General features: G+C 68.9%; 47 protein-coding genes, 2 pseudogenes and 2 CRISPR repeat arrays (1 of these 51 running past the window's edge). Of the genes and pseudogenes, 20 read left to right on the forward strand and 29 right to left on the reverse strand.

The features are described 5' to 3' along the window. Positions 1-418: 418 nt before the first annotated feature. Positions 419-817 carry a winged helix-turn-helix transcriptional regulator gene (locus ACFT41_RS17150; protein ID WP_377590493.1) on the reverse strand — a complete coding sequence of 133 codons (399 nt, stop codon included), beginning with the start codon at positions 815-817 and terminating at the stop codon, positions 419-421. 109 nt (positions 818-926) lie between these two features. Between ACFT41_RS17150 and ACFT41_RS17155 the strand changes: the two genes are divergently transcribed. The 3 genes from ACFT41_RS17155 to ACFT41_RS17165 all read left to right on the forward strand — a co-directional run bounded on the left by ACFT41_RS17155 (position 927) and on the right by ACFT41_RS17165 (position 2,909). After that, the gene (locus ACFT41_RS17155) at positions 927-1,841 is read left to right on the forward strand and encodes an NADP-dependent oxidoreductase (RefSeq protein WP_377590491.1); all 915 of its coding nucleotides are present in this window, start codon (positions 927-929) and stop codon (positions 1,839-1,841) included. Positions 1,842-1,952: 111 nt separating this feature from the next. Beyond that, on the forward strand, positions 1,953-2,330 hold the full coding sequence (locus tag ACFT41_RS17160) for a DUF4267 domain-containing protein (RefSeq protein WP_377590489.1): 378 nt from the start codon (positions 1,953-1,955) through the stop codon (positions 2,328-2,330). A gap of 111 nt (positions 2,331-2,441) precedes the next feature. Continuing rightward, positions 2,442-2,909, forward strand: coding sequence for an SAM-dependent methyltransferase (locus ACFT41_RS17165; protein WP_377613911.1), 468 nt, complete (start codon positions 2,442-2,444; stop codon positions 2,907-2,909). A gap of 194 nt (positions 2,910-3,103) precedes the next feature. On the opposite strand, the gene ACFT41_RS17170 is transcribed toward ACFT41_RS17165, so the two are convergent. From ACFT41_RS17170 to ACFT41_RS17185, 4 genes are read right to left on the reverse strand one after another with little or no spacing between them, the layout of a single operon-like run. Beyond that, complete coding sequence (locus ACFT41_RS17170) at positions 3,104-4,009, reverse strand: cytochrome c biogenesis CcdA family protein (protein ID WP_377587524.1); 906 nt, start codon at positions 4,007-4,009, stop codon at positions 3,104-3,106. Between the two features lies 1 nt (position 4,010). Continuing rightward, positions 4,011-4,544, reverse strand: coding sequence for a redoxin domain-containing protein (locus ACFT41_RS17175; RefSeq protein ID WP_377587523.1), 534 nt, complete (start codon positions 4,542-4,544; stop codon positions 4,011-4,013). 60 nt (positions 4,545-4,604) lie between these two features. Beyond that, positions 4,605-5,363: an anti-sigma factor family protein gene (locus ACFT41_RS17180; protein ID WP_377587522.1), complete on the reverse strand. Its 759-nt coding sequence runs from the start codon at positions 5,361-5,363 to the stop codon at positions 4,605-4,607. Next, the gene (locus ACFT41_RS17185; protein WP_377587521.1) at positions 5,360-5,872 is read right to left on the reverse strand and encodes an RNA polymerase sigma factor; all 513 of its coding nucleotides are present in this window, start codon (positions 5,870-5,872) and stop codon (positions 5,360-5,362) included. The genes ACFT41_RS17180 and ACFT41_RS17185 overlap by 4 nt, the downstream gene beginning before the upstream one ends. Before the next feature lie 203 nt (positions 5,873-6,075). Between ACFT41_RS17185 and ACFT41_RS17190 the strand changes: the two genes are divergently transcribed. Further along, entirely contained in the window at positions 6,076-6,540 is a 465-nt protein-coding gene (locus ACFT41_RS17190) for a hypothetical protein (RefSeq protein WP_377587520.1), read from the forward strand. Between the two features lie 200 nt (positions 6,541-6,740). On the opposite strand, the gene ACFT41_RS17195 is transcribed toward ACFT41_RS17190, so the two are convergent. Continuing rightward, the gene (locus ACFT41_RS17195; protein WP_377587519.1) at positions 6,741-7,319 is read right to left on the reverse strand and encodes a hypothetical protein; all 579 of its coding nucleotides are present in this window, start codon (positions 7,317-7,319) and stop codon (positions 6,741-6,743) included. A 124-nt stretch (positions 7,320-7,443) separates the two neighbouring features. Further along, positions 7,444-8,493 carry a sodium:calcium antiporter gene (locus ACFT41_RS17200; RefSeq protein ID WP_377587518.1) on the reverse strand — a complete coding sequence of 350 codons (1,050 nt, stop codon included), beginning with the start codon at positions 8,491-8,493 and terminating at the stop codon, positions 7,444-7,446. A 126-nt stretch (positions 8,494-8,619) separates the two neighbouring features. Between ACFT41_RS17200 and ACFT41_RS17205 the strand changes: the two genes are divergently transcribed. The 6 genes from ACFT41_RS17205 (at position 8,620) to ACFT41_RS17230 (ending at position 13,458) form a co-directional block, all read left to right on the forward strand. Continuing rightward, positions 8,620-9,957: a hemolysin family protein gene (locus tag ACFT41_RS17205; protein ID WP_377587517.1), complete on the forward strand. Its 1,338-nt coding sequence runs from the start codon at positions 8,620-8,622 to the stop codon at positions 9,955-9,957. A 234-nt stretch (positions 9,958-10,191) separates the two neighbouring features. After that, complete coding sequence (locus tag ACFT41_RS17210) at positions 10,192-11,301, forward strand: sporulation protein (RefSeq protein ID WP_377587526.1); 1,110 nt, start codon at positions 10,192-10,194, stop codon at positions 11,299-11,301. Positions 11,302-11,406: 105 nt separating this feature from the next. After that, positions 11,407-11,628: a hypothetical protein gene (locus ACFT41_RS17215; RefSeq protein WP_377587516.1), complete on the forward strand. Its 222-nt coding sequence runs from the start codon at positions 11,407-11,409 to the stop codon at positions 11,626-11,628. Between the two features lie 180 nt (positions 11,629-11,808). Further along, entirely contained in the window at positions 11,809-12,081 is a 273-nt protein-coding gene (locus ACFT41_RS17220) for a GlsB/YeaQ/YmgE family stress response membrane protein (RefSeq protein ID WP_377587515.1), read from the forward strand. 145 nt (positions 12,082-12,226) lie between these two features. Next, a complete protein-coding gene (locus tag ACFT41_RS17225; protein ID WP_377587514.1) occupies positions 12,227-13,177 on the forward strand; it encodes a cation diffusion facilitator family transporter in 951 nt (316 codons plus the stop codon). Between the two features lie 107 nt (positions 13,178-13,284). Further along, complete coding sequence (locus ACFT41_RS17230) at positions 13,285-13,458, forward strand: CsbD family protein (RefSeq protein WP_377587513.1); 174 nt, start codon at positions 13,285-13,287, stop codon at positions 13,456-13,458. A gap of 113 nt (positions 13,459-13,571) precedes the next feature. Here the strand turns inward: ACFT41_RS17230 and ACFT41_RS17235 are convergent, their stop codons facing one another. From ACFT41_RS17235 to ACFT41_RS17255, 5 genes and pseudogenes are all read right to left on the reverse strand, one after another. Beyond that, positions 13,572-14,876 (reverse strand): MFS transporter, encoded by a 1,305-nt coding sequence (locus tag ACFT41_RS17235; RefSeq protein WP_377587512.1) that lies wholly within the window; start codon positions 14,874-14,876, stop codon positions 13,572-13,574. 315 nt (positions 14,877-15,191) lie between these two features. Next, entirely contained in the window at positions 15,192-15,536 is a 345-nt protein-coding gene (locus tag ACFT41_RS17240; RefSeq protein WP_377587511.1) for a hypothetical protein, read from the reverse strand. Positions 15,537-15,626: 90 nt separating this feature from the next. After that, positions 15,627-16,208: a transposase family protein gene (locus ACFT41_RS17245; protein ID WP_377587510.1), complete on the reverse strand. Its 582-nt coding sequence runs from the start codon at positions 16,206-16,208 to the stop codon at positions 15,627-15,629. Continuing rightward, positions 16,169-17,656 (reverse strand): group II intron reverse transcriptase/maturase, encoded by a 1,488-nt coding sequence (gene ltrA / locus ACFT41_RS17250; RefSeq protein ID WP_377587509.1) that lies wholly within the window; start codon positions 17,654-17,656, stop codon positions 16,169-16,171. The genes ACFT41_RS17245 and ltrA overlap by 40 nt, the downstream gene beginning before the upstream one ends. 592 nt (positions 17,657-18,248) lie before the next feature. Next, positions 18,249-18,647, reverse strand: a pseudogene (locus tag ACFT41_RS17255) (IS5/IS1182 family transposase); the annotation flags it as partial. Between the two features lie 573 nt (positions 18,648-19,220). Here ACFT41_RS17255 and ACFT41_RS17260 point away from each other — a divergent pair. Then, the gene (locus tag ACFT41_RS17260) at positions 19,221-19,394 is read left to right on the forward strand and encodes a hypothetical protein (protein ID WP_377587508.1); all 174 of its coding nucleotides are present in this window, start codon (positions 19,221-19,223) and stop codon (positions 19,392-19,394) included. Between the two features lie 412 nt (positions 19,395-19,806). Beyond that, a complete protein-coding gene (locus tag ACFT41_RS17265; RefSeq protein WP_377587507.1) occupies positions 19,807-20,433 on the forward strand; it encodes a universal stress protein in 627 nt (208 codons plus the stop codon). A 687-nt stretch (positions 20,434-21,120) separates the two neighbouring features. On the opposite strand, the gene ACFT41_RS17270 is transcribed toward ACFT41_RS17265, so the two are convergent. The 5 genes from ACFT41_RS17270 to ACFT41_RS17290 all read right to left on the reverse strand — a co-directional run bounded on the left by ACFT41_RS17270 (position 21,121) and on the right by ACFT41_RS17290 (position 28,562). Further along, positions 21,121-21,984 carry a universal stress protein gene (locus ACFT41_RS17270; protein WP_377587506.1) on the reverse strand — a complete coding sequence of 288 codons (864 nt, stop codon included), beginning with the start codon at positions 21,982-21,984 and terminating at the stop codon, positions 21,121-21,123. Positions 21,985-21,987: 3 nt separating this feature from the next. Next, positions 21,988-22,194 carry a hypothetical protein gene (locus ACFT41_RS17275; RefSeq protein ID WP_377613912.1) on the reverse strand — a complete coding sequence of 69 codons (207 nt, stop codon included), beginning with the start codon at positions 22,192-22,194 and terminating at the stop codon, positions 21,988-21,990. Positions 22,195-22,441: 247 nt separating this feature from the next. Beyond that, the gene (locus ACFT41_RS17280; protein ID WP_377587504.1) at positions 22,442-24,838 is read right to left on the reverse strand and encodes a glycoside hydrolase family 65 protein; all 2,397 of its coding nucleotides are present in this window, start codon (positions 24,836-24,838) and stop codon (positions 22,442-22,444) included. A gap of 65 nt (positions 24,839-24,903) precedes the next feature. Then, complete coding sequence (locus tag ACFT41_RS17285; RefSeq protein ID WP_377587503.1) at positions 24,904-27,570, reverse strand: HAD-IC family P-type ATPase; 2,667 nt, start codon at positions 27,568-27,570, stop codon at positions 24,904-24,906. Between the two features lie 533 nt (positions 27,571-28,103). Then, positions 28,104-28,562, reverse strand: coding sequence for a helix-turn-helix domain-containing protein (locus ACFT41_RS17290; RefSeq protein WP_377587502.1), 459 nt, complete (start codon positions 28,560-28,562; stop codon positions 28,104-28,106). An 88-nt stretch (positions 28,563-28,650) separates the two neighbouring features. On the opposite strand from ACFT41_RS17290, the pseudogene ACFT41_RS17295 reads away from it, so the two are divergent. After that, positions 28,651-28,878, forward strand: a pseudogene (locus ACFT41_RS17295) (hypothetical protein); the annotation flags it as partial. A gap of 221 nt (positions 28,879-29,099) precedes the next feature. Here ACFT41_RS17295 and ACFT41_RS17300 read toward each other — a convergent pair. Beyond that, positions 29,100-29,609, reverse strand: coding sequence for a macro domain-containing protein (locus ACFT41_RS17300; RefSeq protein WP_377587501.1), 510 nt, complete (start codon positions 29,607-29,609; stop codon positions 29,100-29,102). A gap of 224 nt (positions 29,610-29,833) precedes the next feature. On the opposite strand from ACFT41_RS17300, the gene ACFT41_RS17305 reads away from it, so the two are divergent. Both ACFT41_RS17305 and ACFT41_RS17310 read left to right on the forward strand, forming a co-directional pair. Further along, positions 29,834-30,169 (forward strand): hypothetical protein, encoded by a 336-nt coding sequence (locus ACFT41_RS17305; RefSeq protein WP_377587500.1) that lies wholly within the window; start codon positions 29,834-29,836, stop codon positions 30,167-30,169. 62 nt (positions 30,170-30,231) lie between these two features. Beyond that, complete coding sequence (locus tag ACFT41_RS17310; RefSeq protein ID WP_377587499.1) at positions 30,232-30,408, forward strand: DUF6444 domain-containing protein; 177 nt, start codon at positions 30,232-30,234, stop codon at positions 30,406-30,408. A 12-nt stretch (positions 30,409-30,420) separates the two neighbouring features. Here ACFT41_RS17310 and ACFT41_RS17315 read toward each other — a convergent pair. Both ACFT41_RS17315 and ACFT41_RS17320 read right to left on the reverse strand, forming a co-directional pair. After that, positions 30,421-31,832, reverse strand: a protein-coding gene (locus ACFT41_RS17315; RefSeq protein WP_377587498.1) for an IS3 family transposase whose coding sequence is annotated in 2 segments (ribosomal slippage) — positions 30,421-31,499 and positions 31,499-31,832 — 1,413 coding nt in all. Because the reading frame shifts where the segments join, the coding sequence is not laid out codon by codon here. 153 nt (positions 31,833-31,985) lie between these two features. Further along, positions 31,986-32,420 carry a GNAT family N-acetyltransferase gene (locus ACFT41_RS17320; RefSeq protein WP_377587497.1) on the reverse strand — a complete coding sequence of 145 codons (435 nt, stop codon included), beginning with the start codon at positions 32,418-32,420 and terminating at the stop codon, positions 31,986-31,988. Positions 32,421-32,562: 142 nt separating this feature from the next. Between ACFT41_RS17320 and ACFT41_RS17325 the strand changes: the two genes are divergently transcribed. The 4 genes from ACFT41_RS17325 (at position 32,563) to ACFT41_RS17340 (ending at position 37,680) form a co-directional block, all read left to right on the forward strand. Beyond that, a protein-coding gene (locus ACFT41_RS17325) for an IS3 family transposase (protein ID WP_377587496.1) occupies positions 32,563-33,761 on the forward strand; the annotation gives its coding sequence in 2 pieces (ribosomal slippage) (positions 32,563-32,851 and positions 32,851-33,761; 1,200 coding nt in all). A gap of 183 nt (positions 33,762-33,944) precedes the next feature. Next, on the forward strand, positions 33,945-35,399 hold the full coding sequence (locus ACFT41_RS17330) for a tyrosine-type recombinase/integrase (protein ID WP_377587495.1): 1,455 nt from the start codon (positions 33,945-33,947) through the stop codon (positions 35,397-35,399). A 196-nt stretch (positions 35,400-35,595) separates the two neighbouring features. Further along, on the forward strand, positions 35,596-36,087 hold the full coding sequence (locus ACFT41_RS17335; protein WP_377587494.1) for a hypothetical protein: 492 nt from the start codon (positions 35,596-35,598) through the stop codon (positions 36,085-36,087). A gap of 231 nt (positions 36,088-36,318) precedes the next feature. Continuing rightward, positions 36,319-37,680, forward strand: a complete 1,362-nt coding sequence (locus ACFT41_RS17340; RefSeq protein ID WP_377587493.1) for a tyrosine-type recombinase/integrase — start codon at positions 36,319-36,321, stop codon at positions 37,678-37,680. Between the two features lie 577 nt (positions 37,681-38,257). Here ACFT41_RS17340 and ACFT41_RS17345 read toward each other — a convergent pair. Next, positions 38,258-40,219, reverse strand: a complete 1,962-nt coding sequence (locus ACFT41_RS17345) for an Hsp70 family protein (protein WP_377587492.1) — start codon at positions 40,217-40,219, stop codon at positions 38,258-38,260. Continuing rightward, complete coding sequence (locus ACFT41_RS17350; protein WP_377587491.1) at positions 40,216-41,178, reverse strand: hypothetical protein; 963 nt, start codon at positions 41,176-41,178, stop codon at positions 40,216-40,218. The genes ACFT41_RS17345 and ACFT41_RS17350 overlap by 4 nt, the downstream gene beginning before the upstream one ends. A 949-nt stretch (positions 41,179-42,127) precedes the next feature. Between ACFT41_RS17350 and ACFT41_RS17355 the strand changes: the two genes are divergently transcribed. After that, complete coding sequence (locus tag ACFT41_RS17355; protein WP_377587490.1) at positions 42,128-42,985, forward strand: hypothetical protein; 858 nt, start codon at positions 42,128-42,130, stop codon at positions 42,983-42,985. A 239-nt stretch (positions 42,986-43,224) separates the two neighbouring features. Beyond that, positions 43,225-47,567: direct repeats of the CRISPR family, unit length 36 nt; unit sequence GTTGCGATCCTCGCCCGGCGCGGTGGCCGGGCGCAG. A gap of 124 nt (positions 47,568-47,691) precedes the next feature. Here the strand turns inward: ACFT41_RS17355 and cas2 are convergent. The 7 genes from cas2 to cas3 form a co-directional block, all read right to left on the reverse strand. Beyond that, positions 47,692-47,982 carry a CRISPR-associated endonuclease Cas2 gene (gene cas2, locus ACFT41_RS17360; protein WP_377589847.1) on the reverse strand — a complete coding sequence of 97 codons (291 nt, stop codon included), beginning with the start codon at positions 47,980-47,982 and terminating at the stop codon, positions 47,692-47,694. 3 nt (positions 47,983-47,985) lie between these two features. Beyond that, positions 47,986-49,014, reverse strand: a complete 1,029-nt coding sequence (gene cas1c / locus ACFT41_RS17365) for a type I-C CRISPR-associated endonuclease Cas1c (RefSeq protein ID WP_377589848.1) — start codon at positions 49,012-49,014, stop codon at positions 47,986-47,988. After that, positions 49,007-49,657 carry a CRISPR-associated protein Cas4 gene (gene cas4, locus ACFT41_RS17370; RefSeq protein WP_377589849.1) on the reverse strand — a complete coding sequence of 217 codons (651 nt, stop codon included), beginning with the start codon at positions 49,655-49,657 and terminating at the stop codon, positions 49,007-49,009. The genes cas1c and cas4 overlap by 8 nt, the downstream gene beginning before the upstream one ends. Beyond that, positions 49,654-50,544 carry a type I-C CRISPR-associated protein Cas7/Csd2 gene (gene cas7c / locus ACFT41_RS17375; RefSeq protein WP_377589850.1) on the reverse strand — a complete coding sequence of 297 codons (891 nt, stop codon included), beginning with the start codon at positions 50,542-50,544 and terminating at the stop codon, positions 49,654-49,656. The genes cas4 and cas7c overlap by 4 nt, the downstream gene beginning before the upstream one ends. Continuing rightward, entirely contained in the window at positions 50,541-52,370 is a 1,830-nt protein-coding gene (gene cas8c / locus ACFT41_RS17380; protein WP_377589851.1) for a type I-C CRISPR-associated protein Cas8c/Csd1, read from the reverse strand. Before cas8c ends, cas7c begins: the two co-directional genes overlap by 4 nt. Further along, on the reverse strand, positions 52,370-53,059 hold the full coding sequence (gene cas5c, locus ACFT41_RS17385; RefSeq protein WP_377589853.1) for a type I-C CRISPR-associated protein Cas5c: 690 nt from the start codon (positions 53,057-53,059) through the stop codon (positions 52,370-52,372). Before cas5c ends, cas8c begins: the two co-directional genes overlap by 1 nt. A 266-nt stretch (positions 53,060-53,325) precedes the next feature. Continuing rightward, positions 53,326-55,584: a CRISPR-associated helicase Cas3' gene (gene cas3 / locus ACFT41_RS17390; protein WP_377589852.1), complete on the reverse strand. Its 2,259-nt coding sequence runs from the start codon at positions 55,582-55,584 to the stop codon at positions 53,326-53,328. A 311-nt stretch (positions 55,585-55,895) separates the two neighbouring features. Further along, a CRISPR array of direct repeats spans positions 55,896-57,671; the repeat unit is 37 nt; unit sequence GTTGCGATCCTCGCCCGGCGCGGTGGCCGGGCGCAGC; it runs 312 nt beyond the window's last position.

The following is a 57,671-nucleotide window of genomic DNA, read 5'->3' on the forward strand; positions in this document are numbered from 1 at the left end:
TCTCTTCGTACCGGACCTGATCTGGCGCGTCCAACGCCTACCCGGCATTCCGGACAGCTACTGACTGCTACCGCCCGCTTGCGCGGAATGGCTCAATGTGTACACAATTTTGCGGCACCCGATGGAACATATCGCCTGCGACGAGAGCTTGCCGATCAAGTGCGTCACCAGGCGCGACGCCAACCGCCTAGCCGAACGGACCCGTCGCGCCGCAAGAGACGAGCCATTTCGCACACAAGATCAAAGTGGACCCGACGTGGCACAACCCGAACCGCATTCACGCTGTTCAGGGGCCTACGGTTGTCGTTTCGGTGGTGCGTCGACGGGCAGTGTGATTCGGCGAAGCACGACGCAGCTCATCGAGTTCCGTCGCGCTTCTGCATCAGCTCAACCGTCCGCCGTCGTCGCCCGCTGGACTTCATGATCTCGCGTCGAACTGGGCGCGGGCCTGAAAGACGCGGTCCATGTGCGTCTCTGCCCAGGATTTGATCGCCACCATCACCGGGAACAGGTCGTGGCCGAGCGGAGTGAGCGCGTAGTCGACGCGCGCAGGCACCGACGCGGTCACCGTACGGGCGATAAGACCGTCGCGCTCCAGTGTACGCAGGGTCTGGGTGAGCATCTTCTGGCTGACGCCGGCGATGCGGCGGGCGAGCTCGCCGTGCCGCTGCGGGCCGTTGGCGAGCGCCGCGATCACCAGGGCCGCCCATTTGTCGGTGAGGGTGCTCAGAAGTTCCCGGGTCGGGCAGCCCGCCAGGAAGGCGTCATAGTCGCGTTTGGCCTGCTCTCGTCGTTGCCCGGCGGTCGTCGTCGCCATATGCCACCCCTTGCCGGTGCCCTGGGCACTTCCAGGTGCCTACTTACCAACGGTGCCCGAGCATACCTACCGTAATGGTGACCATGACATTCAACGGGAAGGTACGGCGATGCGCGCAGTCAGCTATGCCCAGTTCGGAGGGCCGGACGTCTTGCAGGTGGTGAACTTGCCGGTGCCGCAGCCGGGACCGGGGCAGGTGCGCGTACGGGTCGCCGCGTCGGTCGTGCACCCGGTTGATCTCATGGTTCGCGCCGGCCGATTCCCGGCGCCACTGCCGACCGAGCTGCCGCATGTCCCCGGTTGGGACGTCGCCGGCACGGTCGACGCCGTGGGTGCGTCCGTCGGGGATCTCGCCGTCGATGACGACGTCATCGGCTTCTCACCTTGGCTGCGCACCACGGTGGGCGCCCACGCGGAGTCTGTGGTCCTCGATGCCGCATGGCTGACCGCCGCGCCCGTCGGCATTCCCGCCGCCGAGGCCGCGACCCTGCCTACCAACGGTCTCGCCGCCTCCCAAGCCCTCGACCTGCTTGCGCTCCCGGCAGGGTCGTCCGTACTCGTCACCGGCGCGGCGGGACAGGTCGGCGGGTTCACCCTCGCGCTGGCCCGCGTCGCCGGCCTGCAGGTCACGGGGATAGCCGGGGCCGGCGACCGTGAGTTCGTCGAGTCGCAGGGCGCGGCGTTCCTGCCACGCTCGGAGGATCCGATCGCAGTAGCGGCGGTCGGCTTCGACGCGGTTGTCGACCTCGCAGCGATCGGCTCGTCACTGATGGAACTGGTCAGGGACGGCGGCGGTTACGTGGCCGCCTCACCCCCGCTACGCCCGGAGCCCACGAGAGGAATCCGGACGTTCGCACTGAACGTGCTGCCTGACCGCACCCGGCTCGGCGAACTGGTGAATTTGGTAGAAAGCGGCGACATCCCGCTGCGGGTCGCCGGTGTCTTCTCCTTCGCCAACGCCGCAGCGGCCCACAACCGTCTGGCCCAAGGCGGAGTGCGGGGAGGCGTAGTGATCGTTCCCTGATCAGCCGCGCTGGATCGCCGCCACGCCGGGCACTTTCCCGCCGCGGACAAAGCGCGGTGCCAGTAGCTGCCGGTTTCGTCGCCAGATTCGCTTGACATTAAAGGGACAACCATGCTCATCACCATCGCCAACGTTCTCGCCGGACTGATCGGCGCAGGCATCATCCTCATCGGCGCCAACGCCTTCCGGGCGCCGCAGGCCGCAGCCGGCTTCGGCATCCCCGACACGCCGACCGAGGACCCCAACTTCCGGTCTTGGTTATCCGTCAAGGCTGTACGCGACATAGCTTCGGGAGTCTTCATCTTCATCCTGCTGGTGGGCGCGACACCCCACCTACTCGGCTGGTTCATGCTGGCCGCCGCCGGCATGCCCGCCGGCGATGCACTGATCGTGCTACGCAGCAACGGGCCCAAGGCCACCGCTTACGGCGTACACGGGGCCACCGCCGTGGTGATGCTGGCGATCAGCGCGCTCTTGTTCGTCGGATAGCCCATCGCCACGCAGCAAGTCTGCCGATCCACCGGATGCGGTCTGCCCGGCCCGTCACGGCGTGGTCAAGGACGGCGCTGATGCCAGCACTCGTAAGACTTGGAAGGAATCATGCTCAGCTTCGACATCACCTCGATAGGCACCGTCCAGAACGCGAGGACGGACGTCCAGCACACAGACAACTGGGGCGCCGTCCGCAGCAAGATCACCGTTGACGAGCGCTTCGGCGATGCGTGCCTCCAGGGCCTGGAGGACTTCTCCCACGTGGAGATCCTCTTTATCTTCGACCGGTTCCCGGACCACGGCGACCACCGCGAGCCCCGCCCCAACCGCGGCCGTCCCGACCTCCCGCCCGTCGGCGTCTTCGCCGGCCGCGGCCCGCGCAGACCCAACCGCATCGGGGTGACGTGCTGTGCCATCGAATCCGTCCACGGCCGCGAACTGACGGTGGTAGGCCTCGACGCGGTCTCCGGCACCCCCGTCATCGACCTGAAGCCAGTGATGGCCGAGTTCCTACCGGACGACGTCAAGCAGCCGGAATGGGTCAGCCACCTGATGTCGGAGTACTTCCAGCCATGAGGCGAGACCTCTGCGATCGACCTGACTCTCGATCAGCGCATCGATCTCTCGTCTCCACAAGCACGCCATCAACAGCCTGAGCAGAATCGTCCAACGTCGTTCCGGCCGAACACGAAAGCGCAGCTCGCGAATGAGCTGGGCTTTCGTTAATCGGACATATCCGATTCTCGGTGCGCCCGAAGGGACTCGAACCCCTAACCTTCTGACCCGTCAGTCGGTGCCTGGCGGGTCAGGGTGGACTGTCGGGCCGATCGGGAATGGCGTCGGCTTTGGCGCCACCAGCCGAGGGCCGTGAAGGCCAGGAGAGCGGCCAGTATCACGGTGAGGGTTCCGGCGCCGGTGTGGTCGAGCAGAGTGGCCAACCGACGCTGGGCGACAGCGGCGGCGTCGATGATCGGATCGTCGGTCGTGGCGCCGCGCAGGATCCGGATCTCGTACCAGCCGTACCAGGCCACGTAGGCTCCGGCGGCCACGAGCAGCGCGCCACCGAGGCGGGACAGCAGCGGTGCTGCGCGGCGGATCCGGCGCAGCAGGCCGTCGCGGGCGAGGGCAACGGCGAGGGCGGCGACTCCGACGGTCAGGCCCATGCCGGCCGCGTACGCGCAGAACAGCCCGACCCCGGCGACGGTCGAGCCGGCGCGGAAGCTGCTCACCACGATGGCCAGGAACGGGCCGACGGTGCACGACAGCGACGCCGCCGCGTAGGCGGCGCCGAACACCACCATGGACGGCAGTGACCGGCGCACGGTCGGGGCACGCGAGACCGCCAGCCGCAGCCCGGGCAGTTGCCGGCCGGCCAACAGCCAGCCACCCACCCCGACCAGCAGCACGCCCAAGGTGACGGTGACCCAGGGCAGGTGTCTCTGCACCGTGCCCGCCACCGGGGTGAGGACCAGACCGAACAGGCCGAAGACAGCGACGAAACCGGCGGTCATCGCGGCCGTGGCGGCCAAGGCCCGAGCGACGGCGGCACCACGACCGGCCGTCGTTTCGTCGGCCACCAGGAGCGACAGGTACGCCGGCAGCAGCGCGAACCCGCACGGGTTGACCGCGGCGAGCATCCCGGCGGCCACCGCCAGACCCAACGGCGCGTCGCCCATCTCAGCCGGCCAGCAGCGGGTCGAGCACGTCGGGCAGCTTGTCGACGTCGGCGCGGCCCCGGGCCACGACCGTCCCCGCACGGTCCAGCACCACGAAGGTGCTCTGCTCGGTCATCTTGAACCGCTTCCACACCACGCCCTGCTCGTCGGCCAGCTGCGGAAAGCCGGACAGCTTGGCCATCCGCACGAAGTCGTGCATCGCCGGCACGGTGTCCAGCCCGGCCACTCCGACCACGGTGACCTTGCCCTGGTACCTGGCGGCCAGATCGGTGACCGGCCGCGCCTGTCCCAGGCAGGTGGGGCACCACGGGGCCCAGAACCACAGCAGCGCCGGCTTGCCGGCCAGGCTGCGACCGTCGAAGCTGTCGCCGTCGAGGGTGGCGGCGGTGAAGTCGTAGCTGTCGGTTCCCGCATCGGTGGCCCCACTGGTCGAGCCCTCCGGCGTGGCCACGTGATCACCGGTGTCGTTCACGCAGCCGGCCAGCGCCAGCGCGCCGACCACCATCAGGGCAAGGAATGCTTGGCGTGCCTTCATCGGTGTTCCCATTCGTCTGCTGACCGGTCGGCGTGCCGCAGCCGCCCACCGATCTACGGATCAGATCAGGTCGAGGGTGGCGGCGGCCTGCCGTACGAGGTCCTCGTCCTCGCCGAGCACGAGCGCGGTGTGCGGGCGGCGGGAGCAGAGGACGACGACGCCGTCGAGGTGCATCATCGCGGCGCCGTCGGTCCCGATCGGGTTCTCGGGCTGTGGGGCCATGGGGAACGGTTCGTCGCTGACGTAGACCAGCAGTCGCCGTCCGGTGTCGTCCCGGTAGGCGTACCCGGTGACCGGTTGCCCGGCCAGGTCGCCGGCGCTCGCGCCAGCTCCGGACAGGCGCAGCGCAGACAGGTCCGGGCCCGATCGGGTGGGGACGGTCGTGCCCGGCAGCCGGCCGTCGTGGTAGCCGGTGACGGCGACGGTGATCTGCGGTGCCGGCGCGGACCCGCCGTCCCGGCCGACGACGACCACCGCGCCGAGCACCGCGACCAGGACCAGCGCGGCAGCCAGCGTCCACGACCGGCGGGCCGTTCTGGGCCGGCGTTCCCCGAGCGAGGGCATCCACCCGTCGAACACGGCCTGGTGGTGGGGTGGGACGTGCCGCTCGGCGACGACTCCGGCCAGTCGGGCGGCCAGGTGCGCCGGTGCCGGTTCCCGGGCCAGGTGGACCAGCGCCCGGCCCCGGCGTCCGGCGTCGACCTCGGCCCAGCAGCGATCGCAGGTCAGCAGATGCTTCTCGAACGCCTCACGCGGCCCGTCGGGCAGCTCACCGATCAGATAGGCGCCGACGGTGGCGTCGTCGTGGTGGTGCCTCACTCCGCCGTCACCCCCTGTCGTTGCAACAGCTCCGCGAGTTTCTTGTGCCCGCGGTGCACCCGGGCCAGTATCGTGCCGCGCGGCGTGTCGGTCATCGCCGCGACCTCAGCGGCGGTGAACCCGCACAGACTCATCAACGCGATCGCCTCCCGTTGCGCGGCGGGCAACTGCCACAACGCGCGGTGCACCTGCTCGCGGACGAGCCCGCTCATCGCCTCGCCCGCCGTGTCGCTGCTGGCCTGAACTGTCGCCCCGGCGTCCGGGTCCAGGACCTCGACCGGACGGACGGACTCGTACCGCCACCCGGCGCGCGCGGCGTTCAGGCAGATCGTCGCCAGCCAGGCCCGCGCGTCCTCCGGTGGCCGTTGCCGCCAACCCCGCAACGCCCGCAGGTACGTCTCCTGCACCAGGTCCTCGGCCTGCGACCGCGACCGGGTAAGCCGCCGGGCCAGGTTGTAGACCAGGTCCAGATGCTCGTGCATCGCCTGAAGGAACTCGTCGTCGCTCATCCACCTACCCATCCGACCGGGTAGGACCCGCCGCAGCCACATCTGATTGCACCAGTGTTCCTCTCCTCGACAGCGGAGGCGTCGGCCGATCGGACAGGCAATCAGGTTCGGCACCCGGACGTCCTGTGACGGTGAGAGCGTCCGCCGTCGTGGACGCGAAGGTGTACCGGCGGGCACACGCCGGCACGAGGAGGAGGATCATCATGACAACCACACACACTGCCGCAGGGTCCGTCGCGCTATCGGCCCGTCTGGTCGCGGGTGTCGCCGGTGGTCTGGTCGGCGGTGTCGCCTTCGGCGTCATGATGCAGGCGTTCGGCATGCTGCCGATGGTGGCGATGCTGGTCGGCAGCGAGTCCGTGGCGGTCGGGTGGCTGGTCCACCTGGCCAACTCCGCCCTCTTCGGCGCGCTCTTCGCCGTGCTGATCGGGAGGTGGGCGGCCAACCTGCCCGCCGCACTCGGGGCCGGCCTGGCGTACGGCCTCGCGTGGTGGGTCCTCGGCGCGCTGCTGATCATGCCCGCCTGGCTGGGCATGAATGCGATGATCTTCCAGTTGGACACCGGAGCGTGGCGCAGCCTGGCCGGTCACCTCGTCTTCGGCCTGCTCCTCGGCTTGGTCTATGCCGTGACGGGTGCGCGCGCTGGGCGGGTACGGGACCGCAGTTGAATCGGCGGCCCGAGCGCGCGGGCGCACCGGCCGATGCGCCCAGATCGAGGATGAGCCGGCCGGTGACCGTCGCCGGATATCCTGCCGCGTCGGCGGCCACGGTCACGGTCACGGCGGCCAAGATCCAGCCCGCTCTCAGCGGAACTTCACGGGGAGCCGTCGGGGCCGCGAGCAGCACCGAGCTGTCCGCCGACGCGCCCTCAGCGTGCGGCGGCCTCGGGGCCCGGTCCCTGTCGCGACGGTTGCCCGGTCACCTCGTACAGGGGCAGGAGCCGGCGGAGCGTGGCGTTCTCGCCGGGGTCGAGGACGGCGTGCTGCACGCAGGCGGGGACGAGGCGGTCCTGTTCCGGGTGGGCCATGGCGTAGGAACAGGACAGGAGCCGGTCCTGGGTAGCCCGGACCTCCGGGTCGTCGCTGAAGGTGCCCTGTTCGAGCAGCGCCCAGGCGGGGCGGACCTGGTCGGCGGGAATGAAGCTGTGCATCACGAAGGTCATCGGGCGGGCCCGGCGAGTCAGCAGTCGGACGCCGCCGGCCCGGCGGGCCAGTCCGGCGGCCCAGCGCAGCCCGGTCCAGGTGGCGGTGGGATGCGTGACGAGAGCGCGCAGCAGGCGGACGGCGAGCAGCCGGAGCGGAGTCCCGCCGACGTTGACGCCGCCGAGGTGGCGAAGGAACGCGTCGCGGGCGGCGAGGTCGACCGCACGCCGGTCGTCGATCAAGGGGATCCAGCGGTCGCCGACGTAGAAGCCGAAGGCGGTGCGGTTGCAGCGATCGTCGCCCATCTGCAGGGCCCGCCGGGGAGGGGTCTGTCAAACGTTTGACAGACCCCTCCTGCGCCTGGTCCCAGGTCCACACCATCGCGGTGGGCGGTGCTGTGGTGGTGAGGTGTTGGACCGTGGGGTGGGGCTACCCGTGCGAGAGTGCGAGGACGGCGGTCATGGCGGCGTAGCTGGCCACCAGCAGTACGCCTTCGAAGCCGAGGCGGCCCCAGCCGTAAGTCTGGCGGATGAGCAGCCCGCCGAGCAGGGTGGCGGTCATGAACAGGCTGGTGGTGGTGGCGAGGAGTTCCTGGCTGCCTGCGGTGTGGTAGAGCGATCCGTGCCGGTAGGCGAGGTCTCCGGCGACGAGGGTGAGCACGTCGAGGATGTTGCCGCCGAGGACGGCGGCGACGGCGAGGGTGACCGCCCCGCGGCGGACGGCGGCGATGGCGGTCACGGTCTCCGGGAGTGCGTTGACGATGCCCATGAGTACGACGCCGACGAACCCGGCGGTGAGCCCGGTGATCTCGATGAGGCTTTCGGCGGCGAGGGCGACGAGCCAGCCTCCGGCGGCGACGAGCAGCCCGACGGCCGCGAACTGGCTCCACAGCCAGCTCAGGTGGTGGCGGTTGAGCGGGTTGTCGTGGTGGGGGACGTCGGGTCGGGTTTCGGCGGTGGCGATGGCCTGCCACATGGGTTGCGCTCCGGCACGGCGGATGAGGAACAGCCCGCCGAGGTATGCGGCGACGAGTACCGCGGACATGGGGTCGACGTCGGCGACGGTGGTCTCGGGCAGGTAGCTGGCGAGCAGCGCGAGGGCGAGCAGCGCGATCAGCAGGCAGCCGGAGAGCAGGTTCGACAGCGACGCGGCGGCGTGTTCCAGGTTGGCGCGGCGGTGGAATGCGTCGGCCACGGCCACGGCGGTGGTCTGGGCGGCGATACCGCCGACGGCGTTGCTGTAGGCAAGGTCGGGTTGGTCGCTGGCGGCGGCGACGATGGTCATGATGATGCCGGACAGTCCGGTGACGATGCCGAAGAACACCACGCCGAACAGGGCCTCGCCCCAGCCGGTGCGGTCGGCGAGGGCGTCACCGAGGCCGGCCAGGCGAATGCTGCCGACGACGGTGATCGCCCCGGCGAGGACGAACAGCCCGATACTCCACGAAAGTGGCCACGGCAGGGCGGTCAGGTCCGGCACCGGTGGCGGATTCCCCGATCGGCGGCGGAAATGCCCCGGTCCTGACCGGGCCGGCCGGGTGGCGAGCCGGGGGCGACTACGGTTGGTGCTCCCGGAGGGTCCGGTCGAGGAGGCGTCGAACAGGCCGTGGGTGGCTATGGCGTGCAGGTCACGCTGGTGTTCGTGTTGGTGTTGGTGAACGCGGTGTTCGCGGGCAGCGAGATGGCGTTGGTGTCGCTGCGGGAGAGCCAGTTGCAGCGCCTGGAGCGGACCTCCCGGGCCGGGCGGGTGCTGGCGAAGCTGGCACGGGACCCGAACCGGTTCCTGGCCACGATCCAGATCGGCATCACCCTGGCGGGGTTCCTCGCCTCGGCGGCCGCGGCGGTGTCGCTCGCGACGCCGCTGGTGGGGCCGCTGGGGTTCCTGGGGTCGGCGGCGGAACCGGTGTCGATCGTGATCGTGACGATCCTGTTGACCTTCGTCACCCTGGTGCTCGGTGAGCTGGCGCCGAAGCGGATCGCGATGCAACGGGCGGAGGGCTGGGCGTTGCTGGTCGCCCGCCCTTTGGATGCGTTGTCGGCGTTCTCCCGCCCGGCGGTGTGGCTGTTGAGCAAGGCCAGCGACGCGGTGGTGCGGTTGACCGGCGGCGACCCCCGCGCCCGGCGGGAGGAGGTCACCACCGAGGAACTGCGGGACATGGTCGCCGCGCAGCACAACCTCACCCCCGAACACCGGTTGATCATCTCGGGGGCGTTCGAGGTGGCGGAGCGGATCCTGCGGGAGATTCTTGTTCCGCGCCGAGAGGTGGTGACCTTGTCGGCGTCGTTGACCGCGCCTGAGGCGCTGCGGGAGTTGGGCAGGTCGGGGCAGACCCGCGCCCCGGTGGTGGGGCGCGGCGGGCTGGATGAGACGGTCGGCGTGGTGCACATGCGGGATCTGCTCGACCAGGCTGGCCCGGTCGGCGACCGAGCCAGCGCGCCGTTGTATCTGCCGGAGACGTTGAAGGTGACCGAGGCGATCCGGGAGATGCGGGCGCAGCGGCAGCAGTTCGCCCTCGTGGTGGACGAACGCGGCTCGATCGACGGAATCGTCACGATGGAGGACCTCGTCGAGGAGATCGTCGGCGAGATCTACGACGAGACCGACCGGGACGTGCAGGCCGTCGTGCGGGATGGGGACGGGGCGCTCTTGATGCCGGGCGGCTTCCCGCTGCACGACCTGCCGGACGTGGGCATCGACCTCGACGGGGACACCCTCGATGCCGGCGACTACGCGACGGTGGCGGGTCTGATCCTGGCGCATCTCGGTCACATTCCGAAGACGCCGGGCGAGGTGATCGAGTTGCCGGGTCTGACCGCCGAGGTGGTGGAGGTGACGGGGCGTGCGATCACCCGGGTACGCCTGCGTGCCACGCCGATGCGCGGCGACGGACCGGGGGCCGGCGAGGCCGAGAGCAGTTCGCGACGGGGCCGGGTCGACGGATGACGCGCGCGTGGTGAAGGGCTTCGGGGCACCACACCCAACCCCTACTTCTGGGTAACTATATGGACGCGCTCAGCTACTTCTCAGGTTGCGTTGGTACTTTTCCGGCGCAACGGCTTCCATGATGGATGCCGTTGATCTCGTTGCGGCGCAAGGCTTGCGTATGGAAGTTCCATCGGAATCCGGGTGTCGCCCGACTGGTGGTCGTCAAGGGAGACGCTCGGAGTGTTCAAGAAGATGCTAGGCGCGTTCGGGGTGGGTGGCCCCAGCGTCGACACGGTCCTGTCCAATCCGAACACCCGTCCAGGGTTGCTGCTCGGCGGGCAGGTGAACCTGACCGGCGGCAGCCACGACGTGGAGATCGACCACATCACCGTCGGCCTGGTGACCCGGGTGGAGATCGACGGCGCGGAGGAGGAGCACGACGCGCTGGTCGAGTTCCACCGTGTGCAGGTCGCCGGCGGCCTGCACCTGCGGGAGGGGCAGCACCTGTCCCTGCCGTTCCAGGTGGCGGTGCCGTGGGAGACCCCGGTGACCGACCTGTACGGGCAGCACCTGCACGGCATGACGATGGGCCTGCGCACCGAGGTGGCCGTTCGCGGCGCGGTCGACAAGGGCGACCTCGACCCGGTGTACGTGCACCCGCTGCCGGCGCAGGAGCGCATCCTGGAGGCGTTCGGCCGGCTCGGCTTCCAGTTCAAGGGTGCCGACCTCGAACGCGGTCACCTCTCCGGGCTGCACCAGACGCTGCCGTTCTACCAGGAGATCGAATACTTCGCGGCCCCGCAGTACGCCCACGCCGTCAACGAGGTCGAGCTGACCTTCGTGACCAACGAACACGGCGTGGACGTGGTGTTGGAGTTCGACAAGCGCGGCGGCCTGTTCACCGGTGGCCACGACTCGTACGGTCGCCACCACGTCGCCCACGGCGGCGCCGAGCACGGCGACTGGGCCGCGCAGGTCGACGGCTGGGTCCGCCAGGTCCTCGACGGCCGTCAAAGCATGCACACCGGCCACGGCTACGCGGTGCCCACCCAGGGCTACGGCCCTCCCGGATATCCGCCGCCGCCCCCGCCGCCGGGCTACGGCCAGCCCGCCTACGGCGCTCCCGGCTACGGCCAGCCCGCCTACGGCGCTCCGGGATACGGTCACGCCGGGCCTGGTCATTCCGGTGGCCACTACAAGGACGAGCACCACGAGCACCACGAGCGGCACGACGGGCCCGGCATGGGTGGAGTCGTCGCGGGCGTGGTCGGCGGTGCCGCGCTCGGCTTCGCCGGAGGGATGATCGCCGACGAGGTCTTCGGCGACGACGAGGGCGAGGACGAGGGTGGCGACGAAGACTGAGCCCCTCGCAGATCCACTGTGGATCGCCGCAGAACTTATGATCTAATTCCGTTGTTTTGTCCGCATCCGATCGGAGTGTCCGATCGGAGTTTCGAAGGAGTGTGCATGCCCGTCACCGCCGACCTCACCAAGCTGGTCGACAAGGCCTACCAGGACAAGGCCCTCACCGAGATCGTCGACGCCCCGGTGTCCGCCCTCGCCGGGGTCAGCGACGGCGACGCCAAGCTGCTCAAGCAGGCCTTCGACATCACCACCGTCGGCGACCTCGGCCGCAACCCCTACTTCCGCACCGCCAGCGCCCTGGTCGCCCTCACCGGCGCCAAGTAACGCCCCCGCGATGCCCGGTGGCCCAGGAATCCCTCTGGGCCACCGGGCATCCGCCCGCTCCACCCCCGTCCCCGTCAAGGGACGCGACGGCAGCGCGGCGGTGGTGGTGGTTTCGGCGCTTGCGGGACAGAGCAACAATCGGAGCCGACAGCAACAACCCCCTCTGGAGGGACGGCTCTCGTGGAAGTCACCGGCTTCTTCACCGCGATCATCATCGGTCTGGTCATCGGCGCGCTGGGTCGCCTGGTCGTACCGGGCAAGCAGGACATCCCGATCTGGCTGACCCTGCTCATCGGCGTGGTCGCCGCGGTCCTGGGCACCCTCGTCGCCGGCGCTCTCGGTGTCGACGACACCGCCGGCATCGACTGGATCGAGCTGGCCATCCAGGTCGTCTTCGCCGCGATCGGGGTGGCGATCGCCGCCGGCGCCTACGGCCGCCGCCGCGTCCACTGACCGCCGCGCCCCCCACACCGCCGACCCAGCCTCTCGGCGCGGGGTCGGCGGTGTGCTGTCCGCACCCGGACCCTGCGGCAGCGGACCTGCCGCGCTGCTGGCATTCTGACCCGATCGACACGTGCGACGAGGGAGACCAGGACCGATGGCGACGGAGGGCAGCACGAAGGCCGTGGTGACAGCGCTGGTCGCGAACCTGGGCATCGCGGTGAGCAAGTTCGTCGCCGCAGGCATCACCGGGTCGGCGTCGATGCTCGCCGAGGGCGTGCACTCGGTCGCGGACTCGACGAACCAGGCGCTGCTGCTCATCGGCGGCAGACGCGCCCGCCGTGCCCCGTCGGCGTTGCACCCCTTCGGGTACGCGCGGGAACGCTACGTCTACGCGTTCCTCGTGGCGATCATCCTGTTCACCCTCGGCGGCCTCTACGCCCTCTACGAGAGCTACCACAAGATCACCCACCCGCAGGAGCTGACCTCGCCCCTGGTCGCCGTGGTCGTCCTGCTCATCGCCACGGGCCTGGAGGGCTACGCGCTGCGGACCGCGGTCAAGGAAGCCAACCGCACCCGAGACGGACGCGGCTGGGTCGCCTTCGTCCGCCGGGCCCGCGCCCCGGAACTGCCGGTGATCCTGCTGGAGGACGCCGGGGCGCTGCTCGGCCTGCTCTTCGCGCTACTCGGGGTGGGCCTGAGCGTGCTCACCGGCAACGGCGTCTTCGACGGCATCGCCACCGCCTGCATCGGCGTCCTGCTGGTCAGCATCGCGATCATCCTGGCCACCGAGATCAAGAGCCTGCTCATCGGCGAGGCGGCGCTACCGGAAGAGGTCGCCGCAATCCACACCGCGCTGCTGTCCACCCCCGGCGTGGACCGGATCATCCACCTACGCACCATGCACCTCGGCCCGGAGGAACTCCTCGTCGCCGCGAAGATCGCCATCGACGCCGACGCCGACGGCGCCACCATCGCCACGACCATCGACGACGCCGAGGCCCGGCTGCGCCGGGTGCTGCCGTCCGCCCGGGTCGTCTACCTCGAACCCGACATCGACCGACAGCGCACACCCACCGGTGCCGCCGCAGCCGGCCTCGGCAGCTGACCCGCCCAAGGTTCAGATTCGGAGTCGGGGGCGACGGCCTCCGTGTAGCGCCAACCACTGCCGGGCCGCCAGGCGCAGCGCGGAGTGGAAGCAACGTAGGAGGCGCCATGGGTATCGACGACAAGATCAGCAACGCTTCCGAAGAGGCCGCCGGCAAGCTGAAGGAAGGCGCCGGCCGGGCCACCGACGACGAGCAACTCGAAGCCGAGGGCCGAGGCGACCAGGCCAGCGCGAACCTCAAGCAGGCCGGCGAGAAGATCAAGGACGCCGCCAAGAGCTGAACCGCCCCGCACAGGACGCGGCAGGGTGAGATGACCGAACGGCCACGACGGCACACCCCCGTCGTGGCCGTTCCCCGTGCCAGCCGCCCGGCGGCGGGGGCCGACGGACGGCTCTACGGGTCGACCGCCGACCTCGTCCTCGCCGGGAGGGCGATGTCGTCCCCGGCGTTACGTGCCCACCGGGCGGCGACCACCGCGTAGCCCACCGCGAGGCACCCGTAGCCAGCTGCGGCGACACCGAGCAGCACCGGTGAACGCCCGTCGTCCGGGACGAACCCGGACACGGCCACCATGCCGAGCACGTAGGCGAGGTTGAACGTCGTGTCGTTGACCGCGAACACCCGCCCACGGAAGGCATCGGCGCACTCGTGCTGCACCATCGTGTCGACCACGATCTTGGTGCCGTGCCCGGCGATGTTGACGACGAGGACGACGAGGATCAGCAGCAGCGGGTCGAACGGTAGCCCGAACACCGGCAGCGCCACCGCGACCGCCGCGAACAGCCCGGCAACCCACCGCCACCCGCCGACCCGTCGGGTCACCGGTGGGGTCAGCGCTGCGGCGACCAGCACCCCGAACGCGCCAGCGGCGAAGACCAGCCCCAACTGCGTCGGCACCCCGTCGAGATCCTCACCGGCGAACCGATTGCGGTAGAGCAGCAGCATCGCCAGGGCGAGCACCCCGAACAGCAGCCGGAATCCCGCCTGGGCCAGCATCGCGTACGCGGCGCCGCGCGCCTGCCCCAGATGGCGCACCCCGTCGGCCATGCCGCGCACCACCGCGGCCGCCTCGCCGGCGAGGCCCGGCCGGTACGGCAGCGCCTGGTCGGGGCCCAACTCGTCGCGGGCGAAGGAGAACCGGGCCAGCGCGGCGCAGGCCAGGTAGCCGACCGGCGTGAGCAAAGCGATGCCGGCGTAGCCGCTGTCGCCAGCGGGAAAGACGGTCTGCAACAGGAGCAACGCGCAGCCCAACCCGAGCGAGTACGCCACCGACCCCCCGGTCCCGCCGACCGCGTTGGCGGTCACCAGCCGCCGGTCGGGCACCACGTGCGGAGTCGCCGCCGACAACCCCGACAGCAGCAGCCGGCCCAACCCGATCACCACCAGGACCGAGACGAAGAACAGCGGCCCTTCCGACCCGAGGAAGATCATCGCGGCGATCGGCGGCACGAGTCCCGCCCGGGCCAGGTTGGTCACCACGGTCACCGTCCGGCGGCTCCACCGGTCCAGCAGCACCCCCGCGAACGGCCCCACCAACGAGTACGGCAGCACCAGCACCGCCGCGGCGAACGCGACCGCCGTCGGCGTCGCCTGCCGGTCCGGGTTGAACAACACGCTCCCGGCCAGGGCTGCCTGGAACATCCCGTCGGTGAACTGCCCACTCAGCCGGACGGCCAGCAGTCGCCGGAATCCCGGCATCGCGAGGATTGTGCGGAGATTATGAGTACGGCGATGAGCCATGGTCCGGCAAGCCTACGGTGATGAACGCCGCAGCCGCCGGATCAACCGTCGGTAACCTGGCGGACGAGGCTCCCCCGGCGTGCTGGCGCAGCCCTGGACGGGTCTACGCAAGCACCGGAGAGAGACCCGGAACTTCCCGGGTCTCACCGGCACCATGTACGCCCGGAGCGGAACGGTCTCGTGCGCGCCAGGCGTACGGGAATCCACGACCTGCGGTACGTTGCGGATCCGCTCCATCTGGCATCCGGCGCCCCTGCTGGGATGAAGCGCGGGTCAGCCCTTTTTGATCTTCGGGTAGATCTCCGAGCCGCGGACCTCGTCGTGAGAAAAGACGTGGACGCTCCCGCCGAACCGGGTGTCGGTGAAGTACTGGCCCTGCCGGTCGTTGGCCTCGAACTCGATATCGACCCGCTGGCCGGTGTCCGGGTCGACGCAGGACAGGTCGATGTCACCGTCGCCGCCTCGGACTAACTTCTCGCAGCGGTGACGCTCGATAGAGGTGTCGAAGTCCGTCGGCTCGCTGCCACAGCCAGCCAAACTGAAAGCGACGGCACCCAGAGTCAGCAGGCCGACGGAGCGACGCACGCGGCGAGACCGGCGCAGAAGGGCGATTCTCATAGAGATCTGCAACTCCTCATCCCCTGAAAGACACAACCTGCCACTGAGCCTTTCCGCGTAACGCTGTGCGGCGTTGTGTAGTGTCCGGTTTCAGGTGGTTCGCTGATCGTCGATGTGGAGGATGACCAGGGCTGCGGCGACGATGGCGCCGATCCTCCATGGGCAGAGGCTGATGTTTCGTAGCGCTTTGAACGTGGTCTTGAGCAGGCTGTTGCCGCGTTCACCGAAGGCGCGGAGCCGGTTGTGGGCTCGGTTGAACTGCTGTTGGACGCCGCCGATCTTCTCGTTTCTGGGTTTCTTGAACGCGACGACGATGGTGTCGGCTTCGCCTTCGTAGCCGAGGTCGGCCAGGGTACGCATGTCGTCGCGGATGGTGGTGAGGGTGTCGAGCAGGCCGGGGTGAGTGCGTAGGCCGGTGGTGTCGTGTTTCCGGCCGGGGCGCACCGGGGAGGTCCACAACGGCCAGCCGTCCGGGGCGCACACGACCTGGATGTTCCCGCCGTGGTTGTTGTGTGATGGGTCGGATCGGAGCGCGGTGCCGGTCTTGCGACCGGTCCGTTTCCCCGACCCGCCCGCCGAACCCGCCGTGCGAATTACTCCGCAACGGGCTCTCGACGTGTCTTGCCCGTTGATCAGCCGCTCGTTGTGGCGGCTGCCGATGTCGTGGCCCATGGGGTCGGTATGTTGCTGCCGCGGTAGCGGTAGCGGGTCACAGCGACGCTGGATGCGCCGGTGAAAACGACCCCGTTGTAGGCGAATCTCCACCCCTTGTCGCAGAAGCGGCGGCGGAGTTCCTTCATGCCGAGACGGTTCTTGCCCGCGTACTTATTGCGTATCCACCGCATCAGCCGATGCCACGCGTACTGGTCGATGCTGTGGAACACCTGTTTGGACACACCGTATCGGTGATAGTTCGCCCACCCCGCGAGCATCCGGTTGAGACTGGTGAACAGCTCATCTGGCGCCTGGTCGCGGGTTGACCTGTACGTCTTCGCCTTCACCTTGTCCTTGACCGCCTGAATGGCCTTCTTGGATGGCTTGGTGTAGACGTAGCACCTCTGCGTTCCCCTCTTCCGCTGTCGGCGGATATTCATGCCGAGGAACACGAATCCCTCATCGATGTGGACCACGCGGGTCTTCTCCTGTGCCAGCCGCAACCCCAACGGCGCGAGCACGGCTGCCACTTCCTCCCGCAACGCCTCGGCGTGGCTTCTTTCTCCGAACACCATGACGACGAAGTCGTCCGCGAAACGAATGAGTCGCCAATTTCCCAGGCCGTTCCTTACGCGTTTGGCCCGCTGGTAACTGGTGGACATCTCCTGCCGCCATTGCCGGTCGAAGTGCTCGTCCAGCGTCGACAAAGCGATGTTCGCCAATAACGGGGAAAACGATCCGCCCTGCGGGGTTCCGGTGCTGGTCTCCTTCCGATTCCCGGCGTCAGTCATGACTCCGGACTTCAGGAACGCCTTCACCAGGGCACACACACGCTTGTCCTTGATCCTACGTCGCATCCGGTCGAGTAGTGGCGTGTGCCCGATCTCGTCGAAACAGGCGGCTATATCCGCCTCCAAAACCCAATGGTAATTCCGGTTTCTGGAAGCGAGATAGTGGATCTCGGCGATGGCGTCGTGGGTACGCCGGTTCGGGCGGAACCCATACGAGCACGGCAGGAAATCCGCCTCGAAAATGGGTTCCAACACCAGTTTTAGGCTGGTCTGAACTACTCGGTCAGCGACGACAGGAATTCCGAGCTTGCGGAGCTTCCCGCTCGACTTCGGTATCAACACCTGCCGTACTTCCACCGGCTCGAACTCGCCCGACTTCAACGAGTCCCGAATGTAGCTCAGGAACTCCTCCACCCCGATCCGGGAGGCGATCCAGGCCACTGTGGCCCTATCCACTCCCGGTGTCCTTGCCCCGGCGTTCGAGGCCACACGCTGCCATGCGTGCACCAGGAACGCCGGATCATAGACGAGGTTGTACAAGTCACCGAACCGGCGGGAAGAATCTTCTCCCGCCCAACGGTGCAATTTGGTCTGCATCCTCCGTACCGCGAAGTACGCCGAACCTTCGTCCGGCCACTGCACAGCGCCGGTATTCACCAGCGCGTCTTCGGACATTGCATTCCTTCCTTGACTGACACGCTACCGTCCTTCCCCATGCGCATGGCTTTCCCATACTCGGAGTACTACGACGGCTCCGCCCCACCCGCGCCTTCGGCCGGCATCGCGCCTATCCCCACCCATTCCCTCTGGCCAAGAGTCGAGTGTGGAACGGTCACGGAATGGTTCCCACGTTCACTGTCATCCGGTCGACGAGTTAGGCACCCGGCTATGCCCCTGCGGTATCGCCACGGCTACGCCGTAGACCTTCACTGTGGCCTCCAGACCCAGACAACAAAGACCCAGCCTGGAGTTCCCCGCACGTCATGAAGGGCAGGTACGCACCGCTGACCAGCCCACATCCACCGGGTTGGAGCTGGCGGTGGTTCAAGAGGCGTAACAACACCGGTTCCTCGCGTATACCTTCCCGTCTCGCTCACCGCGCCCGACCCATCCGGCAGTCCTGAACCGACGCGACTTTGTCGAGGCTGCTCCCACCCTCCCCGGCGATCCCCGGATCAGGATGCCTCCAGCTTCATCCCGCCGCTACGACGACGAAAAGTTGGATGGTCTTTCACCCCCATCCGAACTGACAGCGCCTCGTGGCGCACTTCTTCGACCACCACAGGTCCACCCCTTCGGTAGGGCCCGGGGTGGACACACGGTCGGTCTCGATCAGTGTCCCGTCGAGCAGGACGTAGTCGTAGCCGGCGGTCTTCGCCGCCAGCAACGCGCCGTGGAGCTTCGGGGCCCGGGCGGCGAGCACGGTGATGCCCTCGTGGAGGTAGTCGTAGCCGGTGCTGCGGCTGATCGCGTTGTCCCGGGTCAACTGGATCATCCGGGTGCCGTCGAGCAGCCATCGCACCACGAGGACCGCCTGGTGGAAGCAGCTCAACGCGCGGGTCCCGGTGCGGGTGCCGCGGCGTTGCCGTTCGGCGTGCAGCAGGCCGGACAGGAACAGCACGGTCTCCTCGCGGACGCCGAGGGTCGCGGTATAGGTCATACTCATAGCGGCGCGGGACTCCGGTGGCAGTGGTCTGTGAGAGGAACACTTCCTAACGGAGTTCCGCGTTCCTGTCTCCCACGCCGACCCGTCCCCGCGATTCCCACACGTCTGCACTCAACTCGGGCAACACGCTCCGCACTTAAGACGTTACGCGGAAAGACTCACTCCCTCACGCCCCCTGCCGTCGGGGTCACGAGGCCGTCAACGATCGTCATGAACGATACTCGATCCACTAGGGAGCAGAGCATCAAAGCACCGTGACGTTGTGGGGTCTGTTGCGTTGGGCGAAAGCATGATCGGCTTCAGCTTGCCCGGTGTGGTCTGCTTGGCCGGTGCGGTCGCTGTCTCGTGTCCGGTCCTGGTCTCCGACGGCCCCGGCCCCTCCGCCTTCCAGACCGGGCATGGATCAACAAACCCGATGACCAGCCCGCCGACCAGCGCCTTCAGCCACGACTACGACCCCGACCGACTACCAGCAAGCCAGAATGTCCCGTTCTTCCTCCAACTCCCGGATCCGCCGCCACAACGGGGCGTTCTCCTCCTCGACCGAGCCGCCCACCTGCGGCCCCGCCGCCGGTGCACAACGGCAAGGATCGGCACTGCGATGACGGCTCCGGCGATGCCGGCGTCGACGATCGTCTACTGGACCTCGTCCATGCCACTGGACAGCGTCTCGCCGAGGTCGTCGAACTGATCGGCGACCTGGTTCGCCACCAGCAAACCGGCGAAAGTGAGCACGCAGCAGGGTGAACAACCCACCGAGGGCGGCCAACGCAGCCGGTACCCGACATCGGCGCAGCAGCCGGCTGACCGGGTTGAGCAACGCGGCGAGTAGCAGCGCGATGATCACGGCCAGGGACAGTGGAGCGACGGCTAGCAGGAGCCGCCCGATCTGGTAGGCAGTGGCGGCCACCGCCAACAGGCACAACCCGTACAGGGCCGTGACGCGCAGCAACCACGGCACGGCTTCCCACGGTCTTCTCCGAGCCGGTTCTTCGGTAGCCAACGGTTCCTGCCCGGATCAGTAGCCGAGGGCGGCACCCTCGCCGCGCGGGTCCGCGCCCGCCGGTAACCACCTCGTCTGCGGTGCCGGTTACCCCAGGGCAGGCCGGGTAGTCACCGGCATGGTTTCGTCGCCGCGAATCGCTACCCGGAGCCGACGATGACTCCCTGGTGGTGGGTGCTCCTAGTCGTCGTGGTCTGGCTGACCGTCGGCCTACTCACTGCGGCCTGGTTCGTTATTCGAGCCGGCCATCGCCATCGGCTGTGGTACGTCGTCGGTGGGCTACTTGGCCCGCTGTTCATCCCGATCGCAGTGGAACGGGGACGCGCCAACGCGACAATGGTTGATGTGGCGAACCGGCCCCCGACCGGACAGGGCACGGGCCTGCGAGTGGCGGTCGGCGTGGACGGGTCACCCGAGTCCGACCGGGCCCTGCGCGCGATCGCCTGGGCCCTCGACGGCACCGTCAGTGAACTGGTGCTGGTCACCGTGACGAGCCCGGACCTGGTCGGGATGGATGTCGGGGTCGAGCAGCGGGCCGCCCGCCGCATGCTCGACGAGCACGCCGAGGCTCTTACCGGCGAGTTGCCGCCGCCAACCACCGAGATCCTTTGCGGTCACCCGGTGGACGCGCTGCTGGCTGCCGCCGAGGCGCACGACGTCGACCTGCTGGTGGTCGGCCGACACGGCCACGGGATGCGGAACCGGCTGCTCGGCAGCGTGGCCGAGGAGCTGTCCCGCCGTTCCTCCCGCGCCTTGCTGCTCGGCAGCCTGCCCGGCCGGTGAGCCGCTCGTCGGCCGCCCCGTCAGCGCTGGACGCGAGATCAACTCCGGACGCGTCGTGCGCCGCGGCCGGCGTAGGCAGTGATGTCGGCATGTCGAGCCCGCACCGCTGGGCGCTGTGGCAGGGCTGGTGGCAAATCCTGTCCCGGTGCCGATCTGGGTGCCTCGCGCTGTCGGCCCGGCACCCCAGCAGGACGGAGCTGCCCGGTGCAGCACGGCCAGGATCGGCACGGCGCTGACAGCCCAGCCGATGCCCGCAGTCGTGCCGGCGGTGACGGGCCAGGAGCACCGGGGCAGGATTGCAGTTTAGGGCCCGGTCGACGATCAGTGGCGCCAGCAGGTTGCCCTCGAGTTGTTGGACGGCGATGACGGCGAGAACGAACAGGGCGTCGGTGGGTCCGTTGGTAGCGAAGGTGACGAGCCCTGCGGCGCCGACAACGGTGTGCCACGATCGACACGAATCCGCCGAGGAGGTCAGCAGCGCCAGTGGGAGCACGAACGGCACACCGATCAACAGCAGGGCGATGCCTGGGGCGTTCCGGGGTCATCGGCATCCCAGCTCCGAGCCGTCGCGCATCTGCTCCGTGCCGCCGGCATGCCCCGGGACGAGACCGTCGACTGGTCCGGCCGGCAGCCGGCGGACGGGGGGGCGGGGCTGCAGGACACCGAACCGGTCGTGGCAGGCCGGGATCATGCTGCTGGCTTGTCCATGGGCTGACGCACCACTGCGACGGGGCAGGGTGCGTGGTGCAGCAGGGAATGGCTGACGGAGCCGAGCAGCAGTCCGGCGAAGCCGCCCCGGCCGCGTGCCCCGACCACGACGAGCTGCGCGTCCCGGGCAGCGTCGAGCAGGATGGGCGCGGGCTGTCCAGGAAGGGTCAGCTGCTCGACGGGAACGTCAGGATGGCGGTCGTAGCAGCGAGTCACGGATTCCGCCAGCAGCCGGCTCTCCGCCCTATCCGGTTCGTCGCCTCCGTGACCGTCTACCGGGCCGTACGCGTGGACCGCCCTCACCGCCACCTGCCGCCAGCCGGCCTCTGCTAGGGCGAACGCGAGCGCGGCACCGCCGTGCGGTGAGCCGTCGACTCCGACCACCACCGGCCCTCGCAGAACAGGTTCACCCCGTACGACGAGCACTGGGCAGGTGGCGTGCGGGGTGACCTCCATCGCCACCGAGCCGAGCAGCAGCCCGCTGAAACCGCCGAGGCCACGGCTGCCCAGCACGAGCATCTCCGCCGCGCGGACTTCTCCGACCATCACCGCTTGGGCGGCTCCGTCCACCACCGCTCCCGTCACCTCGATTCCGGGAGCCTGAGCGCGGGCCAGGTCGACAGCCCGCTTGACGATGCGATTGGCCTGGTTGCGCAGTCCACCACCTGGCGGGCCCAGCTTCGGCGGGTCGAGCGGTACGTTGAACAATGGCCAGATGAAGGCGTGGACCACCCGCAGCGGCAGACCCCGCCAGCTTGCCTCCCGGGCGGCCTGTCGTACCGCGCGGTCCGCCTCCGCGGATCCGTCGGTACCGACGACGACCGGGGTGCGATCGGTGTCCATCGTTCAGTCCCGATGCGAGATCGGGGAGCTCGCTACCACGAACCCGTACGGCAGGTGATCGGCGATCAGGGCCACCTGCTGGTGGACGTCGGCCAGCTGCCGCTTGATGCGCAGTGCCGGGGCGATGCCCACCCAGCGCGCTGCCGCCAGTAGAGCCAGCTGATGACTGTGGTGCAACCGGTGGAGCAGCCGGGGCGCGAGCTTTTCCATGACGGATCCGGGTGGGGAACTCTTGACCAGGTTCGTCACGGTGGTCGCCTGTCTCATTTGCAACATGTCCATCGCGGTCACCACTTCCCGTGTGCCGGTCCTCACCCTGGTGCCCCGGTTGGACTCCGGTCTCATCGCAACTCCCAGATGGCAGGCGGAAAGAACTAGGCGGCGTACCCCTTTGGTTGCGCGGGTAAACCCGGCCGTCTTCGACGGTTGTTGACGCGGATGCGTCGGTGTCGAGCACCTACGGGCGTGGCTGCCGGATCACGAGATCCTGGCGCACGCGGCTCTCGCCGGTGAGCGAATAGGCGTGGCCGTTGATGGTGACGGTGACTGGCGGGGCTGCGGTGGGTAGTGCGTGCACTGAGACGAAGTGGTGGTTGCAGTGGATGCGGAGCCGGTGCCCGCGGTAGTGCAGATCGAAGTCGAGGTGGGTGAGGGTGTCCGGTAGTTGCGGGTGGAGGTGGAGTGCGTCGTCGCGGGTTTCCAGGCCGGTGTAGCAGCGCTGGAGGATGTCGGCGGTGCCCGCCATCGCGCCAAGGTGGATGCCCTTACGGGTGGTGCCGGCCTGGGTGTCGGACAGGTCGGTGGCGAGTGCGTCACGCAGGAGATGCCAGGACTGGGAGCGTCCGGTGCGGGCGAGGACCCAGGAGTGCACCACACGGCTGAGGGTCGATCCGTGAGTAGTACGGGCGAGGTAGTGGTGAACGGTAGCTGGGATGGTCGCGGGGTCGAAGTCGTAGCCCAGTCGGTTCAGGAGCCCGGTGAGTTCTTCCGCGCTGAGTAGGTAGAAGAGCATCAGGACGTCCGCCTGTTTCGACGTCTGGTAGCGGTTGGTGTGGTCGTCCTCGGCCTCGAGGATTAGGTCGAGGCGGCCGACGTCGCCGTACCGGTCGCGATATGCGTCAAGGTTTAGTTCGTCGAGGTCGGCGAAGCCCTCGAACTGGCTGATCAGGCCGTTGGGCAGGAACGGGACGTACAGACGCCGGCTGAGGTGGTCCCAGTTGGTGACTTCCTGGTCGTTGACCCCCAGACGCCGCCACAGGTCGTCGGTGTGATGCCCGCCGAGCACTCGGTAGGCGTCGGCTGTCCGCGCGAGCGCCCAGGCGGTCATGATGTTGACGTAGGCGTTGTCGTCGATGCCTGCTCCTGGACGGTCGGGGTAGCCGTCGTGGAACTCGTCCGGGCCCATCACTCCCCGGATGTGGTATCGGTCGTCCTGCGGGTCGTGGTCGACGATGGTCGCCCAGAACCGGGCGATGTCGACGAGGAGTTCGGCACCGTAGGTGGCGAGGAAGTCGATATCGTCGGTGGCCTGGTGGTATTGCCAGACGTTGTAGGCCACGGCCAGGTTGACGTGGTGTTGCCGGCGGGAGTTGTCGGGCATCCACCGCTGTGAGAGCGGGTTGTGGAACCAGTCAGGTGTCTCCTCGCGGCCGTCACTGCCGCTCTGCCACGGGAACAGCGCGCCGGCCTGACCGAGCGTGCGGGCGAGTCTGCGAGCCTGGGGCAACCGACGGTGCCGGTAGAGCAGCAGGGCCCGGGTGAGCTCGGGGGTACGCAGGTTGAGCAGTGGAAAGACGAACAGTTCGTCCCAGAAGACGTGTCCCCGGTAGCCTTCGCCGTGCCACCCCCGAGCGGGCACGCCCGCGTCAGCGTCCGCAGTGTACCCGGACAGGGTCTGCGCGACGTGAAACAGGTGTACGTTGAGGGCACGCTGTTCCCGGAGCAGATCGTGGCCGCCGATGCGGAAGTGGAAACGCCGCCAGAGCTGTTCCCAGGCCAGGAGGTGCGTATCCCGTAGAGCGGGGAACTGTGGCGCGGTAGTGATCTCTTCCAACGCGGCGTCCAGCGGTTCGGAGATGGCCCGATCCCGGCAGGTGTACACGGCGACGGTCTTGTCGATCACGACCGGCATTCCCGATGTCATGGTCAGGTGGATCTCGTGCCCGACGTACCCCGGACCACTGAGCTGTTGTAAGGAGACCGGCTCGTCATGCTGGTAGAGCACTGTGCGGGCGGCCTGGGCGATCCGGATACGGGACTGTGTGGTTCGTACGGTCAGCCAGCAGGTATCCCCCCGGTGCCCGGTGGCACAGTCGGTCAGGTGATGCCGGGCCAACGCGCCGTACTCGGCGACGTTGTCGTTGGTGACGCGGGCGTCCAGAAGGCTACGGACAAGCAGCGGTCCCGACCAGTCCAGGGCGGTGATGGTCGTACGGAGACAGGCCACATGCGGACGATCCATGGAGACGATCCGCTCCTGGACGATGCGGGTGCGCCGACCGTGCGGGTCTCGGACCACGATGTCCCGCTGTTCCGCACCTTGTCGCAGGTTGAGCGCCACGTGGTAGTGCGCGACGTGGAACGCCGCGCGGGAGAACCAGGGCCCGTTCGGATGGCGGAACGTCAACGGCAACCAGTTGGGCAGGTTGACCAGGCTCTCGTCGACCCGCCGGCGGCCGCCGACATCGGAGACCAACCGGTTGTAGAGTCCCGCGAGGTAGGTGGCGGGATAGTGCACACCGTCGGCGGTGGACTCGCTCGTCGCGCCGCGGGTCACCTGATAGCCATTGCCCAGCGCCAGCAACGCCTCCCGTGTTCCCTCGTCGGCGGCGTCGAAGCCCTCATAGCGCAGCAACCACTCGTCATCGGGCAGGCGGCACAGCCCGCACGCACGATAAGCCTTCGCCGGGTCTCGCAAGGTCACATCAGATGCTTTCGTAGTCGCTTGTCGATCGCAACCACGGCTGCGGCGGCGGCCGCGGCCGCCAGGATGCGCAGCCAGACATCGCCGCCGATCGGCGCGGTGTTGAACACGCTGTTCATGACCGGCAGGTAGGTGATGGCGAGCTGGGCGACGGCCTGGAGCACCACACCGGCCAGGATCCACCGGTTGGAGAAGAGACCGACGTGCCAGGCCGAGTGGAGCAGGGACCGGCAGCTGAACAGATAGAACGTCTCCACCACGACGAAGAGGTTGAGCGCAGCGGTACGCGCTTCGGCCACACCGGCGCCGCGGTCCAGTTCCCACTGGAACAGCCACCACGCGCCGACGACGAGCAGCGCTGCCACCAGCACGATCCGGACCACGAGAGCGCCGGTCAGCAGGGGTCGACGGGGGTCGCGCGGCGGCCGTCGCATGATGCCAGCCTCCTTCGGTTCGAAGGCGAGCATCAGGCCGAGCAGGACCGCTGTGGTCATGTTGATCCACAAGATCTGTGTCGGCAGCAGCGGCAGGGTGGCGCCCAGGACGATGGCCACGAAGATGACCAGACCTTCGCCGAGGTTCGTCGGAAGCGTCCAGACGATGAACTTGGTGAGGTTGTCGAACACCCCGCGGCCCTCCTCGACCGCGGCTTCGATGGTGGCGAAGTCATCGTCGGTCAGCACCATATCGGCGGCTTCCTTGGCCACCTCGGTCCCACTGCGCGCCATGGCGATGCCGATGTTCGCCTGGCGCAGGGCCGGGGCGTCATTGACCCCGTCACCGGTCACCGCGACCACGTGTCCTCGCTGCTGCAGCGTCTCGACCAGCCGCAGTTTCTGCTCCGGTGACACCCGGGCGAACACTGCGGCGCGGTCCACCGCCTCCGGGAACCGTTCGGCGGGCAACGCCTCCAGGTCTCTGCCGGTGAGCACCTGTCCTTCATGCTCGTCGCCAAGTATGGCGAGGTGGGTGGCGATGGCGGTGGCCGTCGCCGCGTGATCCCCGGTGATCATCTTGACGTCGATGCCGGCGGTGTGACAGGCCTGCACTGCGGGCGCGGCGGCGCTCCTGGGCGGGTCCAGCATGGCCTGCAGGCCGGTCAGGCTCAGGGTGCCGGGCAGGTCCTGTTCGCCGAAGCCGACGGACCCGCCACCAGTGCGCATGGCCGTCGCGAGTACTCGAAGTCCCCGGCCGGCCAGTACCTCCGCCGCACGGAGGGCCGCATCGGCATCCAACGGGCGGTTGTCCCCGTCGGCAGCCATCTCTGACCGACACATCGACACGACCCGCTCGACGCTGCCCTTGACCAGCACGACCTCACGTCCGGAGTCGCGCTCACTGTGCAGGGTGGCCATGTACTGCCGCTCGGAGCTGAAGGTAATGGTGGCGGTACGCGGACACTCCTCATCGAACTGATCGCGGACGATGCCGCCCTTCCCGGCGGCCACCAGCATCGCGCCCTCGGTCGGGTCGCCGGCGAGGATCCACTCACCACTCTCCTCGCGTATCCGAGCGTCGGTGCAACCAGCGCCCGCGAGCAGACACCAGTGCAGCGCCCCACTGGTCGCCGCTTTGGTCGCGGCGCCCGAACCGTCACAGATCTCCCCCTCGGGCCGGTAGCCCGAACCGGTGACGGTGAACTCCCCGTCCGGTGTCCACACCGCCCGCACCGTCATCTGGTTCTCGGTCAACGTGCCCGTCTTGTCGGAGCAGATGACCGTGGTGCTACCCAGTGTCTCGATCGCCGGCAGCCGGCGCACCACCGCCCGCCGTCGCGCCATCCGCGTCACCCCGATGGCCAACGTGATGGTGACCGCCGCCGGCAGCCCTTCGGGAATCGCCCCCACCGCGAGAGCGATGGCCGCGGTGAAGGTCTCGGCCGCGTCCTGCCCACGCAGCACACCGACACCGAAGGTCACCGCCGCCAGGACGAGGATGGCCACCGTCAACACCTTGCTGAACCGGGTCAGCTTGCGGGTCAACGGGGTCGCCAACGTCTCGGCCGAGCTCACCAGCCGGTGGATCTGCCCCAATTCCGTCTCGGCGCCGGTGGCTACCGCGATGCCGGCCCCACTGCCCGCCGTGACCAGGGTGCCCGAGTAGACCATGTTGCGTCGGTCCGCCACATCGGTGACATCCGGCAGTTCCGCCTCGTCCTTCGGCACCGGAACCGACTCGCCGGTCAGCGCCGACTCGTCCACCCGCAGCTCAGCCAGGCGGACCAGGCGCAGGTCGACCGGCACCTTGTCGCCCGGATCCAGCACGATCAGGTCGCCCGGAACCAGCTCGTCCGAGGAGATCATCCTCTCCTGCCCGTCGCGCACCACCCGCGCCTCGGTGCGCACCATCGACCGTAGGCTGTCCAACGCGGCCTCCGCCTTGGACTCCTGCACGTACCCGATCGCCGCGTTGACCAGCACGACACCGAAGATCACTGCCGAGTCGACGTACTCGTCGAGGACCGCCGTGATCACCGCGGCCGCCACCAACACGTAGATCAGCGGATGGTGGAACTGCCGCAGAACCCGGCGCAGGACACCACCGCCACCAGCGGCAGGCAGCACGTTGCGCCCGTACCGCTCCAGACGGCGCGCAGCCTCCTCCCCACTCACACCACGGTGCGGGTCCGTCCCCAGCAGGAGCACCACCTCGTGGGAAGGCATGGCATGGTGCCCGTCCTGGCGAGGTGACTCAGCCGGCTCTCCAGACCTCACCAGCGCCTCACATTCGAAAATCGGACTCACGCCGTCTGCCCCGAAGCCAGGTCACCCTGACCCGGAGAGCGAGCTGCAGTCTGAGCATTCGCTGAAATCCTCGGCCAAACCGACGGCGGCCGACCGATAAACACTCAAAAAGGAGGTAAAAGTTGTACCCCATCGACCCCTCACGGCTCCGCCTACGATCACCGACCGCAGGACTCCTTCCGGCACGGTTGGAACTCTTCGACTTCCTGGTGACAGCGCCGATCTTCGTCCCGGCATGACATGGGACTCCGCCTACTTCGGCGCATGCGGGTGGTCCGGGTGTGCGCCTGGCGCGCCTCTCACCTGGGTTCCCGATCGTCGTGACGGTCCTGTGGCGTAGCCTGCCCGGCGCCGGGCCTCCTCCCGCTGGCAACGGTCACACTCCACGTCTACGGGCCGGACCTTATCGAGAAGGGAACGGGTACCGGACGAGGTCGACCGGCTCGCACTGGTCAGCGGTTGGACAACTCGAGCGCGGTCGTCGTCGAGCTGGAGCGGGAGCTACGGATCGACCGCGACGATCGGCACGGCCCTACCAGCCCGGCCAGCACCAACCTTCCCGCCAGCGAGGCGAGGGAACGGTCACTGCCACACAGATCGACAGTACGATAGCCCCAAACGGTCATAGTGGGACAAGCGTTGGTCACGTCTAGCGGGTGGGAGCGGTGCTCGATCGGGCAGGGGCCACGCTCGGCGCTCAGCCGATCGCGCTGGTCGCCGCGCTCCTCCTGCTGGCCGGCGTGTTGCTGAGACCTCGACGCGGCGGGGAGCGAGATCGTCGACGCATCACGACCCACCGCCCGAGCGATCTCCCGCACGCCTTTACCCTGCGCTTTGAGCAGGGCGGTCTCTTCACGCTCAGCGAAAGACAGATACCGGCCCGACAACGAAGAAAGCGACAAAGGCGACATATCGGCCCCCTGACGGAGCCAGCGGGGTCTGTTGCGTTGGGCGAAAGCATGATCGACTTCAGCTTGCCCGGCGTGGTCTGCTTGGCTAGTGAGGTCGTCGTCTCGTGTTCGATCCTGGTCCCCGTCGTCGTCGGCGTTCGTCGGGTTCCGGTTCCCGCCCGAGGTGATCGTGCTGGCGGTCCACTGGTACCTGCGGTTCGACCTCTCCTACCGAGACGTGGAGGAGTTGCTGGTCGAACGCGGTGTCGAGGTGGACCACGTCACCGTCTACCGGTGGGTCCAGCGGTTCACCCCGCTACTCGCGGACGCCGCGCGGGCCGCCATGCGATCCATACGCCGTAACTCGCCGCGCCCTGGTCGCGACGTCTTCCAGCGGGGCCGAGGCGTTCCCGACCGGCACTCCGCCGCCATCGCGGAGAACACCGCGTATGGCGACGCGGCGACCTTCGACACCGGCGGAGGCGGAGGGGGAACCGACTGAACCCCACCTGCACCAGCCCTGCTTGCCGAACCGCGGGACGCACCCCTCTCAACGGGTCAGCCTGTGGCTGCCATCGCGGCCTGCAGGTGATCCTGGATGTCTTCGTCGAATGCGACGAGTCGTACCCGTTGAACGTTCGTCGGTACGGACCCGAGCGTTGCTACGGCGATCCGCGCCGCCCGCTCGGCAGGAAAGCCGTACACGCCAGTCGCGATCGCCGGGAAAGCCACAGTCCGGGCGCCGAGCTCATCCGCGACCTGCAAGCTCCTGCGGTAGCAGGAGGCCAGAACATCGTCCTCACCGCAGCCGCCGCCCTCCCAGACCGGCCCGACCGTGTGGATGACGTGCCGAACCGGCGGGTCGAGGTCGAACGCCGGGGTCGGCATCGCCTCACCCGGCTCGCACGGGCCGATCACACCACCCGCCCGGGCCAGCCGAGGCCCGGCAGCACCGTGGATCGCCCCGTCGACACCACCGCCACCCAGAAGCGACTCATTCGCGGCCGTGACAATGGCGTCCACGTTCTCCCGCGTGTTGTCACCCAGGACGACCTCGATCACCACCACAGCAGAATCCTGGCACATCAACGAGGGCACATGGCCATCGTCCGCAACCGGCCACGCAACTCCGTCCAACCTGATCAGAAGACGCGACGCCCGGCCTACGGCAAGAGGACGCCGACCCTGACAGCTGCGAACTCGGTGGTGTGAAACCGGGCCCGGGCGCGAGGAGGCATGATCCGTTGATCGCTCGGGCTCGGCAGGCATGGCTTGGGATGGCTTGAGTTGCGATGGCCTTCCCTGCCGACGGCGGCATAGAAGTAGCTGTCTCGGCCAGATCGCTGCTCTGCCCGCCAGGCTGGGCCGGGATCGTCGATTGCGGCGACGCCGCCACCGTCACCGTGCCGACAGGCGATTGGGCCCGAGTCATGCGCGAGAGACTGCGCGGTTTGCCCGTCGAGATACTGACCGACTCTGACCGGCTGCGCACGGTCCTGCCGTTCACCGAGGTACTGGGTCCGGCGAGCCTGGCCTACCTCGACGAGTACGACTTCCGACCGGCCGGACTCGACACCATCGATGTGGCCCCGGCGAACGCGCCGAAGAACATCATTCGGGCAGAGTAACTGGATAGGTCTGTGGCGGGTCCGGTCCTGGTCCTTCGTGGAGGCTGGTAGGTTCCGGTGTCGTGTCCGCCCAGCCGCCGCAGCCTTCTTATGAGGAGTTGCTCGCGCGTAATGCGGAGTTGATGGCTCTGCTGGAGAAGGCTCTGGCTCGGATCGCCGAGCTTGAAGCCCGGTTGGGGATGTCGTCGAGGAACTCTGGTAAGCCGCCGTCGTCGGATCGGAACGTGTCAAGGGATTGAGGCCAACGGGAGTTAGGCAGCTTGTGGCACGGGTTTCGTTTGCTGGTCGGGTTTGTTGATCCAGACCTGTTGGGGCAGGTCGAGGATCTTGGGTAGGGGCCGGGTGGTGCCGAACCGTTGCGGGTGGGCCGTTCGGGCTGCGGCGAGGGTGGTTTCGCGGTTGGCGCGGACGGTGTGGTGGCGGCCGTGGTGGACGTCGGCGGGGGTGTGCAGGCCGATCCCGGAGTGCCGGTGGGCGTGGTTGTACCAGGTCACGAAGTCGTTCATGAACGCTCGGGCGTGGGCGAGGGACGCGAACCGGTCCGGGAAGACCGGCGCGTACTTCAACGTCTTGAACCAGGCCTCGCTGTACGGATTGTCGTTGGACACCTTCGGCCGGGAGTGCGAGCGAGTCACGGCGAGGTCTTCGAGGAGATCAGCCACCGACTTCGACGTCATCGAGGTGCCCCGGTCGGCGTGCACGACGTGCGGGACGCCGTGGACGTCGAACACCTCACGCATCATGCTCTCGGCGAGGGGACCGGACTCGCGGGCGTGCACCCGGACCCCGACGATGTACCGGGAGTAGATGTCGATCATCACGTAGGCGTCGTAGTAGACGCCCTTCACCGGTCCGGCCAGCTTCGTGATGTCCCAGGTGTAGACCTGCCCCGGTGCGTCGGCGACCAGCTCGGGACGCCGGCGGGCCGGGTGCCGGGCCAGCCGGCGACGCTCGCGGACCTGCGCGTGCTCACGCAGAACCCGATACATGGTGGCGATCGAAGCGACGTACACGCCCTGGTCCAGCAGCGCCGCGTAGATCTGGGCCGGGGCCGCGTCGACGAACTCCGCACTGTTGACCAGCCGCAGGACCCGCTCACGCTCGACCGGGGTGAGCGCGTTCGCCGGCGCTCGCCGCACCGGCGCCGCCGGTGTCGGCCGCCGCCGGTCACGTACGGCGCTGGACCGGGCGATCCCGGTCAGCCGTCCCGCGTCCCGCGTCGGAATCCTCGCCCCGGTCAACTGGTGGTAGGTGTCCATCAGCGTCTGCCGAGCCCGAACACGTCCGGACCGTCCGGCTCGCTCCTGGAGATGTCCTCCAAGAGCTCGCGCGCTTTTCCCATGATCGTCAACGCCGTCTCCGTCCGCGCCAGCCTGGCCCGCGCCAACTCCAACTCACGACGCAACCGGGCGATCTCCGCCTGCTCCGCCGACGGCCGCCCGACCGTCTCCCCGACGGCCTTGCCCTGCAACAAGCCGGCATCGCGAGCCCGGCGCCACTCCGACATCAACGACGAGTACAAACCCTCCCGCCGCAGGAACGCCCCACCCTCACCAGCCGCGACAGCCTGCTCATACCCGGCCAGCAACTCCAGCTTCTGCCCCGGTGTGAACGACCGCCGCGCCCGCGGCCCGCCCGAACGCGGACCCTTCCTACGACTCATGACCCCATCCTGGGCCGCCACGACGTCAACAGCAGTACTCAACGCTTCTCGATCCTGACCTCGCCCTGTCCGGCGGACTTGCTATGAACCGCTGGCCTCAACTCACCCTGACAGACAGGGATCAGACTGTGGGTCCTGACCAGGCCAGACACGCTAAGTTGACGGTATTGGGCTTCGCCCCCGCACCTGTGATCTCTTGTGGAATCCAAGATCGATCCAAAGCTTGTCGATCCCGTAGTCCTGGCGGCACTTGACGCTTATGCCGGCCAGATCAGAGTGCTTCGCCGAGAGGTGCTCTACGAACATGGTGGCGATTCCGCCACGGCGGTGTTCCGTGCTCACGCACAGATAGGCGAGGCGGACTCGCTGGTAGGCGACTCCGTAGAGCGCGAACCCGATCACTCTGCCATCTTGCTTGGCCACCAGCAGGTGCCCATCCCCGGCCGCCTGCTCATAGGCCCCACGCATCTGCATACCGAGTCGAGCCCTGAACTGGCAGCCGAGCTCGAACGCCTGCGCGACCGCGTCGCTGTCGTCAGGTCGCACCGTCTCTAGCTGGACAGGTCCGGGCGAGGTCGAAATCGACATGCACGCAGTGTGCCTGCCTGATAGCTCCGATGACATCGACCGCGCGTCTTAAAGATCGACGCTCAACTGGGAGTTGCCCCCTGGTCCTGGACACTTGAGCCTTGGATCGTGATGGTCCGGGGAGATCAGGAGTCTCTGACAGATGGTGATGAAGCACTACCCCGCCGAGTTCAAGGCCGACGCGGTTGCGTTGTACCGGTCTCGGCCGGGGGCGACGATCGCGCAGGTCGCTGATGATCTCGGGGTGAATCGGGAGACGTTGCGTAGTTGGGTGCGCGCCGATGATCAGCGTCGGGGCGCGACGTCCGGGCCGGCGGCGCCGCCGGCGGCCGGCTCGGTGGAGGACGAGAACGCCGCGTTGCGACGCAGGGTCCGGGAGTTGGAGGAAGAGCGGGACATTCTGCGGAAGGCGGCCCGGTATTTCGCCGGGGAGACGCGCTGGTGAACCGCTTCCAGTTCGTCGCCGACCACCAGCAGCGCTACGGCGTGAAGCGGTTGTGTCAGATCATCGGGGTGTCCCGGTCGAGCTTCTACTACTGGCGCTCGGCCGCCGAAGCGCGGGCCGCCCGCCAGGCCGCGGACGTTGCTCTCGTGGGCCGGATCCGGGCGGTGCACGCGGCTCACGACGGCACCTACGGGGCACCACGGGTCACCGCCGAGCTGCGCGATGCCGGTCTGGCGGTCAACCGTAAGCGGGTCGCGCGGGTGATGCGCCGCTTCGGCGTGCAAGGACTGCGGCTGCGACGTCGCACCCGTACGACGGTGCCGGACCCGGCCGCGGCGAAGGCCCCGGACCTGATCGGCCGGGACTTCACCGCCGGGCAGCCGAATCAGCGCTACGTCGGCGACATCACCTACCTGCCGGTGGGTGAGCGCGGGTTCCTCTACCTGGCCACCGTCCTGGACCTGCACTCCCGGCGCCTCGCGGGCTGGGCGATCGCGGATCACATGCGCACCGACCTGGTCATCGACGCCCTGCACGCCGCGCAGCGGACCCGGGGCAGCCTGCACGGGGCGATCATGCACACCGACCACGGAGCTCAGTACACCTCTCGGGCCTTCGCTGCCGAATGCCAGGCCGCCGGGGTCCGGCAGTCGATGAGCGCGGTCGGTAGCTCCGCCGACAACGCCGCCGCGGAGTCGTTCAACGCCACCTTCAAACGCGAGACCCTGCAAGGCCGCCGCGCCTTCACCGACGAACACGAAGCCCGACTGACCGCGTTCCGCTGGCTACACCGCTACAACACCGTCCGACGCCACTCCCGACTCGGACAGCAATCACCGATCACCTACGAGAAGAACACCAGGCCAGCGCCAGCTACGCTGGCCCCGGCCGCATAAAACCCGTGTCCAGGATCAGGGGTCAAGCCCCCGGCGCTGGCATGACACGACCATGCCAGGAGTCCACACCGATAGTAATCTATACCACTCCTACCGGCCGAATGGTGAACAAATAACACAAAGGCGGACCGGTTCGTTCTCGGGCCTGGTGAGGATGGGTGCTTACCAGGTCAAGGGGGGATCATGAACGGTCACGGTGTCATCGTGAAGCGGTGCCGATGTGTGGACCCGGAGACGGGCAGGCGGCGCGGTGCGTCCTGTCCGCTGTTGGCGCAGCGCGGGCATGGCAGTTGGTACTTCCACTGCTCAACCCGAAACCTGCTGGGACGGGCGGAGCGGATCCGTCGGGGTGGTTACCCGTCGGAAGCGGCGGCGCGCAAGGCCCGCGACGAGCTGCTGGCGTTGTCGCGTGAGGAGCAGTCCGGCCGGTGCTGGACGGTCGCCCGTTGGTTGCGGTACTGGTTGTCGACCAGGAACCGGATCCGGCCGACGACGCGAATGCACTACACCCACGACGTCGAGCGGTTCCTGATCCCGCACATCGGCCAGCTGATCCTCGGCGACCTGAACCCACGGCAGCTCACGGCGGCGTTCGCGCAGATCGCGGCCACCCGTAACCGGTCGGGGCAACTGCAGAGCGCGTGCACCTTGCGGCACGTCCACACCACGTTGCGGGCGGCGCTGACCGGCGCCGTGCGCGAGGGCCTGCTCACCCATAACCCGGCCCGCCACCTGGAACTACCCGCGCGCCCCCGTCCACAGGCCCAGGTGTGGACCGAGGCCCGGGTCGCCGAGTGGAACGCCACTGGTGAACGGCCCACCATCGCCGTGTGGACACCAACGCAGCTGGCTGCCTTCCTCGACTACGTCCGCGACGACGGCCTGTTCGCCCTGTGGTGGCTGATCGCCCTGCGGGGCCTACGCCGAGGGGAGGCAGCCGGCCTGCGCTGGAGCGAAGTCGACCTACACGCGGGGCAACTGTCGGTGGTGCGGCAGCGCACCACCGCCGGCTACCACGTGCACGAAGGGCCACCGAAGTCCGCGACCAGCCGCCGCAGCGTGGCCCTGGACCAACACACCGTACGAGTGTTGCGCCAGCACCGCGAGCGGCAACACCAGCGGCGCGGCACGCGGGCCGCGATCGGAAAGGTGTGGCACGACAGCGGCTACGTGTTCACCGGCCCCAACGGGATGCCGGTCCATCCGGGCTATCTCACTCAGCGGCTACGGCTGCTGGTCAACCGGGCAGGGCTGCCGCCCATCCGACTACACGACCTGCGGCACGGCTCCGCGACCCTGGCCCGGGAAGCCGGCGCCGATCTCAAGGCGGTGCAAGACCAACTCGGGCACGCCAGCATCCAACTCACCGCCGACATCTACACCAGCGTCCTGCCCGAATCTCAGCGGGAAGCCGCCGAAGCCACCGCCCGCCTGGTCCTTGACGCCGGCAAACCCGGTGCCGAGATCCGCCGCCAGCTCAGCCACAACCCGAAGCCACCGCAGGAACGCCCCGACGAGGTGCCAGCGGTGACAGCGCCCGCCTGCCGCGCTCGGCGCAAGCCATCCTCGGCAACGAGAGCCCCCCGGCTCCGATCCTTGGTGCACCGACGACCCAGCCAGGCACACGAGTCCCGCTGACGATCGTCGTCTGGGGCTCCGGGCGGCGCCGCGACGGGCGAGCATCATCGTCGCCTGCCGGCCCGGACCCCTGACGGTCGCTGCAGCGCCAGGTGCGGCGAGCTCGTGCCGAACGTCGGGTAGCAGCTGTCGCCGATCACCCGCAGGGCGCTCACGTTCCGAGGCTGGTTGGTCGCCTGCTGTAGATTGCACTGTCGTGCTTCTCGTGGCAGCGAATCCGGAGCCCGCCCCGCAGCCCACGTTCTGGGAGAACGTCGTCTGCATCCTGTTCTTCTCGGCAGTCGCCTTGCTGTACATCTGCTACTACTTCGGCTTCAGGATCGACGCCAAGTGCCTTGTCCTGACCAAGACCACCAGGAAGCCGTGCACGAGGGACGGCAAGATTCTCGTCGGCTGTCGGCAACACAAGCGACAGAAGATGGTGGCATGGGTTCGTCACCTTGGCGCCGCTAACTTGCTGGATCCCTGGCTCTGCCGTTTGCACATCGTGCCGCCGTCGTTCGCGCCCCTGCCGATCTCCCCGACGCCACCAACTGCTCACAGTGTCGCGGCACCGGCGGTGACCGAGACGCTCAGCAGGCGCATGACGGTCGAAGCCCGGATCGCGTTATGGGCGTTGGCCTTCGGCGTCCTCCAAGCGTTCACGGCCCTCGTCGCGCTCGCTGTCGACATCGCCGCTGGCACGTAGAAGTCCAGCACGACGCAAGTTCTCTTCGACGCCGCGGCCTATCGTCTCCTCGGCGGTCGGCGGGATCGGTATGGCCCGCCAGAGGTGGGTCGGCAGCAGCCGGACACGCCTCCGGCGTCGAATCGAGATCGACCAGCGCGACGGACCCGCGGTCCGCCAACCCTCGGCACCACACCAGAGAATGTGACTACTTCTCGCAAACTTTCCTGAGGTGCGAAGTAGGGAGTGGCTATGGCCAGTTCGGGAACTATCTACAAGCGGTGTGGCTGCCGGCACAACGGCACGAAAAAGCGGCTGGAGCAACACTGCCCCCGCCTGCCGGAACGCGGCCACGGCACCTGGTACTTCGCCTGCTCCGCGACCGACGCGTTCGGCAGGCCGGCACGGTCCCGCCGAGGCGGCTTCCGCTCCAAGGCGGCCGCCGGCCAGGCGCGCGACGAGTGGCTGACCCAGACCGGCGAGGAACGCACCGCGCAGGGATGGACCCTGGAGCGGTGGCTGCGATACTGGCTCTCCACCCGCACCAAGATCAAGGACACCACCAGGGCCCAGTACGCCCGGGACATCGAGCAGTTCCTCATCCCGCACATGGGCAGGATCACCCTGGCCGAGCTCAACATCCGGCGAATCCGCGGCGGCTTCGACGACATCGCACAGACCACGAACGGGCGCGGCCAGCCACAGTCGCCCTCATGCCTGCAGCACCTGCGGACCACCCTTCGCGCGGCGCTCAACCTCGCTGTCCGGGAGGGCCTCCTCGACGCCAACCCGATCCGGCACCTCGAACTCCCGTCCTACCGCAAGCCACACGCCCAGGTCTGGACACCGGCCCGCGTCGCGGAGTGGAGGGCAACCGGTCGACGGCCGTCGGTAGCCGTGTGGACCGCGCCCCACCTCGCCGCGTTCCTCGACGCGGTCACCACCGACCGGCTCTTCGCCCTGTGGTGGCTGATCGCCCTACGCGGCCTCCGCCGCGGCGAGGCATGCGGCCTACGCTGGACCGACATCGACCTCGACCACGGCGTGCTGTTCATCTTCCGCAGCCGCACTGTGGTCGGCTACCGGATCATCGAGGGAGAGCCCAAAACGGCCGCCAGCACGCGCACTGTCGCTCTCGACCAGCACACCGTGGCCGTGCTCCGCGAACACCTGCGCCGCCAGCGTCAGCAACAGGCCGCCCGCGAGGCGGCAGGCAAAACCTGCTACGACAGCGGCTACGTGTTCATCCGCCCCGACGGCAGGCCGCTGCACCCCGAGTACGCCACGCGGCACTTCACCCGACTCGTCAAGCGGGCCGACCTCCCACCGATCCGGCTTCACGACCTCCGCCACGGCGCGGCGTCCCTCGCGCACGAAGCCGGCGCCGATCTCAAGACCGTGCAAGATCTACTCGGTCACGCGAGCATCGTCACCACCGCCGACACCTACACCAGCGTCCTGCCGTATGCCCAGCGTAAGTGCGCCGAGGCCACCGCCCGGCTGGTTCTCGCCGCAGCCCGCCGAACCCGCGAAAAGATCAGGAAGAGGGGCCGAAGCAACCGCCCCAACCCCCGCCCAAAACAAGCGCACACACCGCCCGCCAAGCAGGGGTGACGCCAACGCGAAAGACCAGGTCAAAGCCTGCGCGACCCGCCCAAGATTACAGAAATTGACGGCACCCACATGACACCCACTGTCCAGACGGGGCGATCAACAAGAAGCGCCCCGACCGCGTTTCCGCAGGCCAGGCGTTCTTTGATCTTGTGCGCCCGAAGGGACTCGAACCCCTAACCTTCTGATCCGTAGGTGGAAGGGTAGCTAACCTCTCCCACCGAATACAAAGTCTCACACCTCGTGCTGTTTCGCAAGCCCTTCGTCCAGGCGAAGGGCTTTCCGTTTCGGCTGGTCCGCGCGCTGCGGTCAACGGGTCCAGCAGGTGGCCAACTGATGGCGACGGCAACGTGCTGGGCTTGCCGCGTTCGTGCTCGCTCGGTGCCGAACATCGGAGCACCATCGGAGCACCACCCGCCCTGCCTGGGCGCCCGCGATGGCCCTTATATCCTGGCCGCGTTCGGGCACAGCGGGGCCACGGCCCCGGGCAGCAGCCAGCGCCCCTCCTCCTGTGCCCACTGGGCGCGAACCCATCAGTCGTCGGTGAAGGCGAACCGAGTGCGAAGCCGGTTGAACCCGACTATCTGATGATCATCTCAACGTTCTCGGCCGCTCTCAGGAGCGACTGCTCGATCTGGTTGACCATGATGCCGATGAACTGTTCCCGGTTGGTGACGGCGTCCGGAGCGTCGCCGACCAAGGCGGCGACCGCCATCCTACGGGTTCGTTCCCGCTGTTCGCCGCGCTTGCTCTCGAGTCGTTTGAGCAGACGTTCGTCGGTCTGCGAGTTGCGCATGCGTAATGGCACGTTAGCCACGTCGAAGGTTAACGCAGTAAGCGCTCCGATAGAGGTGCCAGTGACTGCTCCGACGACCGCGCCGAGCGCCGTGCCGAGCACTGGGATCGGGATCAGCGATCCAGCTCCGCCGCCGACTACCGCGCCGCCGACGAAGCCGGTACGCAGCAACGCATTCCGTGACGATTCAAAGGCGATTTCGTTGACGTCGACGCACGTGTTGGGCGGCGCACCAGGCTCGACCCGCCATTGGTCGATGAGCTCGAACGGAATATCGTGCCGGGCGCACGCCTGCGCCACAAGCTGCTCGACCTGCCTACCCAAGCTCTCATTCCAAGGCCGCGCCTGGTCGGCCAGGCGGTCCTGGGCCGGTTGGCTGGCGAGATGGTCAAGCAGCTCTTGGACGACCACCGTGGCCGCCTTATTGAGCGTTTCGATCTCACCTTGCCGCCACCGGGCCAGCGCACGAGGGGCCACGATCCCGAAGACCTCATCGGTATGCCATCGGGCGTAGACGTCGGCATATTCGGGCAGCCGGGACTCGACGAGCTCGGCGATGGTGCGGGCCTCCACCATGGCGCGCACCTCGGCGCGGAACCCCTCGGCGCGGCGGCGGATTGTGCCGGCCCGGGCCAGCCCGAGGGAGATCGCGTGCTCGGGCTGCCCGGCCCGGTGTACCCGAGTCGGAGCGGGAAACGTCTCCTTAGCGATTTCGACGGTACATGCCATGCGGCTCCCGCCGCCGGTGACGATGACCAGGCCGGGCGGACCACCGATACTGTCCGCGATTGTCTGCAGGTCGTGCCGGTAACGGGCCAGCCAGGACATTCCACCCAGGGTGGCCAACGGTGCGTTCATCGCCGCATCGAAGTCCTCGGCACTCAGCCGGGCGGTCAGCAGGGTTCGTCGCGAGGTCATCAGTTCCACCGACGCGATCAGCGTCTGCCCGGTCTGGCGAAACAGGTGCTCCCTGGAAAAAAACTTCTCCTTCTCCCGCCGGAACTCCAGCAACGCGCGCACGCGTTCCGACCGGTGCCGTTCAAGCCAACGGCGTACCCTCCGGTACTTCCAGCCCCGCGTCGCGCGCTCCAGCAGGATGTCCTCGATGAGGCCGGCACCGAGCGCGACGCCGTCGAAGTTTCCGGCGTCGCCCAGTGCATCGGTGGTCACCGAGCCCCGCGCGACCGTGAAGTCGGTCGTCGACGAACCAATGTCGATGATGAGGACCCGTTCGCCGATCGAGGTTTCCGACATACCTGAGTCACGTTCGTGCACAATGGTCAGGAACGCGGCCCTGGACTCCGGCATCATCATCGTACGAGCCGGTCCGACCGATTGGCGCAGCAATTGTTCATAGTCGGCCACCTCTGTTTCGGTCCAGCCGGAGGGATGACCGAACACCACCAGTGTGTCGCCGTCGATCGCCTCGCCGCTGTCAACGAGCAGGTCCAGAACTGCGCCGACGAATGCCGACGTGGGCCGGTGGACCCGGGGGTCGGCGATGTGCGGGCTCTTGAACTTCGCCTGCATGTCGGTGGCGTCGGGCAGCAGCGCCGCGTTGTCGCCGATCACGATGGTTCCGCTGGGGAGCTTGGCGACTGCGGTCGTGACCACGCGACTGCCCGGGAAGACCTCGACGACATACGGCTGGGACCCATTGGTGACATTCATCCGGGCCACCGAGGTCTCGCCGTGGCCAAGGTCGAAGCCAACCAGCCGCTGTACCGACTTCAGGTCCGAGGTCAATGCGCCCTCCGAGGCGGTACGGCGACCAGCCCACGACGGATCAGCGCCAAGCCGGTGGGCTGGTGCTGCACGAGAGCCGGGCGCAGGGTCTCGGCCGAGCTCCGGCCAGAGGGTGCGGTATCGAAGAACTCACGGTTGGTGTCGTCGAACATCACGGCGACGACGCCTTCGGCAGTCAATGCTGCGGCGAGCCGTCCCGCCGCGACCTGACAGCGCTTGGCATCGTTCTTGATCACCGCATCGAGCAACTCCTGTACGGCATGGGCGGTGTTCTCGTCGGCCAGCCACTCATGCGGCGTCGGATCGTCGCCGACGAGCTTGCCGAGCATCCGATCCACCGCGCGCATGCTGTGGTCCAGCCATCGCACGCAGTCCGCGGCCGTCACCTGGGTCGTCAACGCCACCTCCGGTGGAGGATCGGCATCGACGGCCGCTCGCGCAGGCACCAACCGCAGCATCCACCGCAGGGTACGGGGCACCGCGCGTCGGCCGTAGCGCTGTATGAACGACGCAACATCGGGCCGCACCTTCACCAGTGTCGAGCTCGTGCCGACGATGCCAAGGATGGCGACCACGCCTACAAGGCCGGCCAGGATCGGATCCAATGCGTACGCGGCGACAACGGTGAGAATGGCACTAACCACCGTGATGAGGCTGAGCCACAAGACCGCCTCGCCCACCGCCGGACGTCGTTGTGCGAAGCGCACGTCGTGGTCTTCACTCACCGCCGCGGTCGTCGTGGTCGCGTTCAGCAGCGCCAGCGGCGCCAGGGCCAGCGTGTCGAGCGCATACGCCGCATACGCCGCCTGCAGCGGCGTGACCTCAGGCCGATCCGAGTACGGCCGGACGAGCCCTCGTGTCACATCGCGCAGCAACTCGCCGGCCGCCAGCGGGGTGGTGCCGGCAAGCCTCGCGGCCAGCGCCGCCCGCCCGCGTTCCCACTCCTCGACGAGTGACATCGCTGCCCCCCGATCAATATTCGGAAATCGGCGTTCACCGCACGCTGCGTCCAGAATATAAAGATCGGGCAATCAGCAGCACCATCGTCGCTTTGGCTGGAACTTGCCGCTGACCGACGATGAACGGCTTCTCGACGTGCTACAGAGCTTGGATGGTCAGGTTCGCCTTGTCGGACAAGACCGCCCTGCCGGAAGTGGACCGGCGATAGGTCGACGCCACTCGGGTTAAACGGAGCAGCCGCGACGCGCAGACACCGGCCATCACCTCTGTACCAGGCCGGGCCAGCCGACCCGGGGTACAGCCTGCAGGGCACCCGGGTGAGGGTAAGCAGGTCATGGTCGCCGCTATCCTCGCCCGAGGCATTAATGCACGCGGACATCTGCTTCTCGAATTCCATCGCGTTTCGATCCTCGCCCGGCGCCGTGGCCGGGCGCAGCCACCGTGCCGACGTCGTCGGGCTGCTCCCGCGCGGTGTTGCGATCCTCGCCCGGCGCGGTTGCCGGGCGCAGCCGTTGACGATGCGGCGGGCGCGGTCGGCGTCCACCTCGTTGCGGTCCTCGCCCGGCACGGTGACCGGGCGCAGCCGTCTCGTCGTCGCCGCCCTTGTAGCCGAGGACCTCCGCGTTGCGATCCTCGCCCGGCGCGGTGGCCGGGCGCAGCACGCTGCCCGAGCTGCGCGGGTGCTAGCTAGCGAAGAGCAGACTTGCCCGGTAGGTCGGAATCTGATAGTCAAGTATCTGGTTACGCGGCCAGGGCCGAACCCTGGCAAGCAGCCACGAATCTTCCTGGGCAACGGCGTTGTGGACGTACCGCGACGTGCAGCCCCTCATGCTCCCTTTTCCTAGCGGAGCGCCCGCACGTTGAGTGCGCCCGCCCATCGAACGGAACCCTCCAATGAAGACGATCTACCACGGCTTCCTGCCGAAGCACACCGCCAGCACCCACCGGGTGTTCGCCATCGTCGACCACGGCAGCGGGGAAACAGTGGAGGCGCTGGCCACGTTCCCCACCGCAGGACGGGCCGACACCATCGCGGATCTGCTGAACCTGCTGAGCGTCGGACACCCGCCCCAGCGGACCCGGGACCGGTTGCTGACCGCGCTCGACGCCGAGCCCGGCCCGGTCCGCGCCGCGGTCACCTCGATCCTCGACGCCCTCGACGCTAGCCCTCATGCCCTGGCCATGCACCTGCGACGCCGAGCGACCGCCGGACTCGCCAGCTTCCCGGTCACCGGCTGCCCAACAGATGGATGCGACACCTGCACGACGTGCGCCGATGGATGCCTCGACTGCGATGCCTGCGACAACGGCGAATGCGACACCTGCATACCGCCAGTGATCACCCCACGGACCGCGCTGCTCCTCCACACCGCTGCCGAAATCCTCAGCGACGAGGTCACGTCGGCGTCGGAGGACCCGGACGGCTGGGAAGAGTTCCCACCGTTCTTTCAGCATCTGTCCCCGGCCGCGGTGGACCGGTTCCGCACCGCGTTCCTCGACCTGGCCGCCGACCTCGCCCACGGCACAGAGCCCCACCCACGCACCAACGCCGAAGAGATGGCCCTGCACCTCATGACCGACCGCGCAGCCATCGAACTCGAACTCGGCACCTTCGACGACGACCTGAAACAACTCCCCGAATCCACCGCCGACTACGACTGGGAAGGCATCCTGAACACGCTCTTCCAGGACAGCGACTACGCCATGCTGATGACCAACCCGGGCAAGCTACACCCAACGACGATCACCAGCCTGTTCGAGCCGTTCGACAACACGCCCAAGCGCCCGTACACCACATCCTTCTGACAACCGGAAAGAACCCGCCTACGCGGCGCACCGCAGACGCGGTGCGCCGCCTCGTCGGACAAGCTCGCCCTGCCGCAGGTTGGACCGGTGGTGCGCCGGTGCCACCTGCGCTAATCGGAGCGGCGGCGGCGCGCAGACACCGGCCAGCACCTCGGTGCCCATTCGGACCGGCCGACCCTCGCCGGTGTGATGGCCGGGCGCAGCGAGGTACGGCCGCACAGTGATCTTGTGCCTGAGCAGGTTGCGATCCGCGCCCGGCGCGGTGGCCAGGCGCAGCCGCCCGTGACGCCGGCCTCGGCCCGGCCCGGTTGCGATCCTCGCCCGGCGCGGTGGCCGGGCTCAGCACAGGATGTCTTCACCATCTACCTGTCCGAACATGTGTTGCGATCCTCGCCCGGCGCAGTGGCCGGGCGCAGCTCGGTCGGCCCGAAGTACCAGCCGGACGGCAGCGGGTTGCGATCCTCGCCCGGCGCGGTGGCCGGGCGCAGCCCGCCAGCGTGCGCAGCCGTGCGGCCTGCTGATCGGGGTTGCGATCCTCGCCCGGCGCGGTGGCCGGGCGCAGCACCACCGAGCAACTGAGGGAGATGACCGTGAACCTGGTTGCGATCCTCGCCCGGCGCGGTGGCCGGGCGCAGCGTGCCCCGGCTCGTCGGGGACCCGTCCGGGCCCGTGCGGTTGCGATCCTCGCCCGGCGTGGGGGCCGGGCGCAGCACGGCGTGGGGGCCGGGCGCAGCACGGCGCGGTGGCCGGGCGCAGCACGGCGCGGTGGCCGGGCGCAGCACGGCGCGGTGGCCGGGCGCAGCGTCGTCGATGGCGTTCAGTTCGGCCAGCTTGACCTCGTTGCGATCCTCGCCCGGCGCGGTGGCCGGGCGCAGCGACCCGTCCGGAGCCGTCGCGGAGCTGGTACGTGCCGTTGCGATCCTCGCCCGGCGCGGTGGCCGGGCGCAGCTCGCTGACCATCCGGCCGTCGTCGTAGCGGGACTGGTCGTTGCGATCCTCGCCCGGCGCGGTGGCCGGGCGCAGCAAGGCGGAGACGAATTTTCGCATCGCTTCCAGGGGTGGTTGCGATCCTCGCCCGGCGCGGTGGCCGGGCGCAGCACGACCGAGGAGACCCGAGCCGCATGAAGACGACCACGTTGCGATCCTCGCCCGGCGCGGTGGCCGGGCGCAGCCGTAGGTGGACGCGTTCCAGAGGAAACGCTCCATCTGGTTGCGATCCTCGCCCGGCGCGGTGGCCGGGCGCAGCACCCCCACCCGGCCGCCGCCTACGGTCTGGCCCAGGTTGCGATCCTCGCCCGGCGCGGTGGCCGGGCGCAGCACCTGCGCTCCGACGTGCGGGTGGGCACCACGGTCCCGTTGCGATCCTCGCCCGGCGCGGTGGCCGGGCGCAGCAAGATGACCCCCGACTGGGCGAAGGTCCACATGAGCGTTGCGATCCTCGCCCGGCGCGGTGGCCGGGCGCAGCCAGACCGACGAGCAGGATCCGGCCGCCGGTGATGGTGTTGCGATCCTCGCCCGGCGCGGTGGCCGGGCGCAGCTCGGGGTGGTCGAGGGCATGGCCCTGTTCAACTCGTTGCGATCCTCGCCCGGCGCGGTGGCCGGGCGCAGCACAACCGAGAGGACGGGCCGACATGGCCAAGGAGAAGTTGCGATCCTCGCCCGGCGCGGTGGCCGGGCGCAGCAGCACGGCGAAGTCGCTCGGGTCGGCGTCCGCGAAGTTGCGATCCTCGCCCGGCGCGGTGGCCGGGCGCAGACGGACCTGATCCGGGAGACGCTCGGCTACTCGTGGTTGCGATCCTCGCCCGGCGCGGTGGCCGGGCGCAGGTGGGTGCCGAAGATGATGCGGTGCGCGACCAGCCGGTTGCGATCCTCGCCCGGCGCGGTGGCCGGGCGCAGCACGGGCGGGGTGACGGTACGGCAGTCCCGGCCGAAGTTGCGATCCTCGCCCGGCGCGGTGGCCGGGCGCAGCTGACCGCACACGTAGTCAGCGCCGTCGGTGTCCTTGTTGCGATCCTCGCCCGGCGCGGTGGCCGGGCGCAGTGGTTCGACGACGACGGGCCGGCCTGGGACGCCCAGGTTGCGATCCTCGCCCGGCGCGGTGGCCGGGCGCAGCGTCATCACCCCCACCTACACCACGGTGTACGCCGGGGTTGCGATCCTCGCCCGGCGCGGTGGCCGGGCGCAGGCCGGCCACGTCTCGCGGACCGACGGGTCACACAGGTTGCGATCCTCGCCCGGCGCGGTGGCCGGGCGCAGATGACGACCGGGGCGATCCGGTCGGACACCTCCCGGTTGCGATCCTCGCCCGGCGCGGTGGCCGGGCGCAGAGCGCGACGGAGAGCGCGTCGTACTCATCCGAAAAGGTTGCGATCCTCGCCCGGCGCGGTGGCCGGGCGCAGACGCCGTGGAAGTGATCTGCACCGACGGTGACCAGCGGTTGCGATCCTCGCCCGGCGCGGTGGCCGGGCGCAGATGGCGTGGGAGTCTCAACTACGGGATCACCCGAACGGTTGCGATCCTCGCCCGGCGCGGTGGCCGGGCGCAGGAGCTGTCGACGAGGGTGGTCGACGAGGTGACGTCCTGGGTTGCGATCCTCGCCCGGCGCGGTGGCCGGGCGCAGTGGTTGTCGGCCGCACCCGGCTCCGCCATGCCAGCGTTGCGATCCTCGCCCGGCGCGGTGGCCGGGCGCAGACTGGCGGACCCGGCGCCGATTGTCGAGGCGACGAAGGTTGCGATCCTCGCCCGGCGCGGTGGCCGGGCGCAGGTGGCCACGTAGGCGACGACGACGGCGGCCCGGCCGGTTGCGATCCTCGCCCGGCGCGGTGGCCGGGCGCAGTCGGGTGGATCGCGTACAGGTTGGTCGTCAGCTCGGCGTTGCGATCCTCGCCCGGCGCGGTGGCCGGGCGCAGCTGGCGGCTCATCGCCACAGACGGCACCATCCTCAACGTTGCGATCCTCGCCCGGCGCGGTGGCCGGGCGCAGTCGGGCAGCTCACGAACTTCTGGGCGGACACCCGGGAGTTGCGATCCTCGCCCGGCGCGGTGGCCGGGCGCAGGCCGCCTGCATCGAGTGCTGCCGCGCCTCGGCCCGGTTGCGATCCTCGCCCGGCGCGGTGGCCGGGCGCAGTCTGGTGGACGCGCCGGTTGCTGCCGTATCCACGGTTGCGATCCTCGCCCGGCGCGGTGGCCGGGCGCAGGGCGGCAACTCGCAGCCGTCGACCTGCGCGCTGGCCCTGTTGCGATCCTCGCCCGGCGCGGTGGCCGGGCGCAGCTCGGCCCCCACCTCGACTGGCTCCGGCACCGGCGCGTTGCGATCCTCGCCCGGCGCGGTGGCCGGGCGCAGTTCGTCTCCCGGGGCGCGGACAGTTCCGCCGACGGGTCGTTGCGATCCTCGCCCGGCGCGGTGGCCGGGCGCAGCCGCCAAGGACCTGGCCGCCATCGTGTCCGCCGACCTGGTTGCGATCCTCGCCCGGCGCGGTGGCCGGGCGCAGAAGGTCGCCGCGATCACCGGCACGGTCAACCCCGAGGTTGCGATCCTCGCCCGGCGCGGTGGCCGGGCGCAGCGGCCCTCGCCGTACAGGCCGTCGGCGAGTTCGGTGTTGCGATCCTCGCCCGGCGCGGTGGCCGGGCGCAGGCGGCGCATTCCCTACGGGGTGATGAGGGCTGCCATGTTGCGATCCTCGCCCGGCGCGGTGGCCGGGCGCAGGTCCTTCTCGGAGACCCGGCCGATCTCGTCGGTGGAATGTTGCGATCCTCGCCCGGCGCGGTGGCCGGGCGCAGAGCGTCTCCAGGGTCACCAGCGCGTATCTCGCGCACGAGGTTGCGATCCTCGCCCGGCGCGGTGGCCGGGCGCAGCCGGGTATCGCTCGGCCACCGCCAGCGCGGCGACGAGTTGCGATCCTCGCCCGGCGCGGTGGCCGGGCGCAGGATCCGGCCCTGCCGCATCAGCAGCCAGCACATGCCCTGTTGCGATCCTCGCCCGGCGCGGTGGCCGGGCGCAGTTGCCCGCCGTCCACACGGCGCTCCAGACGGTCTGGTTGCGATCCTCGCCCGGCGCGGTGGCCGGGCGCAGGGGCGATGGCGGAATACCAGATGAGCAGGGACCTCCAGGTTGCGATCCTCGCCCGGCGCGGTGGCCGGGCGCAGCCCCGAGCGCCATCAACTGATTGCCTCGGGCGAGCAGGGTTGCGATCCTCGCCCGGCGCGGTGGCCGGGCGCAGACGCCACCACCGCCCGCATCTGCACCTACCACCTCGTTGCGATCCTCGCCCGGCGCGGTGGCCGGGCGCAGCCGGCTTCGTCCACACTGCCAGCATCATCGCCCACGCGTTGCGATCCTCGCCCGGCGCGGTGGCCGGGCGCAGACGACGAAACCCCGACACACGTGCGCCACCATCCGAGTTGCGATCCTCGCCCGGCGCGGTGGCCGGGCGCAGTTGTGTTCCGCCGGACTGACCGAGGAGTTACAGATGACGTTGCGATCCTCGCCCGGCGCGGTGGCCGGGCGCAACGGGCACCACCGGCTCACCGTCGACCCGGCGGCGGCTGTTGCGATCCTCGCCCGGCGCGGTGGCCGGGCGCAGGTTCACGAGCAGCAAAGATAGTCGCATGCCAATGGGATGGCGACTTGCCCATAGTCCGTTTTACCCATTTGATGCCTATTCTTTGGTTCGGAACCCCCCGGCGTTCCGTGTTCACTTGGGGTTCCTAGATCACCAACGGTCCTCGTGGGTCGATCGCCCGTGGTTTGCCGAGGTGTTCGATGTCGTCGAGTGCTTGGGCTGGTAGGTGGTAGATCCGGATGGTGTCCTGGGTGGGGTCGATGACCTCTTGGAGGGCGGCGACGAGGCGTACCTTGTCGGTTTCGCGGCAGACCACCTCGAACACTGACTTCTGTACGCGGTGTCCGTATGCCTCGCAGATCTTGGCGACTTTGCGGAGTCGGCGTTGGCCTTGTGGGGTGACTGTCTCGACGTCGTATGTGACGAGGAGGTCCATAGGTTAGTTCACCGTCCACGGCTGGTAGGCGGTCAGGTCGCCGCGGAGGTGACGTGCGAGGAGTCTGGCCTGGACGAGGGGCAGCAGGGCGGCGGGTACTTGCCGGCCGAGTTGTGCGTGTGGCCAGTCGCGTTGTCTGCTTTGCTGCCAGGCGGCCAGTACGGTTTTGCGTCCGCTGTCGGTGAGTCGGTAGGCCCCGTTCGGTAGCGCTTCGAAGTCGGTGGGGGTGAGTTCTCGTCTGTTGAGCATGGTGAGTGCGAGTCGGTCGGCCAGCAGTGGTCGGAACTCTTCCATCAGGTCCAGGGCGAGGGCGGGTTTGCCGGGTCGGACGGCGTGCAGGTAGCCGATGTAGGGGTCGAGTCCGACCTGTTCGAGTGCGCCTTGTACGGCGACGCGCAGCATGCCGTAGAGGAAGGAGAGCAGGCAGTTGAGCGGGTCGGTGGGGGGTCGTTTGTTGCGTCCGGAGGCCTTCCAGTCTTTGTTGTCGGTGAGCAGGTAGGGCATGGCGGCGAAGTAGTCGCGGGCGGCGATGCCTTCGACGCCGAGGATTTCGTTGGTGTTGGCTGCGGTGGTGAGGAGTTCGAGGCGTCCGGCTAGGAGTTCGGCACTGGCCCGCAGCGTGGTCTGGCGGTGTCCGCTGGCGTCTCGGGCGGTGCGTAGGAGGACTTGTCGGGCGTTGTGTATCTTGCCGGCGACGATGGCGACCGCGATCGGTAGCTGCCGTGTTGGTGAGTCGGCGGCGCGGTGTTGGGCTTGGCGTAGCAGTGGGTTGCCGTGGGTGGGGCCGACCAGGCCGGCGCGGAAGCGTCCGCTGCCGGTGAGCCAGCTGACGGAGCGTCCGTCGTCGGCGCAGCGCAGGAGGAGGTCGTCGGTGGGGGTGACTCCGCTGAACAGGACCAGGTGGTCGAGGCGGACGAGTGGTAGTAGTCGGCGTTCGGGTTGGTCGGGGTGGTAGATCCGGACGGTGTCGCCGTCGAGGCGGAGGTGGGTGCCGGGGGTTTGCACGTAGAGGGTGTTGAGGAGCTCAGTCACGCCACTGTCCCAATGGTCGTGGGGTCAACAGGTTGGGGTGGGTGTGTCGCTGGCCGTCGGTCAGTTCGGGCAGGCAGTCCTCGCGTAGGGAGCAGCGGCGGCAGCGGGCGTCGTTGCGGGCGGCGGGCAGGGTCGGGGTGTCCAGCAGGCGTCGTACGGCTTTGGTGGCGGCGATGACGCGGTCGAGGAGGTCGGTGTCGATGGGTACGGGGTGTCGGCGCCGTTCGGCGACGGAGTAGATGTAGCCGGTCGGCACGTGGAGGCCGGCTTCGATCAGGCAAAGTGCCTGTCCGCCGAGTTGCAGCTCGGCGGGGCCGCCGGGTTTGTACCGTCCGACCTTGTACTCCACAGGTGTGGCGGTGTCGTTGTCGAACTCGACGATGTCGCAGATGCCGCGTAGGCCGTGGGTGTGGCTCCATACGGGTAGGGACCGGATCACGGTGAGGCCTCGGCGGCGTTGGATGCCGGGTAGGTCGACGGTGGTGTGGCTGAGGTCGCCGCGGACGGTCTCGACGTTTTCCGACCAGACGCCCTCGACGTGGATCAGCGCCGTCTGGCGGCGGCAGTAGGCGTAGTGCTCGAGCGCGGACAGCGGCACCTCCCGCAGGTCGGTGCCGCTGTCCGTCAGGTGGTGGCCGGTCACGGCCAGAGGTCGACCAGTTTGGTCAGCGTGACGCCGTCGGGCAGTTCCGCCTCGTTGATGTGGCGGGTGTAGTCGGTGTGGGTGCGCGGCGCCTTGTCGTCGTTGGCGCGGGTGAGGGTGATGCGTTGGGTGAGGGCGGCCGAGGGGGCGACACCGAGGGCGTCGGGGTGGCTGAACACGTACAGCCCGCACAGTTTCATCTCGCCGCGGGTGGCGGCCCGGTCGTGGTCGAACATGACCGTCATGGCCTGCCACAGGGCGGCCAGGTCGTCGCTGGTCACGCCGGTCTTGGTCGCGCGGGGGGCGGAGTAGAACACGTGCGTGCGGTACAGGCCGTACGGGACGGTCCACTTGGAGCCGATCTCGGTGCGTTCCCCCTTGTCGATGTCGTCCTGTCGGGTCTGGGTGACCCGGGTGATGGTGTGGTCGGTGGGCACGATCGGGTCGATGCTGCGGGCGAAGGTGAGCTGCAGCGGGCCGCGGACCTGCCCGGCGCCGCCGCCCTTGCCGGTGCTGAGCACGGCGCCGAACATCCGCACGTCGAAGTAGTGCTCGCAGAGCCACTGCTGGGCGGCCGCGGCCTCGGCGGGGGTCGGCTTGTTGCTGACCTTGGGCGGGTTGGCGGTGAAGGCGCCCTCGATGCGGGTGTTGAGGGCGTGGCCGGCTTCGACGAAGATGCCGTAGCGGGGGTCGTCGCCGCGCAGCAGCGACACGGTGTCGCGGATCTTGCGCTTGATCGCGACGTCGGTGACCAGGCCCTGTCCGCTCTCGTCGTCGGTGCGTGGCTGGTTGCCGGCGTCCGGGTCGCCGTTGGGGTTGCCGTCGGTGACGTCGAACAGCAGGACGGCGTCGTGGCGGCGGGTCGGGTCCAGGTGCGCGGCGCTCATGCGTCGTCTCCTTCGTCGTCGGTGGTTGGGGCCACGTCGTTCGGCTCGGGGGGCAGGTCGGTGTTCTTCTTGTTCGCGGCGGCGGCGAGCCGTTCGGTGCGCATCTCGGCGCGTTGCTGGTGGTAGCCGAGGATGAACTGGGCCTTGTCGGTCAGCACTGCGGCGCTGGGGATCGTGTCGAGCTGGACGAACAGGTCGTCGAGGCGCCTCTCGTACGCGTTCGACCAGGTCGGTCGGCGCAGGGGCCCGCGTAGCCGTTTGAGCCATGCCTGCACGGTGCGGCGGCCGGAGACGATGACGACCTGCGGGTTGTCGATGGCCCGGCCGAAGTAGCGTTCGGCGAAGGTGGTGTTGAGGCGCTGGTCGGCGACCCGGGACACGGTCCGTTGCAGGTCGTCCATGACGGCGAAGATGCGGCCGGCGACGTAGGCCGGCGGCTGCTTGTGCTCGACGTTCAAGGTCGGCGTCAGCCTCTCTCGTTCATGTGCGGGCAGGGTCGGGTGGCGGCGCAGGGCCAGCCGGATCAGCGCGGCGCGGGCCGGGTCGAGCCGGCCGTCGATACGGATCCGGTTGATGACGTGGTGGAGCAGTTTCGGTGGCAGCGGCTGCTTGAGCAGCGCGGCGCGCAGGAGCCGGTGGAACATGTCGGGCGGGCGGTGTTCGCCGGACGCGCCGAACTTGGTCCAGTTCCCGGGGCCGCCGTTACGGCCGGCTTCGAACCGCCCGGCCGCCCGGGCCAGCTGGGAGACCTTGATCCGCACCACCTCACCGGTCCAGGCGTCGACGATCTGGTGGTCGTCGTACCAGGACCGGATGTTGTCCTTCACCTGGCTGATCGGCTGCTCGACCCAGTCCCGGACGACCACCCGGGCGACGTTGCCGCCCACCGTCACCGAGCAGTACCGCGATAGGTCGTCGACCGTCGCCTCCGTGCCGTCGGCAGGGCCGGCGAGCAGGTTGCGGATCTGGGCGGGGTCCAGTTGCTCGACGGTCGCCCACGGGTCGAAGGTCGACCCGCCCAGCACCCACCAGGCGAGCCGGGCGTTCTGCCCCGACAGCGCGGTGCTGTGTAGCGGGTCGGAGAGCAGACCGGTCAACGCGGTCGTGAACTTCAGGCCGCAGTCGGCGCAGATCGGGGTGTTCGTCAGCGACGTCTGCAGCTCGTAGCCGTGCGCGGCCTCGTTCATGCTGACCAGCGACGCGTTCTGGGTGGCGCCGGGCACCCACCGCCGGGGGATCAGCTGCGGCACCGTCTGCAGCAACGGCTGCACCTGCCCACAGACCAGACACAGGCCCGAGCGCCCCGACCCCTTCCGGTCACCGGCTACCTCGGCCCAGAACCGTCGCGCCGGCGCGGTGTCCGCCGCGTACTCCCCGTCGATCGAGAAGCCGATCAGGTCTCCCCTGACCCAGCCGGGCGGTGGCGCGAGCCTGCCGGCGTGCCCGTCCCGGTAGAAGGCGACGATGGCCGGACCCGGACCATCTGGCTCGGCGGCGGCCCACGCGGTGATCAGGGCGCGGAACGCGTCGTGCTGCTTCGCGACCCGCTCCGGTTTGGCCCCCTCCGACAGCCAACCGAAGACGTACTCGCCGTTGTCGACCGCGAGCACCGGTGAGATCCCGGCGGTACGGGTCACCGCCGGCACCAGCCGCGACGCACCGAATCGATGGCCGGGGTCGTCCTTGTTCGCCGTGTCGACAAAGCCTCCCCGCGGCACGCCGCTGCCGTCGAGGTCCAGGCTCCACCGCACCGGTTTGCGTGCGTAGAACTTTGGGGTGTTGTCCCCGCTGGTGTCGGCGTACTCCACCAGCCGCTGCAGCAGCACTAGGCGACCTGGCCTTCCATCGGAAGCGCCAACTCGATCCCGCGTTCCGGCACGGACAGCACCCCGGCGACGACCCGGGCGGCGAACCACTCCATCCGCGGCTGGCCCGGATTCCCGTCACGGTGCACGGAGTGCAACATGATGCCGACCTCCTCGTTGACGTCCGCCCGCGGCGTGTCGTCCGGCCAGCCGAACTCCGCGCTGAACTCCCGGGTGCCGAGGTACGGCTGCTGGAAGCACGCCCCCTTACGGACCCGACGACGAAGCTGATCCCGATACGCCGCGACGGGCTTGTCCGCGTGCGCCGCCAACTCGATGTGGGCATGGATCCGATACGCCACATCACGCAGACAGACAGCGTTGCGCTGGTCACGATGCGCCGCGGTGTCGACCCTGCGGGTACCCTTCACCGCCTCCGCCAGAGGCGCCACGTCAGAGGTCTCGTTACGCCGAACCGAGAACTGCCTCACCGGCTTGAGCACCTCGATCGCCACGATCTGGTACCGCATCTCCGGCTTCCAGAAGATCGATTCGAGAACCCCCACCGCGGCGGACGGCGTCATCACCGGATAACTGACCCGCTCCACCTTCAACTCCGGCCGCGAGAACAACGCCGCCTCACCGCTGACCTGCACCACAACCGGCAGATCACCCTCCGCGCTTCGCCGCAGCACCACCCCGTTGACCACATCCGTCGTCACAGCACAATCCCTCCCACGCCAGAACCAGTCGAACACCTGATCGACAAAGGACCAAACCACAGAACCGACCGTCGCCTCACACAACAGGTGCGAGAATCCACGACCGGTATGACAAGAACCAGTGATTCATAAGCCCAGCCGTCAGCCAGTTGACGCTGACGGCAGCCCCAGGTCCACCAACACCACAGAAAGACACTCACCCGGCATGGACCTTCGTCCATACTTTTCGCGCTCGCCCAGCAGCGCAGTCATCGTCAGATGACGAACTGCTCCAGATTCGGGTCAAGGTTGATCCCCGTCGCGTCGTCGTACTCACCGAGCCATTCGACCAACGCGCCCCGCCGCACCTCGTTACCGAAGATCGGCCGCAGTAGCGCTGTCACGCCAGGCCCCTTCAGGACGCTGGGGTGAAGGCTCGTCGTGTACGCCTGCAGACGCCGCAGCTTCGCCAGGTCCGCAACCGGTGCCTGGCGCAGCTCCACGATCAACTGCTCCAGTTCACGCCGCAGTTCAGGTGTCTCGGCCCCCTGCGGGGTCACCACGCTGATCCCGTCGTCGTCGATGATCCGGAATGCCAGCTTCCGATCCCGCGACTTGGTGCTCGCGTCCATCGGCCCCTCGGCCACGGTCTGGAACTCCCACCGCTGGCGAGCCCGTTGGATGCGCTGCCCGACATGCTGGCCATCGGCGAGATTAAGCTCGCTGTACACATTGCGGTAGTAACGTCCCAGGGCCGCCACGTCGTCGGGGTCGGCCTTGTCCGGCCCGAACTGACGCTCGGTGCAACCGACCAACGTCTTGTATGCCGGCGGTTGCCCGCCGTCTTCTGGCGCGAACACCACGACGCGCCCGCCTTCCGCGATCGTCCCCTCACGGTTGGCGCGCCCGGCCGCCTGCAGTAGCGAGTCCGCAGGCGCGAGCGCCCGGAACACGACCGGGTAGTCGACGTCTACTCCGGCCTCGATCAGTTGGGTGGCCACGAGCAGGACACGCTCGCCCCGGCCAAGGCGTGCCCGCACCTGCTCGAGCACCCGCCGCCGGTGGGCCGGGCACATTCGGGTGGACAGGTGCCAGGCCACATCGTCCGGCTCGATGTCACGCCACCGCTCGTACACCGCCTTCGCGTTCGCTGTCGTGTTCACCACGACCAGCGCCGACGGTTCCGCGACGGCCTGGTCGGCGATGTCGGCCAACGTTGGGCGCGGGTCGAGCTGCCACTCGTAGCGCACCCGTCGCAGATCACTGACCAGCTTCGGAGTGTCGTGCACCAGGTCCGTGCAGGACACATCCTTGAACTCATCCAACGCCCAAAAGCTCGGCTGCGTGGCCGAGGACAGCAGCACGGTCGCGCCGAAGTGCCGCACCAGCAGCCGGATCCCATCAAGAATCGGCACGAGCATCGCATGCGGCAGCGCCTGCACCTCGTCCAGCACGATCACCGAGTTGGCCAGCCGATGCACCCGACGCATCGCCGACGGCTTACGGGCGTACAACGACTCGAAGAGCCGGACGAAAGTCGTGACGACGAACGGCGCGTCCCAGTTCTCGGCAGCCAACCGCGCCCACCGGCCCACTGCCGGGTCATCGAAGTCAGCCTGGCTGTGATGCTCAAGGACCGCCGGCTCTGCGCCCTCCTCGTCGAGCAACCGACGATAGACGGCAGCATTCTGCTCGGTGATGGTGAGAAACGGGACCGCCACGATCACCCGACGCAGACCATGCTTCTCCGCGTGCCGCAACGCGAACCCACCGCTTGCCAGGGTCTTCCCCGCCCCAGTCGGCGCACCAAGGCGAAACACCCCACGATCTCGCTCGGCCGCCGCGAGGCAGTCCACGTATACCCGCTCCCTCAAACTGCCGATCGCAGTGCCACCACGCCCGACCAGCTCCTCACCCCGCCGACGCTCGAACAACTTGTAGAGGTAACCAAGATCAGCGTCTGGACGTACGCGCGGGCTGGCCAGCCCCTGAAAGTGCGCGGCGGTGTCCAGGCTGTCCGCGTCGACCAGAGCGCTGTAACACAGACGCAGCGCCATCTCCCCTGCCAGGCGGTCTTCCCGCCAGTCAACCGGGACGAGAGGGTCGAACCGCTCGGGCAAGTCCGGCAACAACCCCGGCAACTCCCGCTCAGCGGACAGCACATTGCCGGGCGCCTCAGCGAGCCGCCGACGGAACGCTCCCTGCAGGTCAGGCCCATCGATCAGACCACCATGATGGCCGAAGATCGCACCAGCGAACGGACCGAGCCCACGCTCGTGCGCGATCCGGGTTCCGAATGACTTGTGGTCGGTGCCAACCGACCGACCGGTGGACGCGACAGCAGCCAGCTTGTCCTGCCAGGCACACGACGCCTTGCCCACGTCATGCAACGCGCCAAGCCAGTACCCCACCTCACCACCACCGAAGGCGGCTGTAAAGCTACGCGCCAGCTCCGCAGTGCTACGAAGATGATCAGCGAGCCGATGCCAACGGCTCGTGCCAGGAGCAGGGCTATGCGCCCACAGAGAAGACACGGACGGACCCTACGCACCTCGCCGAATCCCGCCACCGATCGATCGGGAACTGGACACCAGAAACCTCGCGGAGTATCAGCCGATTGTGGTTTGACCGGCGCCCAAGGTAATACGAGGCCGTCACCACCGTAAGTAGCAGACTCAGAACCCCGTTACCCAGCGTCGGGTCAAGATTGGGACCGTCACCGAGTGCGACGCAAAGGGCGTCACCGCCAGGGCCAACGTCGCGCGGAGCCACGGGTCGCCATCTAGGGCATACCACTCAGGCTTCGCCCAGCACCTCGATAAAGCCGGGGCCTATCCAACCTGACGTTGCGACCCTAACCCGGTCCCGTGGCCGGGGCGCAGCGCCATGGGCGTAGACGACCACGTCGAACGCAGCGTTGCGATCTCACCCGGCACGATGGCCAGGCGCAGCAGCTCAACGAGTGCCCCGAGTGCGACGGCAACAAGCAGTTGCGATCCTCGCCCGGCGCGGTGGCCGGGCGCAGCGGTCGACGCCGACCCGGTCCGGTACGCCTGCACGGTGTTGCGATCCTCGCCCGGCGCGGTGGCCGGGCGCAGCGCCTCCCAGTCACGGATCTGGCCGTGCTCGTCGCGGTTGCGATCCTCGCCCGGCGCGGTGGCCGGGCGCAGCTCGAGAGCTGATACAGCTTGAGGTAGACGTCGTGGGTGTTGCGATCCTCGCCCGGCGCGGTGGCCGGGCGCAGCACCGCCGGCACCGCATCCACCACCCGACCCACGGTGTTGCGATCCTCGCCCGGCGCGGTGGCCGGGCGCAGCAGGCCCCGGCGCGCGTCGCCGTACGCGGGCCCGGTCGTTGCGATCCTCGCCCGGCGCGGTGGCCGGGCGCAGCATGGCGAGTTTGTCGCCGGTGTTCACAGCCCCACCGCCGTTGCGATCCTCGCCCGGCGCGGTGGCCGGGCGCAGCCGCGGCGCAGACCGTACCGCGGATCGGCGTGGTGGAGTTGCGATCCTCGCCCGGCGCGGTGGCCGGGCGCAGCTCGACCGCAGACACGTCGTCGGCGCCGTTGGGCATGTTGCGATCCTCGCCCGGCGCGGTGGCCGGGCGCAGCGAGTTGAAGTCGTCGGCGTGGCCGGCGACGACGGGCAGTTGCGATCCTCGCCCGGCGCGGTGGCCGGGCGCAGCGAGGCCGAGGCTGGCGACCGCCACGAGCGCGGTAAGTTGCGATCCTCGCCCGGCGCGGTGGCCGGGCGCAGCCTGGTCGACCGACGGGGAGTCGCGCACCGCGCGGGCAGTTGCGATCCTCGCCCGGCGCGGTGGCCGGGCGCAGCTAGGTCGTTTGCTATATCAACATACTTAGGCACATCTAGTTGCGATCCTCGCCCGGCGCGGTGGCCGGGCGCAGCCCGGGATCTCGGCGGGCTGGTCGGCCAACGCCAGTGGGTTGCGATCCTCGCCCGGCGCGGTGGCCGGGCGCAGCACCCGAGAGGACCGACCCATGCCGGTAGAGATCGCGTTGCGATCCTCGCCCGGCGCGGTGGCCGGGCGCAGCCACCGGTCGCCGTACTTCGCCTGGTCTTCCTCGGCGTTGCGATCCTCGCCCGGCGCGGTGGCCGGGCGCAGCCACGCTGCCGGTCAGGTCCTGCGGCTGTACACGTCGTTGCGATCCTCGCCCGGCGCGGTGGCCGGGCGCAGCACCGCGACTGGCCGCGCGGGATCGTCCTCACGGGCCGGTTGCGATCCTCGCCCGGCGCGGTGGCCGGGCGCAGCGCGGGCACCGACCAGCCACCAGCACCCCCGGACGCGTTGCGATCCTCGCCCGGCGCGGTGGCCGGGCGCAGCGCGCCGCCCAGTCCTCTACCTGGGAGCCGACAATGACCGTTGCGATCCTCGCCCGGCGCGGTGGCCGGGCGCAGCGATGGTGACGTCGCGCTGGTGGGTAGAGCCGCCGCCGTTGCGATCCTCGCCCGGCGCGGTGGCCGGGCGCAGCTGCGCGCCGGGCACCGACAGCCGGGCCAGAACCTGGGTGTTGCGATCCTCGCCCGGCGCGGTGGCCGGGCGCAGCAAGGCCAAGGCGAGGCCGGGCGACCTCGTGTTCTGGTTGCGATCCTCGCCCGGCGCG

This window comes from Micromonospora sp. NPDC057141, assembly GCF_042670805.1.
Taxonomy (GTDB): Bacteria; Actinomycetota; Actinomycetes; order Mycobacteriales; family Micromonosporaceae; genus Micromonospora.

Excerpts from the sequence above, each read along its gene's own strand:
- ACFT41_RS17230 (WP_377587513.1), top strand. The coding sequence starts at position 13,285 with ATGGGTATCGACGACAAGATCAGCAACGCTTCCGAAGAGGCCGCCGGC.
- ACFT41_RS17150 (WP_377590493.1), bottom strand. The coding sequence starts at position 817 with ATGGCGACGACGACCGCCGGGCAACGACGAGAGCAGGCCAAACGCGAC.
- ACFT41_RS17350 (WP_377587491.1), bottom strand. The coding sequence starts at position 41,178 with ATGTCACTCGTCGAGGAGTGGGAACGCGGGCGGGCGGCGCTGGCCGCG.
- ACFT41_RS17235 (WP_377587512.1), bottom strand. The coding sequence starts at position 14,876 with ATGCCGGGATTCCGGCGACTGCTGGCCGTCCGGCTGAGTGGGCAGTTC.
- ACFT41_RS17175 (WP_377587523.1), bottom strand. The coding sequence starts at position 4,544 with ATGAAGGCACGCCAAGCATTCCTTGCCCTGATGGTGGTCGGCGCGCTG.
- ACFT41_RS17215 (WP_377587516.1), top strand. The coding sequence starts at position 11,407 with ATGCCCGTCACCGCCGACCTCACCAAGCTGGTCGACAAGGCCTACCAG.
- ACFT41_RS17195 (WP_377587519.1), bottom strand. The coding sequence starts at position 7,319 with ATGGGCGACGATCGCTGCAACCGCACCGCCTTCGGCTTCTACGTCGGC.
- ACFT41_RS17185 (WP_377587521.1), bottom strand. The coding sequence starts at position 5,872 with ATGAGCGACGACGAGTTCCTTCAGGCGATGCACGAGCATCTGGACCTG.
- ACFT41_RS17320 (WP_377587497.1), bottom strand. The coding sequence starts at position 32,420 with ATGTCGATTTCGACCTCGCCCGGACCTGTCCAGCTAGAGACGGTGCGA.
- cas2 (WP_377589847.1), bottom strand. The coding sequence starts at position 47,982 with ATGGACCTCCTCGTCACATACGACGTCGAGACAGTCACCCCACAAGGC.
- ACFT41_RS17330 (WP_377587495.1), top strand. The coding sequence starts at position 33,945 with ATGAACGGTCACGGTGTCATCGTGAAGCGGTGCCGATGTGTGGACCCG.
- ACFT41_RS17210 (WP_377587526.1), top strand. The coding sequence starts at position 10,192 with ATGCTAGGCGCGTTCGGGGTGGGTGGCCCCAGCGTCGACACGGTCCTG.
- ACFT41_RS17225 (WP_377587514.1), top strand. The coding sequence starts at position 12,227 with ATGGCGACGGAGGGCAGCACGAAGGCCGTGGTGACAGCGCTGGTCGCG.
- ACFT41_RS17155 (WP_377590491.1), top strand. The coding sequence starts at position 927 with ATGCGCGCAGTCAGCTATGCCCAGTTCGGAGGGCCGGACGTCTTGCAG.
- ACFT41_RS17170 (WP_377587524.1), bottom strand. The coding sequence starts at position 4,009 with ATGGGCGACGCGCCGTTGGGTCTGGCGGTGGCCGCCGGGATGCTCGCC.
- ltrA (WP_377587509.1), bottom strand. The coding sequence starts at position 17,656 with ATGTCCGAAGACGCGCTGGTGAATACCGGCGCTGTGCAGTGGCCGGAC.
- ACFT41_RS17285 (WP_377587503.1), bottom strand. The coding sequence starts at position 27,570 with ATGCCTTCCCACGAGGTGGTGCTCCTGCTGGGGACGGACCCGCACCGT.
- ACFT41_RS17160 (WP_377590489.1), top strand. The coding sequence starts at position 1,953 with ATGCTCATCACCATCGCCAACGTTCTCGCCGGACTGATCGGCGCAGGC.
- ACFT41_RS17245 (WP_377587510.1), bottom strand. The coding sequence starts at position 16,208 with ATGGGCCACGACATCGGCAGCCGCCACAACGAGCGGCTGATCAACGGG.
- ACFT41_RS17290 (WP_377587502.1), bottom strand. The coding sequence starts at position 28,562 with ATGTCGCCTTTGTCGCTTTCTTCGTTGTCGGGCCGGTATCTGTCTTTC.
- ACFT41_RS17240 (WP_377587511.1), bottom strand. The coding sequence starts at position 15,536 with ATGAGAATCGCCCTTCTGCGCCGGTCTCGCCGCGTGCGTCGCTCCGTC.
- ACFT41_RS17190 (WP_377587520.1), top strand. The coding sequence starts at position 6,076 with ATGACAACCACACACACTGCCGCAGGGTCCGTCGCGCTATCGGCCCGT.
- ACFT41_RS17265 (WP_377587507.1), top strand. The coding sequence starts at position 19,807 with ATGACTCCCTGGTGGTGGGTGCTCCTAGTCGTCGTGGTCTGGCTGACC.
- ACFT41_RS17275 (WP_377613912.1), bottom strand. The coding sequence starts at position 22,194 with ATGGAAAAGCTCGCGCCCCGGCTGCTCCACCGGTTGCACCACAGTCAT.
- ACFT41_RS17305 (WP_377587500.1), top strand. The coding sequence starts at position 29,834 with ATGGCCTTCCCTGCCGACGGCGGCATAGAAGTAGCTGTCTCGGCCAGA.
- ACFT41_RS17270 (WP_377587506.1), bottom strand. The coding sequence starts at position 21,984 with ATGGACACCGATCGCACCCCGGTCGTCGTCGGTACCGACGGATCCGCG.
- ACFT41_RS17340 (WP_377587493.1), top strand. The coding sequence starts at position 36,319 with ATGGCCAGTTCGGGAACTATCTACAAGCGGTGTGGCTGCCGGCACAAC.
- ACFT41_RS17165 (WP_377613911.1), top strand. The coding sequence starts at position 2,442 with ATGCTCAGCTTCGACATCACCTCGATAGGCACCGTCCAGAACGCGAGG.
- cas7c (WP_377589850.1), bottom strand. The coding sequence starts at position 50,544 with ATGAGCGCCGCGCACCTGGACCCGACCCGCCGCCACGACGCCGTCCTG.